General features: G+C 70.9%; 34 protein-coding genes and 1 pseudogene (1 of these 35 cut by a window edge). 14 read left to right on the top strand and 21 right to left on the bottom strand.

The genetic code is table 11. The annotated features are described in order from the left end of the window. Positions 1 to 200 precede the first annotated feature (200 nt). Positions 201 to 614 carry a VOC family protein gene (locus IF78_RS0113095; RefSeq protein ID WP_031480715.1) on the top strand — a complete coding sequence of 138 codons (414 nt, stop codon included), beginning with the start codon at positions 201 to 203 and terminating at the stop codon, positions 612 to 614. Positions 615 to 618: 4 nt separating this feature from the next. Here the strand turns inward: IF78_RS0113095 and IF78_RS0113090 are convergent, their stop codons facing one another. Genes IF78_RS0113090 through IF78_RS0113080 form a run of 3 tightly spaced genes read right to left on the bottom strand, consistent with a single transcriptional unit; the run spans position 619 to position 4,675 of the window. Continuing rightward, positions 619 to 1,788 (bottom strand): glycosyltransferase family protein, encoded by a 1,170-nt coding sequence (locus IF78_RS0113090; RefSeq protein ID WP_051827771.1) that lies wholly within the window; start codon positions 1,786 to 1,788, stop codon positions 619 to 621. A 53-nt stretch (positions 1,789 to 1,841) separates the two neighbouring features. Further along, complete coding sequence (locus tag IF78_RS0113085) at positions 1,842 to 3,209, bottom strand: nucleotide sugar dehydrogenase (RefSeq protein ID WP_078662418.1); 1,368 nt, start codon at positions 3,207 to 3,209, stop codon at positions 1,842 to 1,844. 5 nt (positions 3,210 to 3,214) lie between these two features. Beyond that, on the bottom strand, positions 3,215 to 4,675 hold the full coding sequence (locus IF78_RS0113080; RefSeq protein WP_031498273.1) for a glycosyltransferase family 4 protein: 1,461 nt from the start codon (positions 4,673 to 4,675) through the stop codon (positions 3,215 to 3,217). Positions 4,676 to 4,784: 109 nt separating this feature from the next. Between IF78_RS0113080 and wecB the strand changes: the two genes are divergently transcribed. The 4 genes from wecB to IF78_RS0113060 are packed head-to-tail and all read left to right on the top strand — an operon-like array spanning position 4,785 to position 10,606. Next, on the top strand, positions 4,785 to 5,873 hold the full coding sequence (gene wecB / locus IF78_RS0113075) for a non-hydrolyzing UDP-N-acetylglucosamine 2-epimerase (protein WP_031480723.1): 1,089 nt from the start codon (positions 4,785 to 4,787) through the stop codon (positions 5,871 to 5,873). Next, entirely contained in the window at positions 5,866 to 6,609 is a 744-nt protein-coding gene (locus IF78_RS0113070; protein ID WP_031480725.1) for a class I SAM-dependent methyltransferase, read from the top strand. The genes wecB and IF78_RS0113070 overlap by 8 nt, the downstream gene beginning before the upstream one ends. Next, on the top strand, positions 6,609 to 8,426 hold the full coding sequence (locus IF78_RS44980) for a hypothetical protein (RefSeq protein ID WP_051827769.1): 1,818 nt from the start codon (positions 6,609 to 6,611) through the stop codon (positions 8,424 to 8,426). Before IF78_RS0113070 ends, IF78_RS44980 begins: the two co-directional genes overlap by 1 nt. Next, positions 8,423 to 10,606, top strand: a complete 2,184-nt coding sequence (locus IF78_RS0113060) for a glycosyltransferase (RefSeq protein WP_031480729.1) — start codon at positions 8,423 to 8,425, stop codon at positions 10,604 to 10,606. The genes IF78_RS44980 and IF78_RS0113060 overlap by 4 nt, the downstream gene beginning before the upstream one ends. A 125-nt stretch (positions 10,607 to 10,731) precedes the next feature. Here the strand turns inward: IF78_RS0113060 and IF78_RS0113055 are convergent, their stop codons facing one another. Continuing rightward, on the bottom strand, positions 10,732 to 12,027 hold the full coding sequence (locus tag IF78_RS0113055; protein WP_051827766.1) for an MFS transporter: 1,296 nt from the start codon (positions 12,025 to 12,027) through the stop codon (positions 10,732 to 10,734). 225 nt (positions 12,028 to 12,252) lie between these two features. Continuing rightward, a complete protein-coding gene (locus IF78_RS0113050; RefSeq protein ID WP_031480733.1) occupies positions 12,253 to 12,918 on the bottom strand; it encodes a TetR/AcrR family transcriptional regulator in 666 nt (221 codons plus the stop codon). Positions 12,919 to 13,089: 171 nt separating this feature from the next. Here IF78_RS0113050 and IF78_RS0113045 point away from each other — a divergent pair, with 171 nt between their 5' ends. Beyond that, positions 13,090 to 13,974 (top strand): shikimate dehydrogenase, encoded by an 885-nt coding sequence (locus IF78_RS0113045; RefSeq protein WP_031480735.1) that lies wholly within the window; start codon positions 13,090 to 13,092, stop codon positions 13,972 to 13,974. A gap of 26 nt (positions 13,975 to 14,000) precedes the next feature. Further along, the gene (locus IF78_RS0113040; RefSeq protein ID WP_031480737.1) at positions 14,001 to 15,782 is read left to right on the top strand and encodes a bifunctional sugar phosphate isomerase/epimerase/4-hydroxyphenylpyruvate dioxygenase family protein; all 1,782 of its coding nucleotides are present in this window, start codon (positions 14,001 to 14,003) and stop codon (positions 15,780 to 15,782) included. A 1-nt stretch (position 15,783) separates the two neighbouring features. Here the strand turns inward: IF78_RS0113040 and IF78_RS0113035 are convergent, their stop codons facing one another. The 8 genes and pseudogenes from IF78_RS0113035 to tkt form a co-directional block, all read right to left on the bottom strand. Continuing rightward, entirely contained in the window at positions 15,784 to 17,250 is a 1,467-nt protein-coding gene (locus IF78_RS0113035) for a hypothetical protein (protein WP_031480739.1), read from the bottom strand. A gap of 201 nt (positions 17,251 to 17,451) precedes the next feature. Continuing rightward, positions 17,452 to 17,685 (bottom strand): annotated as a pseudogene (locus IF78_RS46025) (histidine phosphatase family protein); the annotation flags it as partial. Positions 17,686 to 17,691: 6 nt separating this feature from the next. Further along, positions 17,692 to 18,570, bottom strand: a complete 879-nt coding sequence (gene gnd / locus IF78_RS0113030) for a phosphogluconate dehydrogenase (NAD(+)-dependent, decarboxylating) (protein WP_031480741.1) — start codon at positions 18,568 to 18,570, stop codon at positions 17,692 to 17,694. Between the two features lies 1 nt (position 18,571). After that, positions 18,572 to 20,224, bottom strand: a complete 1,653-nt coding sequence (gene pgi, locus IF78_RS0113025; RefSeq protein ID WP_031480743.1) for a glucose-6-phosphate isomerase — start codon at positions 20,222 to 20,224, stop codon at positions 18,572 to 18,574. Then, positions 20,217 to 21,152, bottom strand: coding sequence for a glucose-6-phosphate dehydrogenase assembly protein OpcA (gene opcA / locus IF78_RS0113020; RefSeq protein ID WP_031480745.1), 936 nt, complete (start codon positions 21,150 to 21,152; stop codon positions 20,217 to 20,219). The genes pgi and opcA overlap by 8 nt, the downstream gene beginning before the upstream one ends. Next, positions 21,149 to 22,690, bottom strand: a complete 1,542-nt coding sequence (gene zwf, locus IF78_RS0113015; RefSeq protein WP_031480747.1) for a glucose-6-phosphate dehydrogenase — start codon at positions 22,688 to 22,690, stop codon at positions 21,149 to 21,151. The genes opcA and zwf overlap by 4 nt, the downstream gene beginning before the upstream one ends. Next, complete coding sequence (gene tal / locus IF78_RS0113010) at positions 22,687 to 23,835, bottom strand: transaldolase (RefSeq protein WP_031480749.1); 1,149 nt, start codon at positions 23,833 to 23,835, stop codon at positions 22,687 to 22,689. The genes zwf and tal overlap by 4 nt, the downstream gene beginning before the upstream one ends. Before the next feature lie 19 nt (positions 23,836 to 23,854). Then, positions 23,855 to 25,930: a transketolase gene (gene tkt / locus IF78_RS0113005; protein WP_031480751.1), complete on the bottom strand. Its 2,076-nt coding sequence runs from the start codon at positions 25,928 to 25,930 to the stop codon at positions 23,855 to 23,857. A 195-nt stretch (positions 25,931 to 26,125) separates the two neighbouring features. Here tkt and IF78_RS0113000 point away from each other — a divergent pair, with 195 nt between their 5' ends. Then, complete coding sequence (locus IF78_RS0113000; RefSeq protein ID WP_031480753.1) at positions 26,126 to 27,016, top strand: helix-turn-helix transcriptional regulator; 891 nt, start codon at positions 26,126 to 26,128, stop codon at positions 27,014 to 27,016. 106 nt (positions 27,017 to 27,122) lie between these two features. Here the strand turns inward: IF78_RS0113000 and IF78_RS0112995 are convergent, their stop codons facing one another. Further along, the gene (locus tag IF78_RS0112995) at positions 27,123 to 28,520 is read right to left on the bottom strand and encodes a glycoside hydrolase family 16 protein (protein WP_031480755.1); all 1,398 of its coding nucleotides are present in this window, start codon (positions 28,518 to 28,520) and stop codon (positions 27,123 to 27,125) included. Between the two features lie 218 nt (positions 28,521 to 28,738). Between IF78_RS0112995 and IF78_RS0112990 the strand changes: the two genes are divergently transcribed. Beyond that, the gene (locus IF78_RS0112990) at positions 28,739 to 29,026 is read left to right on the top strand and encodes a DUF1905 domain-containing protein (protein WP_031480757.1); all 288 of its coding nucleotides are present in this window, start codon (positions 28,739 to 28,741) and stop codon (positions 29,024 to 29,026) included. Between the two features lie 59 nt (positions 29,027 to 29,085). Here the strand turns inward: IF78_RS0112990 and IF78_RS0112985 are convergent, their stop codons facing one another. From IF78_RS0112985 to IF78_RS0112970, 3 genes are all read right to left on the bottom strand, one after another. Beyond that, positions 29,086 to 30,423 carry a HEAT repeat domain-containing protein gene (locus IF78_RS0112985; protein ID WP_031480759.1) on the bottom strand — a complete coding sequence of 446 codons (1,338 nt, stop codon included), beginning with the start codon at positions 30,421 to 30,423 and terminating at the stop codon, positions 29,086 to 29,088. A gap of 546 nt (positions 30,424 to 30,969) precedes the next feature. Beyond that, positions 30,970 to 31,764 carry an IclR family transcriptional regulator gene (locus IF78_RS0112975; protein ID WP_031480761.1) on the bottom strand — a complete coding sequence of 265 codons (795 nt, stop codon included), beginning with the start codon at positions 31,762 to 31,764 and terminating at the stop codon, positions 30,970 to 30,972. 10 nt (positions 31,765 to 31,774) lie between these two features. Beyond that, a complete protein-coding gene (locus IF78_RS0112970; RefSeq protein WP_031480763.1) occupies positions 31,775 to 32,200 on the bottom strand; it encodes a MarR family winged helix-turn-helix transcriptional regulator in 426 nt (141 codons plus the stop codon). A 216-nt stretch (positions 32,201 to 32,416) separates the two neighbouring features. Between IF78_RS0112970 and IF78_RS0112965 the strand changes: the two genes are divergently transcribed. The 4 genes from IF78_RS0112965 to IF78_RS0112950 are packed head-to-tail and all read left to right on the top strand — an operon-like array spanning position 32,417 to position 36,198. Next, the gene (locus IF78_RS0112965; RefSeq protein ID WP_031480765.1) at positions 32,417 to 33,334 is read left to right on the top strand and encodes an SDR family NAD(P)-dependent oxidoreductase; all 918 of its coding nucleotides are present in this window, start codon (positions 32,417 to 32,419) and stop codon (positions 33,332 to 33,334) included. An 11-nt stretch (positions 33,335 to 33,345) separates the two neighbouring features. Further along, entirely contained in the window at positions 33,346 to 34,221 is an 876-nt protein-coding gene (locus IF78_RS0112960) for an amidohydrolase family protein (RefSeq protein WP_031480767.1), read from the top strand. A gap of 10 nt (positions 34,222 to 34,231) precedes the next feature. Continuing rightward, positions 34,232 to 35,734 carry an acyl-CoA synthetase gene (locus tag IF78_RS0112955; protein WP_031480769.1) on the top strand — a complete coding sequence of 501 codons (1,503 nt, stop codon included), beginning with the start codon at positions 34,232 to 34,234 and terminating at the stop codon, positions 35,732 to 35,734. An 8-nt stretch (positions 35,735 to 35,742) separates the two neighbouring features. Beyond that, positions 35,743 to 36,198: a MaoC family dehydratase gene (locus tag IF78_RS0112950; RefSeq protein ID WP_031480771.1), complete on the top strand. Its 456-nt coding sequence runs from the start codon at positions 35,743 to 35,745 to the stop codon at positions 36,196 to 36,198. Positions 36,199 to 36,221: 23 nt separating this feature from the next. Here the strand turns inward: IF78_RS0112950 and fxsT (IF78_RS0112945) are convergent, their stop codons facing one another. From fxsT (IF78_RS0112945) to IF78_RS44975, 4 genes are read right to left on the bottom strand one after another with little or no spacing between them, the layout of a single operon-like run. Beyond that, positions 36,222 to 40,070 carry an FxSxx-COOH system tetratricopeptide repeat protein gene (gene fxsT, locus IF78_RS0112945; protein ID WP_031480774.1) on the bottom strand — a complete coding sequence of 1,283 codons (3,849 nt, stop codon included), beginning with the start codon at positions 40,068 to 40,070 and terminating at the stop codon, positions 36,222 to 36,224. Continuing rightward, positions 40,054 to 41,331, bottom strand: coding sequence for a TIR-like protein FxsC (locus IF78_RS0112940; protein ID WP_158751353.1), 1,278 nt, complete (start codon positions 41,329 to 41,331; stop codon positions 40,054 to 40,056). Before IF78_RS0112940 ends, fxsT (IF78_RS0112945) begins: the two co-directional genes overlap by 17 nt. Positions 41,332 to 41,358: 27 nt before the next feature. Next, positions 41,359 to 42,234: a macro domain-containing protein gene (locus IF78_RS0112935; protein ID WP_031480778.1), complete on the bottom strand. Its 876-nt coding sequence runs from the start codon at positions 42,232 to 42,234 to the stop codon at positions 41,359 to 41,361. Then, positions 42,231 to 42,977: a TIR domain-containing protein gene (locus IF78_RS44975; RefSeq protein ID WP_051827764.1), complete on the bottom strand. Its 747-nt coding sequence runs from the start codon at positions 42,975 to 42,977 to the stop codon at positions 42,231 to 42,233. The genes IF78_RS0112935 and IF78_RS44975 overlap by 4 nt, the downstream gene beginning before the upstream one ends. 169 nt (positions 42,978 to 43,146) lie before the next feature. Between IF78_RS44975 and fxsT (IF78_RS0112925) the strand changes: the two genes are divergently transcribed. Beyond that, positions 43,147 to 43,324, top strand: the 5' portion of a protein-coding gene (fxsT, locus tag IF78_RS0112925) for an FxSxx-COOH system tetratricopeptide repeat protein (RefSeq protein ID WP_031480782.1). It continues 3,857 nt past the right edge of the window; only the first 178 of its 4,035 coding nucleotides appear in the window; its start codon is at positions 43,147 to 43,149; the stop codon falls past the right edge of the window.

Raw genomic sequence — 43,324 nt, 5'->3', positions numbered from 1 at the left:
GCGGTCCGGCAAGACCGCCCCTGACATGCCAGCAGCCAACTACACTCCCGACGATGCCTCTGACCAGGCCAGATAGCGAAACGCTGCTGGAGTACTAGGACCCAGGGCGGAGGGCTCATGACCGATGGTCCCGGCGCAGACGGGCTGCCTACGCTGCCGAGTGGATCGACGCAGAACAGGACGCCACCTGGGGGGCCACCATGCCGGTCGACGGCCGCAGCCACATCCGCATCGCCCGCCCGTCCCGGGACCTGGCGGCGGCGGAGCGCTTCTGGGGTGAGGGGCTAGGACTCGGCGTCGTATGGCGGGCGGTGGGCGGCCCCGAAACCGGCGAGCACGACCTGCTGATGCTCGGCTGGCCGGACGCCGACTGGCATCTGGAACTCGTCCACCAGCCCGCCCACCCCGTTGAGCCCCGGCCGACGGAGGAGGACCTCCTCGTCGTCTACGTGGACGGTCCCGTGCCGGACGACCTGGTGGCCAGCCTGGAAGAACACGGGGGCAAGCGGGTGCTGTCACCCAACCCGTACTGGAACGAGTGGGGTGTCACGATCGAGGACCCGGACGGATACCGGCTGGTGCTGTGCAGCAGAGGCTGGTCCAACGACGCCTAGCCGGTCAGGCCGTACGCGCCTTGCCCCCCGCGACCGGGGCAGCGGCATCGGTGTCCGCCGCCGAACCCGACGCCTCCTTCACCCAGGCCTCCAGGCACATCACGAACTCGGTCGCCCGGTCGGCCCAGTTGAGGTCGGCGAGTGCCGCCTCCCAGCCACGTGTGGCCGCGTGCAGGCGGGTCTCCGGGTCGGAGCGCAGGCGCCGTACGGCGTCCGCGGCGGTGGCCGGGTCCTCGTACGGTACGACGAGACCGCAGCCGTAGCGTTCGACCAGGTCGGCCGCGAGCGGGGTGGGCGTGGTGACGAGGGGGACGCCGTGGGCCATGTACTCCACGGCTTTGGTGGGCCGTGAGTGGCGGTAGTTGGGCTGGTCGTGGAGGAGGGAGAGGCCGGCCAGGGCGCCGGAGAGCCGGTCGAGGGCGCGGTCGTTGGGCAAGTACCCGTGCCAGCGCAGTACGCCGTCCCGGTCGGCCTCGGTGAGCGCGCCCCGCACCTCGGGGTCCGCGGCGCCGATCACCTCGACGTGGACGTCGGGCGCCAGCAGCCGTGCCGTCTCGATGAGGTCCAGCGCGCCCCGCGCCCGGGAGAGGTGCCCGAGGTAGACCACCCGATCGTCGCCCGGCGGCTCGGGCGGCTCGGGCGAGACCGCCGTGAGGTTGGCCACCACGGGATGCGGGCGGCGGAAACGCCGCTGGTAGGCGTCCTCGGCGAGCAGCAGCCGCAGTCGCCGCTCCGCCAGCCGTTCCGCCGCCCGTACAGCCAGCCGCAGCGGCGGCCGCAGCGGTCGTGGCAGCCAGCGCTTCATCTCCAGCGCCGCCGCCGTGTCCTCGTGCACGTCCCACACGGTGACGGGAGTGCGTCCCGCGCGCCGCCAGCGGCGCAGCGTGCCCGGCAGTGCGAGCAGCAGCTCCGGGTCGTGCAGCAGGACGACGTCCGCCTGCGGTCCCCGCTCGGCGAGCAGGACGCGGGCCGCGCGCAGTGCCGCCCGGCGGTCCCGGCCGGCGGCCCTCGGCAGGTCCACGCCCTCGACGTACGGCCGTGGGGTCACCTCGCGGGCCGCGAACGGCGCGGCGTACACGACGCGGTGACCGTGCTCCCGCAGGGCGGCGATCTGCCGGTGCAGGATCCGGGCGTCCTCGGGGTGATGGACGACGGTGACGACGAGTATCCGCATCAGAGCACGCACCTTTCGACTGCCCCGAGAACAACCGACCCCGAGGGGGCCGGCTAGAGCACTTCCACATCCGGCCGGAAGATCCGCCCCCGGGTGTCGAACAGCAGCCGGGCCGCGTCACCGAGGGCGGGCAGGTCGTAGGCCGAGTGGTCCTGGAGCAGGATCGTCAGGTCCTGCTCGCGCACCGCCGCCATGACGTCGTCGACCCGCGGCACGCTCGCCCCGTCCACCGACCACAGCCGTACATGCGGGTCGTGGAAGGAGACCTCGGCCTCCCGCTCCCGTAGCAGCCGCGCCACCGGCACCGCGGGCGACTCCCGCTGGTCCGCCACGTCCGGCTTGTAGGTGACTCCTAGCAGCAGCACCCGGGAGCCGCGCAGCGGCCGGCCGGCGGTGTTGAGGAGGTCCTGGGCGCGGCGCACCACGTACTCGGGCATCCGCCGGTTGATCTCCTGGGCGAGCTCGACGAACCGGAACTCGTAGCCGAGCGACGAACGCACCTTGTACGACAGGTAGTTGGGGTCGATGGGGATGCAGTGCCCGCCGACCCCGGGACTGGGCCGGAACGCCTGGAAGCCGAAGGGCTTCGTGCCGGCGCAGCGGATCGCGTCCCACAGGTCGACGTGCAACTCGTGGCTGATCACGGCGAGTTCGTTGACCAGGGCGATGTTCACATGCCGGTAGGTGTTCTCCAGCAGCTTGGCCATCTCGGCCTCGCGGGTGCCCTTCGCCTGGACGACGGTGTCGACGAGCTTGCCGTAGAAGGCGACCGCGCGCGCCGCGCAGGACGGGGTGCAGCCGCCGACCACCTTCGGCGTGGTGCGCAGCCCGTGTGTGGTGTTGCCGGGGTCGATGCGCTCGGGTGAGAAGGCCAGCGCGAAGTCGACGCCGGCGCGCAGCCCCGACTCCTCCAGGAGCGGCCGTACGACCTCCTCGGTGGTTCCCGGATAGGTGGTCGACTCCAGTACGACCAGCTGTCCGGGCCGCAGCCGTCCCGCCACCGTGCGCACCGCGGCCCTGACCGCGCTCAGATCCGGGCCGCCGTCCTCGCTGAGCGGGGTCGGCACACAGATGACCACGGTTTGCGCACGCGCCAGACAGGCGTCGTCCGTGTACGCCGTGAAACCGGCCGCCCGCATCCGGCGGACGTCCTCGTCGGAGACGTCGTCGACGTGCGAGTGCCCGGTGTTGAGCGCCTCCACGACGCGGGGGTCGCGGTCGAGGCCCACGACTCTCAGGCCGATCGACGCCGCCTCACGCGCGAGCGGCAGCCCGACGTATCCGAGCCCGATCACCGCGAGTTCGACGCGATCGGGCGGTTCTGCCTCTCCGAGAGGTTCGCTCTCCTCCCCGAGAGGCTCAGTCTCTTCCCCGAGCGGTCCGGTCTCTTCCCCGAGCTGTCCGGTCTGTTCGGCCTGCATGGGACTCACCCCGCCTCAAGGCATCCAAGGGCGCGGTACGCCTCACGGGTTGTGGCGGCGACCCGCTTCCAGGTGCGGTCACGCGCGACCATCGCGCGGGCGGCTGCTCCCCATTCGGTCCGCCGCTTTTTACTGTAAATGAGCATTTCAAGTTTATCAGCCCAGGAATATGGCGATTTGACAGGAATTAGCCCTCCGCTCACCTCTGGCTCGATCAGCTCTCTCAGTGCGGCGAGATCACTGGCGACCACGGGGACACCGCTCGCCATCGCCTCCACCGGCTTGAGCGGAGTCACCAGCCGGCAGACCCGCTCGTCGGTGCGCGGTACCGCGAACACATCCAACACGGCGTGGAAATCGCGGACTTGGGCGTGCGGCACCCGGCCGGTGAACAGCGCGGTCCCGTCGTCCAGGCCCAGCCGGGCGGCCAGCCGTTCCAGCGCCGGGCGCTCCGGACCGTCGCCGACGATCAGCAACCGCACCGGCAGACCACGCCGCCGCAGCTCTTCACCCGCATGGAGCAATGTGCCGATCCCCTCGTGCGGGGTGAGACTGCCGACCGTGCCGACCACGAACTCGTCCGGCGCGATCCCCAACCGGGCGCGCACGACCGCCCCGTCCGGCAGCGGAGCAAGGAAGGCGTCGTCCACGGCGTTGGGCACGAGGAGAACCCGTTCCTCGGGCACCCCGCGGCCCACGATCTCGGCCCGCATCGCCTCACCGAGCGTCAGCACCAGATCGGCCTCTCGCATGCAGAACGTCTCCAGGGCGCGCCGCGCCCGGTACGTCTCGTCGTCCCGGCCGCGGCCCGGCGCCTGCGTCAGCCAGGTCTCCTCCAAGAAGCCCCGCACCTCGTAGACCACCGGCAGCCCGTAGGTCTCCCGCAGGGCGAGCGCCACACGCCCGTTTCCGTGGTCGGTCGCCGCGTGCAGTACGGCGGGCCGCAGCCGTTCCACCAGTCGGGCGGCCAGTTCGGCGTTGCGTGCCAGCGCGGCCGCCTGCCCGTACGGCAGCCGCGGCGGCAGCAGCCGGTGCTGTGGCACCCCGCCCACGTGCTGCGTCGGGCGGGCGTCCAGTACTCCCGCCGTCACGGGGAAGCCGATCCGTGTCACCACGTGCGGGTCCAGTCCGGCCGCCAGCTGCGCCTCGGCCAGCTTCTGTGTGCGCACGGTGTAGCCGGCGTGCCGGAACGGCAGTCCGTTGGTGACCAGATGGAGCACCCGGCCCGGCACGGGACGAAAGCGCCGGCCGGGCGGTGCGGGCACCCGTACGGCGGACGGGGTCGCAGTCGGTCCGGCGGCGCGGGCGCGCCCGGCGAGCCGCAGTTCGAGCGGCCGCAATCCACGCCGGATGCGCCCCGGCAGCAGGCGCACGGCCAGCAGAACAGCCCGCTGCGGATCCTGGCGCAGTTCGCCAAGAGCGACGGAGGCGGCCAGACTGAGGGCGAGAATGGCATTACGTGACATATCGCAACGGTAGGTTGCAATGCTGGGCAAATGCCCACCAACCCTGACTGTCCCAACGACACCGGCTGAAAGCGCCCGTAGGCGACCGAGCCATCGATAGGGGAGCCCGATGAACGGCTGCGTACTCCATGTGGTCGGCACCCGGCCGAACTTCGTCAAGGCCGCCCCGGTCGTCGCCGCCCTCGGCGCGGCGGGCTGCGACCAGGTGCTGGTGCACACCGGGCAGCACTACGACGAGCGGATGTCGGACATCTTCTTCCGGCAACTCGGCCTGCCCGAACCCGACACCGACCTAGGCGTCGGCTCCGGCAGCCACGCCCGGCAGACCGCGGACCTGCTGGTGGCCCTGGAGGGCGAACTGACCGCCCGCGCACCCGCGCTCGTCACGGTGTACGGCGACGTGAACTCGACGCTGGCCGCGGCGCTGGTCGCCGCCAAACTGGACGTGCCGGTGGCGCACGTCGAAGCCGGGCTGCGCAGTTTCGACATGACGATGCCGGAGGAGGTCAACCGGCGCCTCGTCGACCAGCTGGCGGAGCTGCTGTTCGTCACGAGCCCCGAGGCCGTCGGCCATCTCGCCCGCGAGGGCATCGCCGCCGAGCGGGTGCACCTCGTCGGCAATCCCATGATCGACACCCTGCTCACCCATATGGAGCACTTCGACCCGGTCACCGCCCGTGCGGCACACGCACTGCCCGAACGCTACGGCGTCGTCACCCTGCACCGGCCCGCCAACGTCGACGACCCGGAGGCCGCCGCGGCCGCCGCACGCGTCCTGGCCGAGGCCGCCCGCCATCTAGACCTGGTCGTACCGCTGCATCCGCGCGGCCGGGCCGCGCTGCGGGCGGCGGGCCTCGCGGACGCGCCGGGCATCCACCTGCTCGACCCGCTCGGCTACGTCGAGTTCATGAGCCTCGTCCGCGGAGCCGCCGCCGTGATCACGGACTCGGGCGGCGTCCAGGAGGAGACGACCGTCCTGGGCGTCCCCTGCCTGACCCTGCGCACCACGACCGAACGCCCGGTCACGGTCACCCACGGCACCAACCGGCTGGTCAGCCACGGGGAGTTGGTGCCCGCACTGCGCAAGGTGCTGGACGGCGGGGGAGCCGGCCCGGGGGAGGGACCACCGCTGTGGGACGGCAGGGCGGGCGGCCGGATCGCCCGCGTCATCACCGCGTGGCTGGAGCGCCATGGCTGACGACACGCGGACGTACGACGACGCGGGGACCCACGGCCGCCCACGGACGTACGGCGACACACAGGCCTTCGGTGACAGGCAGACATACGACGACACCCGGACCTACTGGGACACCCGCCACGCAGACCACGACGACCTCGCCTCCGGCGCGCACATCGGGCTCGACCGGCCGGGCAACGAGATCTTCTACGCCCAGCGGCTCGGCACGCTGCTCTCCCTCATCGGTGACCTGTCCAGCACCGCCGCCCCGCTGTTCACGCTCGACGCCGGCTGCGGCAAGGGGTACTTCGCCCGCGCCCTGGCCCGCTGCGGCCATCGGGTCGACGCCTTCGACACCAGTCCGCACGCGATCGACCACGCCCGCGCCGAGGGCGGCGGCCCGCGCTACGCACTCTGCGCGCTCGACGAGTGGCGCAGTCCCTGGCCGTACGACATCGTTGTCTGTGTCGACGTCCTGTTCCATGTGCTCGACGACGAGGAGTGGGCGGCCGGTCTGCGCAACCTGGCCTCCCTGGTCCGTGTCGCCGGCCGGCTGATCGTCACCGACACCGTCACCGAAGCCGTCGGCGGCGAGGACACCGCAGGGCCCGTCACTGACGGCGACTACATCACGTACCGCCCGACCGGCGCCTACCGTGCCGAACTCGAGCCCCTCGGTCTGCGGCACACCCTCTCCAGGCCGTACGGCTTCCGCGAGGACCGGGTCGGCTTCCACGTCTTCACGAGGACCCACTGATGCGTCTGACCGACCTGCTCCATCCGCACCTCGACGGCGTCACGACGGTGGTGGACACGACGCGCGGTGGCCTGCGCCTGGAGCCGTACCTGCATCTGCCGCCGGGCGTCGCCCTTCGCGACGACCGTGACAACGACGAACAGCCCGTCACCGAGGGCGAGTTGGCCCTCCTCTCGTACGGACCCGACGCCGAGCTGCACGGGAGCGAGGATGCCTGCCGCGCCGTGCTGGCCCGGATGCGGCCCGGCGCGCGTGGCCTGATCGTGTTCGGTCACCGCGGCTTTGAACTCCCCTTTCACCGGCTCCTCGACGACCTGGTCGCCCACCGCTGCCAGGTCCTGCGCGCGGCGCCTCTCGACTACGTCCATCTGCACGCCGGCGCGGTCATCGCCCGCACCGACGAACTCCTGCCGCCGCACGACTTCTTCGGCCGTCCCGTCCCGTCCGACGGCTACGTCACCGCGCTGCGGATCGCCGACGAGTACGTCTTCGCCGACCTGGCGTCCCGCTCCCTGCGCGCCCGCGCGCTCGACCTGGAGCGGACGGTCGAGGAGGCGGAGCGCGTCCGCGGTGCCGCCGGGCAGGACGGGGTCGCCGAGCGGCTCGCCACCGCCGTACGGGAGAAGGAGCAGCTGGCCGCAGCGCTGCGGGCCGCCCGGGACCGGGTCGACGTGCTGCAGGCCCGCGTGGCCATGCTGGAGGGCTCGACCTCGCTGCGGGTGGGAAAGGCGCTGGTGACGGCCGCGCGGTCGCCGAAGCGGGGCGCGGCGCGGCTGCCGGGGGAGTTGTACGGACTGTGGCGCGGGCGGCGCCGCTCCACCGGGCGGACGCCCGACAACGCACCGAGGCCGCAGGCCGGGCCGGACGCGCCCGTCGACGACCGGTTCCACCTCGCCCATCGCGCCCTGACCGCGGCTCCCCGCGACCGACTCGTCATGGCCGGCGTGCTCACCGCCGCCACGGCCGAGGACTTCGCGGCGGACGTCGTCGTCAACCGGCTGCTGCCGCACGACGGACGGCTGCTCCTGCGCCGCACCGACCCCGATGTGCTCGTCGTCCAGCTGAGCGCCTGCACGGGCGACGGACCCTGGTGGCAAACCGGCACCGGTATCGCCCCCGACCTGGACCGGACCCTCGCCGAACTGCTCACCGAGGCAAGGGTGCTGGAGCGACGGACAGTGCTGTGGCGGGACGGTCCCGCCTCCACCGCGCCCGGGCTCGCCCGGCTCGCCTGGGACGCCGTCGTCGACGCGGACACCGGCGTTCGGCTCGCCCGGCTCGACCCGGCAGTCGAGGGCCGGGAACGGCTGCGCGAGCTGTTCCGGGAGGACAGCACCCGGGTACGGCTGTCGCGGCTCGCGCGGCTGGCCGGCGCCCCCGATCCGCTGGACGAGCGGCGTGTCGCGGTGCTGGCCGCGCCCCGGGACCGTACCGACGTCGCCCGGCTCGTCGGGCAGGTGCTCGGCCAGCTGCACCGCCCGGTCGAGGTCGTCGTGCCCGATCCGGCGGGGCTCGACGAACTCACCGCCGCCGGCGTGACGGTACGCCGGGGGCAGCCGCTCGCGCCCTGGGTCGCCGACTGGACCGACCTCACCGAGGACCGGCCGGACACCCTCCTCCTCGATCTCATGTGCGCCCAGGAGCACTCCGGCGCCGACGCGGTGGGCCACACGCCGACCGCCGACGACTACGTCTTCGTACCGTCGCTGCGACCGCTGCTGGTACGCCGCTCGCTGTACATGTCCGGTACGGATCCCGGCAGTTGGTCCGGGCAAGGGCACCGTCTGTTCGCCGTGCGCGGGAAGGAGCCGTCATGAGCCGTACGCTGCGGGCGCTCGTCTACGGCGACGTCGACCTCAACCTCATCGACGGCTCCGCCGTGTGGGCCCAGTCGACGGTGCAGGCCCTGTCCCGGGCGGGCTGCGAGGCCCGGCTCGTCCTCAAGTCGCCGGTGCGCACCGGCCGGTTGACCGATCCGCTGGCCGAGCTGCCCGGGGTCACACTGGTGCGCCCGTACGAGGAGCGGCTGCTGCCGGGGCTCGCCGACCGGCCCATGTCACCGGTGCAGGCCTCGGAGGTGCTCGCCCGGCTCGACAACGACGAGCCCTGTGATCTGCTGGTGCTGCGGGGTCGGCGGCTGGTCACCCGGATCGTGGCAGACGGCGTCTTCGACGGGCGGATCTGGGCCTACCTCACCGACATCCCGCAGTCGGCCGCCGAGATGACCGAGGCGGCCCGTGCGGACCTCGTCCGCATCGCGCAGGCCTCGCACCGGCTGCTGTGCCAGACCGAGGAACTGCGCTGCTTCCTGGAGACCTGGGTGCCCGAGGCCTGCGGCAAGTGCGTGCTCAGCCCGCCCGCCGTGCCCGAGCCGGGCTTCCCGGTGCCGGACCGGAACGGCCCGCACGAGCCGCTGCGGCTCGTCTACACCGGCAAGTTCGCACCCCGCTGGAACACGCTGCCCATGACCCGGCTCCCGGAACTGCTCGCCGAACGCGGTGTCCCGGCCGAACTGCACACCGTCGGTGACAAGATCCACGACGATCCCGGCCACCCCGGCTTCCAGGCCGCGATGGCGCGTGCGCTGGCCGCCACGCCCGGCGTCCTCCATCACGGCGGACAGCCGCGCGAGGAGGCCATGCGCATCGCCGCGGACTGCGACGTCGGCCTCGGCTGGCGGGACCCGGTGCTCGACTCCAGCCTCGAACTGTCCACCAAGGTCCTGGAGTTCGGCGCCCTGGGCCTGCCCGTGGTCCTCAACCGCACTCCGGCGCACGAGGCGTTGCTCGGCACCGACTATCCCTTGTTCGTGCCCGGACGCGCCGGACTCGACGACGCCGCCGAAGCCGTCGCACGCTCCGTCCGCGAGCCCGAAGCCCGGCGTCTGGCGGCCGACCGCTGCCGCGCGGCGGCCCGGCAGTACACCCTGGACGGCGCGGCCGCCCGCTGGCGTGCCCACCTCGGCCGGGCCTTCCCCGCCGCACCCACCCAGGTGACGGCACGTCAGCAACCCCTGCGGGTGGGCATCGCCGGGCACGACCTGAAGTTCCTCACCCGGCTGCTCGACCACTTCCGTTCCCTGCCGGGTCTGGACGTACGGGTCGACGCCTGGTCCGCGCTGGCCCGGCACGACCCGGACGCCAGCCGTGAACTCGCCGACTGGGCGGACGTGGTGGTCGTCGAGTGGTGCGGTCCGGCCGCCGTCTGGTACAGCCGCCACAAGCGGCGCGGCAGCCGGCTGATCGTACGCCTGCACCGCTTCGAGCTCGACGCGCCGTGGCCCCGGCAGGTCGACATCGACGCGGTCGACCGGGTGGTGTGCGTCAGCCCGTACTACGCCCGCCGCACCCGCGAGCACACCGGCTGGCCGGCGTCGAAGGTCGTGGTCGTGCCCAACTGGGTGGACACCGACCAGCTCGACCGCCCGAAGGCACCCGGTGCCCACCACCGCCTCGGCATGATCGGCATCGCGCCCAGCCGCAAACGCCTCGACCTCGGCCTCGACGTGCTGGAGGCGCTGCGCGCCCGCGACCGCCGCTGGCATCTGTCGGTCAAGTCGAAGCCGCCGTGGGAGTACTGGTGGATCTGGAACAAGCCCGAGGAGCGCGCGCACTACGACGCGGTGCTGCGCCGGATGCAGACATCGCCGCTGCTCGAAGGGGCCGTCGTCTTCGACAGGTTCGGGCCGGACGTGGCGGGCTGGCTGCGCCGGGTCGGGCACGTCCTGTCCACCAGCGACGACGAGAGCTTCCACCTCGCGCCCGCGGAGGGGATGGCCTCGGGTGCCGTGCCCTCGCTGCTGCCGTGGCCCGGGGCCGACGAGATCTACGACAAGCGGTGGATCCACGACGACCCCGAGGCGATGGTGGACGCGATCGCCGCGCTGGGGGAGGACGGGTGGCGGTCCGCCGCCGAGCTGGCCCGTACGCAGGTGCGGGAGGGCTTCGCCCTGGACCGGGTCGCCGAGACCTGGACGGAGTTGTTGTGTGCGCCGTGATTCACCTGCGGGCCGGTGGGGGCTGATCGCGCAGTTCGCCGCGCACCTCAAGGGGCGCGACACCGCGGCGGGTTGCTCAGTGCTCGGGTCCCCGGAGCCCCACGGCGTCCGGGGACCCGGTGATGTCAGGCCGTGACCTTCGCCGGCTGCGGGGCCTGCCCGGCCACCCGCTCGCCCAGCCGCTCCGTCGGCACCTTCGCCGTCTCGCGGGCCGAGAGGGCGGCCACGACCGGCGGCACGCACAGGGCGGCGGTGAACAGGGCGACCGCGAACCAGTTGTCGCCGTCCGGCCCTGCGATCTGCGCGGCGAAGGTCACCGCGAAACCGGCGACCGCGAAGCCGATCTGGGTGCCGATCGCCATGCCGGACAGCCGGACCCGGGTGGAGAACATCTCGCCGTAGAGGGACGGCCACACGCCGTTCGCGGCGCTGTAGACCACACCGAAGGTGACGATGCCCAGCAGCAGGGTCAGCGGGTAGGAGCCGGTCGAGATCGACCACAGGTACAGGAACATCATCACCGCGCTGCCGGCCGCGCCGATCAGGTACACCGGCCGACGGCCGATACGGTCCGACAGCGTCGCCCACAGCGGGATCGCGCCGAGCGCGACCAGGTTGGCGAGGGCGCCCACCCACAGCATCGAGGACCTGCTCATCCCGACCGCGTCACTCGTGGCGTACGACAGCGCCCACACCGTGAAGATCGTGCTGACCGAGGCGACCAGCGCACCCCCGATCACCCGCAGCACGTCCGCCCAGTGCTCCCGCATCAGCACCACGAGCGGCAGCTTGGCGACGCCCTCGCCGGCCGCCTGCTGCTCGAAGGCCGGCGTCTCGTCCAGCTTGCGGCGGATGACCCAGCCGGCCACCGCGACCGCGACGCTCAGCCAGAACGGAACCCGCCAGCCCCAGGACATCAGCTGCTCCTCCGGCAGCGCGGCGACCGGGATGAAGACCAGGGTGGCCAGCAGTTGCCCGCCCTGGGTGCCGCTCAGCGTGAAGCTGGTGAAGAAGCCGCGCCGATGGGGTGGCGCGTGTTCCAGGGTCATCGAGTTGGCGCTGGCCTGCTCACCCGCCGCCGAGATGCCCTGGAGGACCCGGCACAGGACCAGCAGGACGGGCGCGAGGGTGCCGACCTGGTCACGGGTCGGCAGACAGCCGATGAGGAACGTCGACACGCCCATCAGGATCAGCGTGAAGACCATGATCTTCTTACGGCCCAGCCGGTCGCCGAAGTGTCCGAGGAACAGCGCCCCGACCGGCCGCGCGGCATACGCCACCCCGAACGTGGCCAGCGACAGCAGGGTCGCCGTCGCCGGGTCGGACTCGTCGAAGAAGACCGCCGGGAAGATCAGCGCGGCCGCGCTGCCGTAGATGAAGAAATCGTAGTACTCGAGGGCGCTGCCGATCCAGGCAGCCATGGCCGCCTTCCTCGGCTGGCCGGGCGGGGCTTGCGGGACGGGGACGGACACGGCGTGCTCCTTCGAGGGAACTCCAACTTAAGCGGAGTGAGCGGAAACGAGGGAAACCAGAACTGGGGAGAGGCGCCGGATCCCGGCTAATTAACCCACTGGATAGTTAGTACGCGATGGCTACGGATGTTGCGCCCACGTTTCCCGGGTGTCAAGGGGTGGTGCCGTACGACCTCAGTCCGTCGTGCGTTCCGCGGTCAGGTAGGCGATGACCATGTCGCCGAGCATCGCGCGATAGTGCTCACGCCGGGCCGGATCCACCAGGTCGCGGCCGAACAGGGCGCCGAAGGTGTGCCGGTTGGAGACCCGGAAGAAGCAGTAGGAGCTGATCATCGCGTGCAGGTCGACGGCGTCGACGTCCGCCGTGAACAGCCCGGACTTCTGGCCCGACTCCAGGATCCGGCGGATCACGTCCAGGGCCGGCGAGCCGATCTTGCCGAGCCTCTCGGAGGCGGCGATGTGCTCGGCCCCGTGGATGTTCTCGATGCTGACCAGGCGGATGAAGTCGGGGTGCTGCTCGTGGTGGTCGAAGGTCAGCTCGGCCAGGCGGCGGATGGCCGCGACCGGGTCGAGGTGCTCGACGTCGAGCTGCTGCTCGGCCTTCCGGATCACGCCGTACGCCCGCTCGAGCACGGCCGTGAACAACTGCTCCTTGCCGCCGAAGTAGTAGTAGATCATCCGCTTCGTGGTGCGGGTGCGGGCGGCGATCTCGTCGACGCGGGCGCCGTCGTAGCCGGCGCGGGCGAACTCCTGCGTCGCGACGTCGAGGATCTCGGCCTTGGTGCGGGCGGCGTCACGGATCCGCCCGTTCGTTCGTGCCGGCTCTTCGACGCTGGTCATCGGGGTTCCTTCGGCGAGGGCGAGCGCGCCCCGGTGGCCCACCCGCGTGCCGGTGATTGTAGAAGCCCTCTTGCCTCGTGTGTCGGGTCAGGCCTTCCCAAGCTCCGGGACCGCCTGCTATGACTAACTCACCAGTTCGTACATTAGTGAGCCGCTCAGGAGGTCCCCCCGGTGGCCAAGGACGCCAAGGACTCGTATCTCGTCGGGCTGATCGGTTCCGGCATCGGCCCCTCGCTCAGCCCGGCGCTGCACGAGCGGGAGGCCGACCGGCAAGGCCTGCGCTATCTGTACCGGCTCATCGACATCGACGCCCTCGGCGTCCCGCCCGAGGTGGTGGGCGACCTGGTGCGGGCCGCCCGTGACCTGGGCTTCGACGGGCTCAACATCACCCACCCGTGCAAGCAGCTCGTCATCGAGCACCTGGACGCGCTCACTCCGCAGGCCGAGGCGCTGGGCGCGGTCAACACCGTCGTCTTCGAGGACGGCCGGGCCGTCGGCCACAACACGGACGTCACCGGCTTCGCCGCGTCGTTCGCGCGCGGGCTGCCCGATGCGCCGCTGGAGCGGGTCGTGCAGCTGGGCGCGGGGGGAGCGGGCGCGGCCGTCGCGCACGCCATGCTGACGCTGGGTGCCGAGCGGGTCACCGTCGTGGACGCGCTGACCGACCGGGCCGCGGGCCTCGCCGGGGCGCTGAACCGGCACTTCGGCCCCGGGCGGGCGGTCGGTGCCGCTCTGGAGGCGCTCCCCGCGCTGATGAGTCGGGCCGACGGCCTCGTGCACGCCACCCCCACCGGCATGGCCGCCCACCCCGGCCTGCCCCTCCGGGCCGAGCTGCTGCACCCGGGCCTGTGGATCGCCGAGGTCGTCTACCGGCCCCTGGAGACCGAGCTCCTGCGTACCGCCCGCGAGCTCGGCTGCGCCACTCTCGACGGTGGCGGCATGGCCGTCTTCCAGGCCGTGGACGCGTTCCGCCTGTTCACCGGACGCGAGCCCGACAGCGCGCGCATGCTCGCGGACATCGCCGAGCTGGCAGGCGCTGTGGGAACCCCGAGCTAGGACCGGACAGGAGAAGAGGTACCGGCATGCGTACGTCCATCGCCACCGTCTCCCTCAGTGGATCCCTCACCGAGAAGCTCACGGCCGCCTCCCGGGCCGGCTTCGACGGTGTGGAGATCTTCGAGAACGACCTGCTGGCCAGCCCGCTGACCCCGGAGGAGATCCGTGCGCGCTGCGCGGATCTGGGGTTGAGCATCGACCTGTACCAGCCCATGCGGGACATCGAGGCCGTCCCCGCCGACGAGTTCGCCCGCAATCTGCGCCGCGCCCGGCACAAGTTCGAGCTGATGCGCAGGCTCGGCGCCGACACCGTCCTCGTCTGCTCCTCGGTCCATCCGCTCGCCGTGGACGACGACGCGCTCGCCGCGTACCACCTGCGCCAACTGGCCGACCTGGCCCAGGAGTTCGGCATTCGCGTCGCGTACGAGGCCCTGGCGTGGGGACGGCACGTCAGCACGTACGACCACGCGTGGCGCATCGTCGAGGCCGCCGACCACCCGGCGCTCGGCACCTGCCTGGACAGCTTCCACATCCTCTCCCGTGGCTCCGATCCCAAGGGCATCGAGGACATCCCCGGCGAGAAGATCTTCTTCCTGCAGCTCGCCGACGCCCCGCTGCTCGCGATGGACGTACTGCAGTGGAGCCGCCACTACCGCTGCTTCCCGGGCCAGGGCGGATTCGATGTGGCGGATCTCGTACGCCGCGTGTTGCACACGGGCTACGGCGGCCCGCTCTCCCTCGAAGTCTTCAACGACGTCTTCCGCCAGGCGGAGGCCGGCCCGACGGCCGTGGACGCCCACCGCTCCCTGCTGGTCCTCCAGGAGGCGGTCGGCGTGGCCACACCGCCCGCCCCCGTCGTCCCCACCGGCGTCGCCTTCGCCGAACTGGTCACGCCGGACGCCGAACCGGTCTCGGCGCTGCTGGGCGCCCTGGGCTTCACCCGCACCGCACGGCACCGCGGCAAGCCGGTCGACCTCTGGCAGCAGGGCGAGGCCCGCGTCCTCGTCAACACGGCGGGTGCCGCACGCCGGGACGGCACCTCACTCGCCGCCATCGGCCTGGAGTCCCCGGACCCGGCCGGCGCGGCCCGCCGCGCCGAGGCGCTCCTGGCACCGGTCCTGCCGCGCCGCCGTGCCGCCGAGGACGCACCGCTCGACGCGGTCGCGGCACCCGACGGCACGGAACTGTTCTTCTGCGCCTCGGGCCGGCCCGAACAGCCCGACTGGCGCGCCGACTTCGCGGACGTGGAGCACGCGGAGCCCGGCACCCCGGGCGTGCACCGCATCGATCACCTCGCCCTCGTCCAGCCCTGGCACCACTATGACGAGGCGACCCTCTTCCACCGCAGCGTCCTCGGCCTGCACGCCCAGGAGAGCGTCGACGTCGCCGACCCGTACGGCCTGATGCGCAGCCGTGCCGTCACCAACCCCGACGGCAGTGTCCGCATCGCCCTGAGCGTCGGGGCGGCGCCCACCGACGACACCGTGCACGCCCAGCACATCGCGCTGGCCACGGACGACGTGGTCGCCGCGGCCCGCCGGTTCCGGGAGGCGGGCGGGCGACTGCTGCCGATCCCCGCCAACTACTACGACGACCTGGCGGCCCGGTACGAGTTCGCGGACGGTGAGCTGGAGACGTATCGCGAGCTGGGCATTCTCTACGACCGTGACGCGTACGGCGAGTTCCGGCACTGCTACACCCCGACCGTCGGCCGCGTCTTCTTCGAGCTCGTGCAGCGGGACGGATATCGGGGGTACGGCGCGCAGAACGCGCCCGTGCGGCTCGCGGCGCAGCACCTGACGCGGTGACCTACTGCCGGCTGACGGTCCGGGTCACGCCGGCGATGACCGTCGTGGCCAGGATCCAGCCGGTGAGGATCAGGACATACGCCAGCGCCTGCTGCCCGCCCTCCGGGGCGAACGCCTGTTCCTGGCCGAAGGAGATCACCGGCAGCAGCAGGTCGAGCGTGTAGAACACCGCGTTGAACTGCGGTGCCTCGTCCGCCTTCAGCGCGGGGGGCGCGTCCACCGCGAACGTGACCGAGCCGACGGCGAGCAGGGACAGCAGCCAGCCGAGCGCGCGCATCGGCCGGAAGCCGTAGCCGACGGTGGCGTCCTGGACGTGGCCCCACAGACGGCCGTACCAGGGCAGGGTGGTGCGGTGGTGGCGCTGCTTGGCGAGCTGGACCAGACGGGCGGCGTGGTCGTCGCCGGTACGGCGGTACGACGCGGTCAACTGCTCGTATCCGTGCGGGTCGAAGGTGTCCTCGTCCCGCTCCAGCATGGGCAGCCGTTGCTCCGGCGGCACATGGGGGGTGAGGGACGTGTAGGTGAGGTCAAGGAGGCGGACGTGGTCCGGGAGCATCTCCGGCTCCAGGTTGAGGTGCTCTATCTGCGAGCGGCGCAGGTTGAGCATGCCCTCGATCGGCGGGCCCTTGCGCAGCCACACCTCGCCGATGACACAGCTGCTCGCGCGCATCGCGGTGCCACCGGGGTTGGACAGCCGGCTGTAGAGCAGGTCGAGGCGCCCGGGGATGCGGGCGCCGCGCATGTCGACGCGGCCATGTGCGCTCAGCCGCCTGCCGAGGACGTTCGCGCCCACCTCGAGGGCCTCGGCGTTGAGGACGAAGCCGCCGGGGTGACGGAGCTCGGCCTCCTCCAGCCGGAGCGAGCCACTGATGGTGGCGCCGTTGAGACGGATCTCGCCCTGTGTGCGCAGCCGGGACGCGCACAGGTCCTCCCCGACGGTCACCTGGTGCAGTTGCAGGACCGGACGCTCGGTTCCCTCGGGCGCGGTGACCTCGGCACGCTCCAGATACAGCGCCCCGGCGACCTGCGCCCCGCCGAGCCGCACGTGCCCCGTGAACCGGCATTCCGTCAGCCGCAGTCCGCCGTCGACCCGGACCCGCGCGGACGCCAGACCGGGCAGGCGGGACCCGGTCAGGTTGAGGTACTTCAGCTGGGCGCCGGAGACATCAAGGACCTCGTCGAAGTGGCAGTGACTCAGGCGTACGACGCTCTCCACCGTCGCGTACCGCAGGTCCAGCACGCCGGTGATCCGCGCGCCCGCCACCTTGAGGGCGGCGACCTCCCCGCTCTCCACCGGGCCGTCGAGCAGCAGAGCCCGCAACACCGAGGCGCGGACGGTCCGTTGGTCCCCCCAGTCGGCGCCCGGGACCGCGCTCTCGTCCTCCGCCGTGCGGAAGTCCACTGCCTGGCCCCTGGGAAAAGCCTGCCAAACCCGCAGCTCGGCCGGCGTCAGATCGTTGATCTCCATCAGCCGGGACTCTGACGCCGGCCGCCGAACCTGTCAACTCGCCGCCGACCGGCTCAGGAAGGACACTGGAAGGCGAGGAGATCAGGCGCTGGTGTTCCTCCCCCACTGCCTAAAGGGCGTGGGAGGTGCCCCCACCGCGATCACCGGCCGACCGTGCTCCGTCGACACGCCGTACTCCCTCCCCCAGAGGGGGGACCCTCAGTGCAGGTCGGGGTCCGGTACGGCCCCGGTGACGCCCGCCAGTTCGGCGGTGCGGACGGCGCGGCGCAGCGGGCTGGTGAGCGCCAGGGAGAAGGTCCGGCCGGACAGGAGCGGGGCGAGGGACTTGGCCTGTTCCTCGCCGTCCTGGGTGAGGGGCAGGTCGGTCCAGCTGGTGTGCTGTCCCGACCTGCTTCACTCCGTCTCGCCGTTGCGGACGAGCAGAAGATCCCCCACTGCCGGCTACTTCTTCGACTCGACGGCGTGCCCGCCGAACTGGTTGCGCAGCGCCGCGATCATCTTCATCTGCGGGGAGTCGTCCTGGCGGGACGCGAACCGGGCGAAGAGCGAAGCGGTGATCGCGGGCAGCGGCACCGCGTTGTCGATGGCCGCCTCCACGGTCCACCGGCCCTCGCCGGAGTCCTCCGCATAGCCGCGCAGCTTCTCCAGGTGCTCGTCCTCGTCGAGGGCGTTCACCGCGAGGTCCAGCAGCCAGGAGCGGATCACGGTGCCCTCCTGCCAGGAGCGGAACACCTCACGGACGTTGTCCACCGAGTTGACCTTCTCCAGGAGCTCCCAGCCCTCGGCGTAGGCCTGCATCATGGCGTACTCGATGCCGTTGTGGACCATCTTCGAGAAGTGCCCGGCACCGACCCGGCCGGCGTGGACGTAGCCGTAGGGGCCCTCCGGCTTGAGCGCCTCGAAGATCGGCTGCAGCCGCTCCACGTGCTCCTTGTCGCCGCCGACCATCAGCGCGTAGCCGTTCTGCAGGCCCCACACGCCGCCGGAGACGCCCGCGTCGACGAAGCCGATGCCCTTGATGCCGAGTTCGGCGGCGTGCTTCTCGTCGTCGGTCCAGCGGGAGTTGCCGCCGTCGACGACCGTGTCGCCGGGCGACAGCAGGTCCTTGAGCTCGTCGATGACGGTCTGGGTGGCGGTGCCGGCCGGGACCATCACCCAGACCGTGCGCGGCGCGTCGAGCTGCTGGACCAGCTCTTCGAGGCTCCCGACGTCGGAAACGTCGGGGTTGCGGTCGTAGCCGATGACGGTGTGGCCGGCGCGGCGGATGCGCTCGCGCATGTTGCCGCCCATCTTGCCGAGACCGATGAGACCGAGCTTCATGTCAGTTCACTTCCTTGAGATCACGGTAGGCGGCCACGAGGGCGGCGGTGGAGGCGTCGAGACCGGGGACATCGGCGCCCTCGGTCAGGGCGGGCTCGACCCGCTTGGCGAGGACCTTGCCCAGCTCCACGCCCCACTGGTCGAAGGAGTCGATGTTCCACACGGCGCCCTGGACGAAGACCTTGTGTTCGTAGAGGGCGACCAGCTGGCCGAGGACCGACGGGGTCAGCTCGGGGGCGAGGATCGTGGTGGTCGGGTGGTTGCCCAGGAAGGTGCGGTGCGGCACCTGCTCCTCGGGCACGCCCTCCGCGCGCACCTCGTCCGCCGTCTTGCCGAAGGCGAGCGCCTGGCCCTGCGCGAAGAGGTTCGCCATCAACAGGTCGTGCTGCGCCTTGAGTTCGTCGCTCAGCTCGGCGACCGGCCGGGCGAAGCCGACCAGGTCGGCCGGGATCAGCCGGGTGCCCTGGTGGATCAACTGGTAGTAGGCGTGCTGCCCGTTGGTGCCGGGCGTGCCCCACACCACCGGACCGGTCTCCCAGCCCACGCGCCGGCCCTCGCGGTCCACCGACTTGCCGTTGGACTCCATGTCCAGCTGCTGCAGGTACGCCGTGAACTTCGACAGGTAGTGCGAGTACGGCAGCACCGCATGCGACTCGGCACCGAAGAAATTGCCGTACCAGATGCCCAACAGGCCCAGCGTCAGCGGGGCGTTGGCCTCGGCGGGCGCGCTCTTGAAGTGCTCGTCGACGATGCGGAAGCCGTCGAGCATCTCCCGGAAGCGCTGCGGGCCGATGGCGATCATCAGCGAGAGCCCGATCGCCGAGTCGTACGAGTACCGTCCGCCGACCCAGTCCCAGAACTCGAACATGTTGTCCGGGTCGATGCCGAACTCGGTGACCTTGCCGGCGTTGGTCGACAGGGCGACGAAGTGCTTGGCGACCGCCTTGTCTTCGCCGCCGAGACCGGCCAGCAGCCAGGAACGGGCCGACGTGGCGTTGGTGATCGTCTCGATCGTGGTGAACGTCTTGGACGCGACGATGAACAGCGTCTCCGCCGGATCCAGGTCCCGGACCGCCTCGTGCAGGTCGGCACCGTCCACGTTGGAGACGAACCGGAACGTCAACTCCCGTGCCGTGAACGGGCGCAGAGCCTCGTACGCCATGGCGGGACCGAGGTCGGAGCCGCCGATGCCGATGTTCACGACGTTGCGGATACGGCGGCCCGTGTGGCCGGTCCACTCGCCGGAGCGGACGCGGTCGGCGAACGCGCTCATCTGGTCGAGCACCGCGTGCACCTTGGGCACGACGTTCTCGCCGTCCACCTCGACCACCGCGTCCCTCGGCGCCCGCAGCGCGGTGTGCAGCACCGCCCGGTCCTCGGTGACGTTGATCCTCTCGCCGCGGAACATGGCGTCGCGCAGCCCGAACACATCGGTGGCGGTGGCCAGTTCCCGCAGCAGGGCGAGGGTCTCGTCGTTGATCAGGTGCTTGGAGTAGTCGATGCGCAGATCGCCGACCCGCACGACGTACCGCTCGGCGCGGGAGGGATCGGCGGCGAACAGCTCCCGCAGCCGCGGGCGCTGCAGCACGTCCGCGCGGTGGTCCGCCAGGGCCGCCCATTCGGGGCGCTGGGTGAGCACGGGAGTCTCAGTCATGGGAGGGCGTCTCCTTGGTGCTCTCGCCCCGCAGGGCGACGGCGTACATCTCGTCCGCGTCGAGGCGCCTGAGCTCCTCGGCGATGAGTTCGGAGGTGGTGCGGACCTTCAGCGCGAGGGTGCGCGACGGCTGGCCCGGCAGGTGCAGCGTGGCCAGCGGGCCCTCGGGGCGGTCGATGACGATCTCGCCGTTCTCGGTGCCCAGGCGCACGCCCGTGACGACCGGTCCGGCGGTGACGACGCGCTCGGCGGTGACATGGAGGCGGGCCTCCAGCCAGCGGGCCAGCAGCTCGGCGGCCGGGTTGTCGGCCTCGGCCTCCACGGCCGCCGAGACGATCGGCACCCGGGCCTGGTCCAGGGCCGCCGCGAGCATGGAACGCCAGGGGGTGAGCCGGGTCCAGGCGAGGTCGGTGTCGCCGGGCGCGTAGGAGCGGGCGCGCATCTCCAGGTCCGACAGCGGCGTCTCGGTGGTGTACAGGTCGGTGATCCGGCGCTGGGCGAGCGCGCCCAGCGGGTCCTTCGAGGGGTTCTCGGGCGCGTCCACCGGCCACCACACCACGACCGGGGCGTCCGGCAGCAGCAGCGGCAGCACCACCGAGTCGGCGTGCTCGGACACCTCGCCGTACATGCGCAGCACGACCGTCTCGCCGGTGCCGGCGTCGGCGCCCACCCGGACCTCGGCGTCGAGATGGGAGCGGGTGCGGTCGCGCGGGGTGCGGGCGTGCCGCTTGATGACGACCAGGGTGCGCGCGGGGTGCTCGTGCGAGGCCTCCTCCGCCGCCTTGATCGAGTCGTACGCGTTCTCCTCGTCCGTGACGATGACCATCGTCAGGACCATGCCCACGGCCGGTGTGCCGATCGCGCGGCGGCCCTGCACCAGCGCCTTGTTGATCTTGCTTGCCGTGGTGTCGGTCAGGTCGATCTTCATGGCCTGCGCCAGCTCCGTCCGTCTCGTGCGAGCATCTCGTCGGCTTCCTCGGGTCCCCAGCTCCCGGACGCGTACCGCGCCGGCTTGCCGTGCCTGTCCCAGTACTCCTCGATCGGGTCGAGGATCCTCCAGGACTCTTCCACTTCCTGGTGACGGGGGAACAAATTGGCGTCCCCGAGGAGGACATCCAGGATGAGCCGCTCGTACGCCTCGGGCGAGGACTCCGTGAAGGACTCGCCGTACGCGAAGTCCATCGTCACGTCCCGGATCTCCATCGAGGTGCCCGGCACCTTGGAGCCGAACCGCACCGTCACACCCTCGTCCGGCTGGACCCGGATGACGATGGCGTTCTGGCCGAGCTCCTCGGTGGCGGTGGAGTCGAACGGGGAGTGCGGCGCCCGCTGGAAGACGACGGCGATCTCCGTGACCCGCCGCCCGAGCCGCTTGCCGGTGCGCAGGTAGAACGGCACGCCCGCCCAGCGCCGGTTGTCGATGTTCAGCTTGATGGCGGCGTACGTGTCGGTCTTCGACTTCGGGTCGATGCCGTCTTCCTGCAGATACCCCAGTACCTGCTCACCGCCCTGCCAGCCGCCCGCGTACTGCCCGCGCACGGTGTGCTCGCCCAGGTTCTCCGGCAGCTTCACCGCCTTGAGCACCTTCAGCTTCTCGGTGAGCAGCGACGCCGCGTCGAAGGCGGCCGGCTCCTCCATCGCGGTGAGCGCCATCAGCTGGAGCAGGTGGTTCTGGATGACGTCACGGGCCGAGCCGATGCCGTCGTAGTAGCCCGCCCGGCCGCCGATGCCGATGTCCTCGGCCATCGTGATCTGGATGTGGTCGACGTACGACCGGTTCCAGATCGGCTCGAACATCTGGTTCGCGAAGCGCAGCGCCAGGATGTTCTGGACGGTCTCCTTGCCCAGGTAGTGGTCGATGCGGAAGACCTGCTCCGGGTCGAACACGTCGTGCACGATCGCGTTCAGCTCACGGGCGCTCGCGAGGTCGCTGCCGAAGGGCTTTTCGATGACCGCGCGCCGCCACGACCCCTCGGGGGCGTCCGCCAGGCCGTGCTTCTTCAGCTGCTGGACGACCTTCGGGAAGAACTTCGGCGGTACGGAGAGATAGAAGGCGTAGTTTCCGCTCGTGCCGCGCGCCGCGTCCAGCTCGTCGACCGTCCGGCGCAGCTTGTCGAACGCCGTGTCGTCGTCGAAGTCGCCCGGGATGAACCGCATGCCGTCGGAGAGCTGCTGCCAGACCTCCTCGCGGAACTCGGTGCGGGCGTGCTCGCGCACCGAGTCGTGCACGATCTGCGCGAAGTCCTCGTCCTCCCAGTCCCGGCGGGCGAACCCGACGAGCGAGAAGCCCGGCGGCAGCATCCCGCGGTTGGCGAGGTCGTACACGGCCGGCATCAGCTTCTTCCGGGACAGGTCGCCGGTGACACCGAAGATGACGAGCCCGGACGGGCCCGCGATACGGGGGAGGCGGCGGTCGCGGGGGTCGCGCAGGGGGTTGTCCCAGTCGTGGTCCCAGTCGGAGGTCATGCTGCGTCAGCTCCCTTGCTGCTGAGCGACTTCTTCACGGCGTTCAACAGGTCCTGCCACGCCACCTCGAACTTGGCGACGCCCTCGTCCTCCAACCGGGTGACGACCTCGTCGTACGAGATACCCAGCGACTCCACGGCGGCCAGGTCGGCGCGGGCCTGCGCGTAGCCGCCGGTGACCGTGTCGCCGGTGATCTCGCCGTGGTCGGCGGTGGCGTTCAAGGTGGCCTCGGGCATCGTGTTGACGGTGCCGGGGGCGACCAGTTCGTCGACGTACAGGGTGTCCTTGTACGCCGGGTCCTTCACCCCCGTCGAGGCCCACAGCGGGCGCTGCTTGTTGGCCCTGGCGCCGGCGAGAGCGGTCCAGCGGTCACCGCCGAAGACCTCCTCGTACGCCTCGTAGGCGAGGCGCGCGTTGGCGAGGGCCGCCTTCCCCTTGAGCGCGAGGGCCTCGTCCGTGCCGATCGCCGTCAGCCGCTTGTCGATCTCGGTGTCGACGCGGGAGACGAAGAAGGAGGCCACGGAGTGGATGCCGGACAGGTCCACGCCGTTCGCGGCCGCCTTCTCCAGGCCGGCCAGGTAGGCGTCCATGACCGCGAGGTAGCGCTCCAGGGAGAAGATCAGCGTGACGTTGACGCTGATGCCGAGGCCGATGACCTCGGTGATCGCCGGGAGGCCCGCCCTGGTCGCCGGGATCTTGATCATCACGTTGGGCCGGTCGACCAGCCAGGCGAGCTGCTTGGCCTCGGCGATCGTGGCCGCCGTGTGGTGCGCCAGACGCGGGTCGACTTCGATGGAGACCCGGCCGTCCCGGCCGCCGGTGGCCTCGTACACGGGCCGCAGGAGGTCGGCGGCGGCGCGGACGTCGGCGGTGGTCATCATGCGCACGGCCTCGTCCACCGTGACGCCCCGCGCCGCGAGGTCGGCGAGCTGCTCCTCGTAGCCCTCGCCGGAGCCGATGGCGGCCTGGAAGATGGACGGGTTGGTGGTGACGCCGACGACGTTCCTGTGCGCGATCAGCTCGGCGAGGTTGCCGGACGCGATCCGCTTGCGCGAGAGGTCGTCCAGCCAGATCGAGACGCCTTCGTCGGAGAGGCGCTTGAGGGTGCCCGCGGTCGCGGTTGCTTCGGTGGTCACTGTGCTCATCTTCCTTCTGGCGATCGGATCAACCGCGGGCGGCGGTGAGGGATTCCCGCGCGGCGGCCACGACGTTCTCGGGGGTGAAGCCGTACTCGGCGAACAGGGTCTTGGCGTCGGCGGAGGCGCCGAAGTGCTCCAGCGAGACGATGCGCCCGGCGTCGCCCACGAACCGGTACCAGGTGAGCCCGATCCCGGCCTCGACGGCGACCCGCGCCTTCACGGCGGGCGGCAGGACGCTCTCCCGGTACTCGCGCGGCTGCTCCTCGAACCACTCCACGGACGGCATCGAGACGACACGGGTACCGATCCCCTCGGCCTCCAACACCTCCCGCGCGGCGACGGCGAGCTGGACCTCGGACCCGGTGGCGACGATGACGACCTCGGGAGTCTCGGTCGAGGACTCCCGCAGGACGTAACCCCCCTTGGCCGCATCGGAGTTGGGCGCGTACGTCGGGACGCCCTGACGGGTGAGCGCCAGGCCGTGCGGGGCCGGGCCGGTGGCGTGCCGGCGGAGGATCTCGGCCCAGGCGATGGCGGTCTCGTTGGCGTCGGCGGGGCGGACGATGTTCAGGCCCGGGATGGCGCGCAGCGAGGCCAGGTGCTCGACCGGCTGGTGGGTCGGGCCGTCCTCGCCGAGGCCGATGGAGTCGTGCGTCCAGACGTACGTCACCGGCAGCTGCATCAGGGCGGACATGCGTACGGCGTTGCGCATGTAGTCGGAGAACACCAGGAACGTTCCGCCGTAGATGCGGGTGTTGCCATGCAGGGCGATGCCGTTCATCTCCGCGGCCATCGAGAACTCACGGATGCCGAAGTGGACGGTACGGCCGTACGGGTCGGCCTCCGGCAGCGGGTTGCCCTCGGGAAGGAACGAACTCGTCTTGTCGATGGTGGTGTTGTTCGACCCGGCGAGGTCGGCGGAACCGCCCCACAGCTCGGGGATGGCGGCGCCCAGTGCCTGGAGCACCTTGCCGGAGGCGGCGCGGGTGGCGACCGACTTGCCCTCCTCGAAGACCGGGAGCGCGTCCTGCCAGCCCTCGGGCAGCTGGCCGGCGACGATCCGGTCGAACAACGCGGCGCGTTCGGCGTTGGCGGCCCGCCACGTGCCGAGCTGCTTGTCCCAGGCGGCGTGCGCCTCGGCGCCCCGGTCGAGGGCCCGGCGGGTGTGGGCGAGGACCTCGTCGGCGACCTCGAAGGACTGCTCGGGGTCGAAGCCGAGGATGCGCTTGGTGGCGGCGATCTCCTCCGCGCCGAGTGCGGAGCCGTGCGAGGCCTCGGTGTTCTGCGCGTTCGGGGCGGGCCAGGCGATGATCGTGCGCATCGCGATGATCGAGGGACGCTCGGTCTCGGCCTGCGCCGCCCTGAGCGCCCCGTACAGCGCGGCGACGTCGATGTCGCCGCCCAGCGCGGGCTCGATCCGCTGCACGTGCCAGCCGTACGCCTCGTACCGCTTCAGCACGTCCTCGGAGAACGCCGTCGCCGTGTCGCCCTCGATCGAGATGTGGTTGTCGTCGTACAGGAAGACCAGGTTGCCGAGCTTCTGGTGGCCGGCGAGCGAGGAGGCCTCGGCGGAGACGCCCTCCTGAAGGTCGCCGTCGGAGACGATCGCCCAGATGGTGTGGTCGAACGGGGACTCGCCCTGCGGGGCGTCCGGGTCGAACAGGCCGCGCTCGTAGCGGGCGGCCATCGCCATGCCGACCGCGTTGGCGACCCCCTGGCCCAGCGGGCCGGTGGTGGTCTCGACGCCGGCGGTGTGGCCGTACTCGGGGTGGCCCGGCGTCTTCGAGCCGTGGTTCCGGAACGCCTTCAGGTCGCCGAGCTCCAGCTCGTACCCGGCGAGGAAGAGCTGGGTGTAGAGGGTCAGCGAGGTGTGGCCGGGGGAGAGGACGAAACGATCCCGACCGGTCCACTCAGGGTCGGCGGGATCGTGGCGCATCACCTTCTGAAAGATCGTGTACGCGGCCGGGGCGAGGCTCATCGCGGTGCCCGGGTGGCCGTTGCCGACTCGCTGTACGGCATCCGCGGCCAAGAGGCGCGCGGTGTCGACGGCACGCCGGTCGAGTTCGGTCCATTCGAAGCTGTCCGGTGTCTGCGTGCTCATCTTCAAAAAGTCCTCGATCGGAGCGAAGTGGCTGGTCCAACGCGTTCAAAAGTAAAAGTCTGACTTTTACGAGGGAAGGTCGGCGTGTGCCAGGCTGTGGTGAAAGTGGGACACCGCGAGGAGTGCCGCGCACGGCTGAGCGAGGGGCGCGCACGACTGAGACGGCACGAGACGGACATGGCGGGTATGGCGGATATGGCGGACGCAAGGGTTCAAGGTGGCGACGCCATACGGACGTTTCCCTTCCCGGCCGATCTGAGCGTCCTCGGCGTCGGCATACAGGTCGGCCGGATGGGCACGGGCCGCACCTGGCACGCCGCCGACGCACCGCTGGAGCGGGTGCACCGCATCGACTTCCATGTCGTGATGCTCTTCAGCGAGGGCCCCGTCCACCACATGATCGACTTCGCCGAGTACGAGGCGAACGCCGGTGACCTGCTGTGGATCCGCCCCGGCCAGGTCCACCGCTTCTCCGGTACCGCCGACTACCGGGGCACCGTCCTGACCATGCAGCCCGGCTTCCTGCCGCGTGCCACGGTGGAGGCGACCGGGCTCTACCGCTACGACCTGCCGCCCCTGCTGCGCCCTGACGACGCTCAGCTCACCGCCCTCCGGTCCGCGCTGGAACAGCTCCAACGCGAGTACGAGGACACGACGACGTTGCCGCTGAGCCTGCACACGGCTGTGCTGCGGCACTCGCTGACGGCGTTCCTGCTGCGCCTGGCCCATCTCGCCGCGAGCTCCGCGGAGGCCGCGCGCGGGCAGGGGGATACGACGTTCACGCTGTTCCGGGATGCGGTGGAGCGGGGGTTTGCCACCAATCACAGTGTGAGTGCGTATGCCGATCAGCTGGGCTACTCCCGGAGAACCCTGGTTCGTGCGGTGCGCGCCGCCACCGGTGAGACACCCAAGGGGTTCATCGACAAGCGCGTGGTGCTGGAGGCGAAGCGGCTGCTTGCCCACACGGACATGCCCATCGGGCGAGTTGGAGCGGCGGTGGGGTTTCCGGACGCCGCGAACTTCTCCAAGTTCTTCCAGCAACACACCGAGATGACACCGGCGGTGTTCCGGGCGGAACTGCGGTGAGCACTCCGCAGGACGAGGAAGCCGAAGTGGTGGCGTACCGCCGGAACGACTGACCGATGCCCCGCGAGGAAGGGAGAGACCTCGCGGGGCATCGCCAACCCGCCGCTCAGCGGCCGAAGTTGAACCAGTTCACGTTCACGAAGTCCGACGCCTGCCCGCTGGTGAAGGTGAGATGGACGTCGTGCGTGCCGGTCACCCCGGTGATGTTCGCGGGTATCGTCCGCCACGACTGCCAGCCGCCCGTGTTGCCCACCGCGAAACTGCCGACGGGCGCGCTGCTACGGCTGTCCAGGCGCACCTCCACCAAGCCGCTGACGCCGCCCGCGGCACCGCTCGCCACCCGGCCGACGAACTGGGTGGCCGCGGTGGAACCGAAGTTGACGCCCCGGTACAGCGCCCAGTCGCCGTTGGCGAGCGAGCCGATGTTCTGCCCGCCGCCCGAGTCGGAGGTGGACTCGGTGCTCGTGCCGCTCGAGCTGTCGAACGACTCGGCCTGGATGGCGCTGTAGGCGTCACGGTTGCCCGTCGGCGGCGGTGTGGTACCGCTCCCACCGGCCGACAGCACCTGGACGTAGTCGACGACCATGGAGTGGCCCGGCTGCGTTCCACTGTCCGGGCCGCCGCCGAAGGCGTCCGGGAAGCCGCCGCCCATGGCCACGTTGAGGATGATGAAGAAGCCGTGGTTCGTCGCGTTCGCCCACGTCGTCGCGTCGACCTGGTTGGCGCGCACGGTGTGGAAGTTGGTGCCGTCGAGATAGAAGCGGATCTCCTCGGGGCTCGTCGAGCGGTCCCACTCCGTCCGGTAGGTGTGGAAGCCGGCCTGGCAGGTCGTGCCGGAGCACGTGGTGTTGCCGCTGATGCCGCTGGTCTCGTTGCAGGGGCCGCCCGGTGAGGTCCCGCAGTGCATCGTGGCGTACACGGTGTTCTGGCCCTGCGTGTTCTCCATGATGTCCAGCTCGCCGACGCTGGGCCAGTTCCAGTAGTTGCCGCGATAGGGCGCGCCCAGCATCCAGAACGCCGGCCAGTAGCCCTTGGCGGCGGCCCCGGTCACGTTCGGCACCTGGATGCGGGCCTCCACACGCAGCTTGCCGCCCGCGGGGGGCTCGAAGTCGGTGCGGTTGGTCTCGATGCGGCCAGAGGTCCAGTTGCCGGACGCGTCCCGGCGCGGCGTGATGAGGAGATTGCCGTTGCCGTCGAGTGAGACGTTGTTCGTGCTGTTCGTCATCGTCTCGACCTCGCCGGTGCCCCAGTTGGCGGGCCCGCCGGGATAGCCGGTGCCGGTCGCGTACTGCCAGTTGGAGGTGTTCACGCCGGTGCCGGCGGCGCCGTTGAAGTCGTCCAGGAAGACCTGCGTCCAGCCCGCGGGGGGTGTGGGCGCGGAGGCGTTCGCCGACGGGACGGCCGCGGTGGCGACGGCCGCCACCAGGCCGAGCGTGCCGAGCACGGCGAGGAGCGCGCGCCGAGGGGAACGGCGTCTGCCGTGTATGCCGGAGGGGTCAGTCATGGGGGTGCTGCCTCTCGGTGTACGGGATGGGGAGTGGGGTGCGGGTGCCTTTGAGAGCGCTCTCAAAGTGTCGCCAATGTGCTCCCCGTCCCTCCGGTCGTCAAGAGGTGAAGCAGATAAATCCCGTCAGTCGCAGGGGAGTTCACCCTATGAAGGCCGGGATGTGCTGCACCGTCGATGGGGGAATGCACTGGGAGATCACAGGAGAGACTGACCCCATGGAACTCGCCTTCACCGGCCAGGTGATCGAATGGCGCGGGCCCGCGCCGTACTATTTCGTCCGCGTGCCGGACGAGGAGTCCGCCGACATCCAGCAGGTCGCCTCCATGGCCACCTACGGCTGGGGTGTGATCCCGGTCGAGGCCAGGGTCGGCGAGGTCGCCTTCGAGACGTCGCTCTTCCCCAAGGACGGCGGCTATCTGCTGCCGCTCAAGAACGCGGTACGCAAGCCGCAGGGGCTCGGCACAGGTGACGAGGTGGCGGTGGAGATGACCGTCCGCCTCTGAGGGCTGTCACTTGGGCTCTGTGAGGACGGTGCTCGACTCGTCGGCTTCTGTCGTCGGCTTCACTCGTCGGCCGAGTTCTCCTGGCGCCATTTCCACCGCCACAGCTCGTCGGCCCGATGGTCGTGCTCGAAGCCGTCACCGAGTGGACCCACCCGCTCGAAGGCCTCGGCGGTGCGCGGGTCGTCGCGCAGGGCGAGACCGTAGGCGGCCACCAGACGGACGAGTTGGCTGTCGTCGCCGAGCAGCGCCGCCAAGGCGTCGGCGACGACGGGCGTACGGTCCCGGGAGTCGGCGAGCGCCTCCGCGGCCGGACCTCGCAGGCCGGCGTCCGGTGCCTCGGCCAGCGACAGCAGCGCCGGGGTGATCTCCGGGAGGAGGTCGTCGTCCCGCAGGCCCGCCTGGCACGCCCTGAGCCGCACCTCGGCCGCCGGGTCGTGCACGAGGGCGAGCAGGGCGGACCTGGCCGCGGGCGAGCGGGCAACGTCGTCGACGCAGAGGGCGTAGGGCACCTCGCGGCGGACACGCGCATCGGGATGGCCGGCGTGGCGAAGGCCGATGGCCTCCTGGTCCGGATGGCCGTACTCGGTGAAGGTGTCGAGCACCTCGCCGTCCGTTTCCTCGGTCGCCCAGACGGCCAGGAGTTCGCTCGCCTGCTTCTCGTAGTAGCGGCTGGTGTCGAGAAACCCCCGCGTCCGCAGGTAGTCCAGCACGAACAGGCGATGCGCCCGGTCCGCGTCGTGACGATGGGCCACCACGGCGGACCAGGTCTCGAAGCTGCGGCGCTGGGTGAGGATCCAGCAGACCGTGGACCAGACCACATGTTCCTCGTCCGGCTGCTCGAGAGCGCGGGCGATCAGTTCGTCGACCGGGGTCAGCACGCGGAAGGTCCACTCCAGCGAGGTCAGGATGGCGCCGTGCCCAGCGCGCACGACGAGGCCGCCGAGCGAGATCTGAGTGACCCAGTCGTATTCGTCGTCCTCGACCCGGACCGACGTGGCCGGGCCAGGCGCGCCCGTCCTGCGCCGGAGCTCCTCGGCCACACCCGTCTCGTACCAGCTCCGGGCCAGCGCGAGCAGCCGGTCACGGGCGGCCTCCGGAAGCCGCAGCCGGGGCTCCTTGCCCAGCACCGCGGAGAACGTCGCCGGGGAGCCGCCGTCGACGGCACGCCAGAGCGGCGTGGTCCCGTCGGGCAACACCCTGTCGGGGTCCGCGCCGCCCTCCACCAACGCCTCGGCGACCGGCGCGTCGTACGCCGCCACCGCCACGCACAGCACCGGCAGCCCGCTCGTGTCCACCGCGTCCGGATCCGCGCCCCGGTTCAGCAGCTCCCGCACGGCCTCGGCGTCCCCCGCCCGAACGGCCGACCTGAGCCGACCGTCGAGTCCGCCCTCGCCCATGTTCCGTCCCCCGTCTGCTGGTTGAGGGAGTGTACGGCCCGGCCGGAGACGGGCCGGAACGCGGCCCGTGCGGCATCGGCACACGCGGGACGCGTGTCGGTGCCGCGAACGGTGTCAGGCCTTCGTCGCGACAGAGGGGGCGGGTGCCGACGCGGGTGCCTCCTCGTGCAGCCCGAACCGGTCGTGCAGCCGGCGCAGCGGCCCCGGGGCCCACCAGGCCGGCCGGAGCGGCGCAGACTGGTGACCACGGCCTCCTGTCCAGTTCGGCGGTGTAGGCCCGCCGCACCCGGCCGAGCACGCCGAAGCCGTATGCGCAGACCACGCTGAGCAGATGGAAGGCGTACTCGAACGGCTGCGGGTCCTCCTTGTGCATCATCGTGACCGAGACCTCGATCAGCCAGCCCACCAGCATGAAACGCCGGTGCCAGGGCCTGCCCAGGGCAGCCGTCGTGCAGAGGCGACCATGCCGCCGTACATCACGTCCGGCGGTGGCGCGTCACACCAGCGGCAGCGCGGTGGCGGCGCCGATCAGCCAGCCCTGCCAGGTCAGCCGGTCGTCACCGTCGTCGGCTGCCACCCCAGCCCCCGCGAGATCCCGCGCGCCGCGAGCCGTACCGCCGGCACGAGCACCGGAACCTGGGCGTCGGCCTGCGGCACGACCACCGATACGGCGGCGACGACCGACCCGCCCGGTCCGCGTACCGGGGCGGCGACGGACAGCGCGTCGTCGGTGACCTGGCGGCTGCTCACCGCCACACCCGTGCGGCGCACGTCGGCCAGCATGCGGCGCAGCCGGGCCGGTTCGGTGACGGTGTACGGCGTGAAGGAGGCGAGCGGACCCGTGCAGTACTCCTCCTGGAACTCCGGGGCGCTGTGCGCGAGCAGCGCGAGCCCCACCCCGGTGGCGTGCAGCGGCCAGCGTGCCCCGACCCGGATGTGGACGCCGACCGCCGACCGTCCCGACAGCCACTCGATGTAGACGACCTCGGGCCCGTCCTGGACCGCCAATTGCACGTTCTCGTGCGTCGCCTCGTACAGGTCCTCCAGGTACGGCAGCGCGACCTGGCGCAGCGCCAGCCCGCGTGGGGCGAGGGCCGCGACCTCCCACAGCCGCAGCCCGACGTGGTAGAGCCCGGAGTCGTCCCGCTCCAGGGCGCCCCACTCGGTGAGGGCGGCCACGAGCCGGTGCGCGGTGGTCAGGGTCAGCCCGGCCCGCCGGCTGATGTCCGTCAGGCTGAGCGCCGGATGCTCGAGGTCGAAGGCCGCGAGCACCGCCAGCAGCCGGTCGGGCGCGGAACGCCTTCCCTTGGCGGGCAGGGACGGCAGGGCGTCGGCGGTCATCGGCGCGGCGTCACCCCAGCCCGGACTCGGTGACCCTGCGCAGCAACGCGTGCAGCTGCTCGCGCTCTGTGGCGTCGAGGGGCTCGAGCAGCTCGTTGGTGACCCGCTGCCCGGCCTCGTCGGTGTCCCGCAGGAAGGCCCGGCCGCCCTCGGTCAGGACGATGATCCGGCTGCGGCGGTCGTCGGGGGAGGGGCGCCGCTCGGCGAAGCCCAGCTTCTCCAGGTCGTCGACCAGGCCGACGATCGCGCTCGGGTCGTAGCCGAGCGACGCGCTCAGCTCGCGCTGGAGTGCGCCCGGGGAGGTGGCGAGGAACCGCAGCAGCGCGTAGTGGCGCAGGCGCAGGCCCGACTCCTGGAGGAAGGAGTTGAACAGCTGACCGGAGCGCAGGCCCAGGCGGTACAGCAGATAGCCCGTGTCCGCGTGCAGTCCGCGCATCCACGGCTCGTTCGAGTCGATCGGCGCGGGGTTCGTGGTCTGCCGGCTGGTGATGGCGGGCTCCCTGGTCGAGGCCCCGGGTGGGGCGGTGCGTACGTACTGCACCCAGCATGACGCAAGGACGAGTCGACAACAACTATTGACGTCGACAACTATTGTTCTTACCTTCGATCTCGCAGCCGCAATTGTTCGCACCCCACTTGAAGGGACCCGCCCGTGCCCAGCATCGATCTCACCGGCAAGGTCGCCGTCGTCACCGGCAGCGGCCGGGGCCTCGGCCTCGCCTATGCGCAGGCCCTGGCCGCCCACGGCGCCTCCGTGGTCGTCAACGACGTCGACGAGGCCGTGGCCGCGGCGGCCGTGAAGGCCATCACCGAGGAGGGCGGCACGGCCGTCGCCGAGGTCGTCCCGGTCGGCACCACCGAGGCCGCGGACCGGCTGGTGAACCGCGCGGTCGAGGAGTTCGGGCGGCTCGACATCCTGGTGACCAACGCGGGCATCCTGCGCGACAAGGTCCTGTGGAAGATGACCGACGACGACTTCGACGCGGTGCTCACCACCCACCTCAAGGGCACCTTCACCTGCGCCCGCGCCGCCGCCGTCCGCATGCGCGAGCAGGGCGAGGGCGGCACCCTGATCCTGGTCGGCTCCCCGGCCGGGCAGCGCGGCAACTTCGGGCAGACGAACTACGCCGCCGCCAAGGCCGGCATCGCCGCCTTCGCCCGTACCTGGTCGATGGAGCTGGGCCGCGCGAACATCACCGTCAACGCGATCGTGCCGGTCGCCGCCACCGCGATGACCGAGACCATCCCCGCCTTCGCCCCGTACATCGAGGCCATGAAGAACGGCGAGCCGCTGCCCGACTTCCTGCGCAAGGGCGAGGGCTTCGGCACCCCCGAGGACTGCGCGGCCCTCGTCCCCTTCCTCGCCTCCGAGGCGGCCCGGAGCGTGACCGGTCAGTGCATCGGCATCGGCGGGGACAAGGTGGCACTCTGGTCGCATCCGCAGGAGATCTCGGCGGCGTTCGCGGACGGCGGCTGGACCCCCGACGCCCTGGCCGACGTGTGGCCCACCTCGGTCGGCGCCGAGCTCCAGTCGGTCGGCATTCCGGCGCCCAAGTTCCCGGAGGCGTGATGGCCCCCTCCATGAATCCCGACGAACTCGTCGCGATCGACGTCCACACGCACGCGGAGGTCTCCTCCAAGGGCCACTCCTCGCTGGACGACGACCTGCACGACGCGTCCTCCGCCTACTTCAAGGTCGAGGGCAAGCGGAAGCCGACCCTCGAGGAGACCGCCGCGTACTACCGCGAGCGGAAGATGGCCGCCGTGATCTTCACGGTCGACGCCGAGTCCGCGACCGGCACCCCACCGGTCCCGAACGAGGAGGTCGCCGAGGCGGCCGCCGCCAACGCCGACGTGCTGATCCCCTTCGCCTCCATCGACCCCTTCCGGGGCAGGGCGGGCGTGAAGCAGGCCCGTCGGCTGGTCGAGGAGTACGGGGTGAAGGGCTTCAAGTTCCACCCCAGCATCCAGGGCTTCTTCCCCAACGACCGCTCCGTGGCGTACGACCTCTACGAGGTCATCGAGGAGACGGGCACCATCGCCCTGTTCCACACGGGCCAGACGGGCATCGGCGCCGGAGTCCCGGGTGGCGGCGGCATCCGCCTGAAGTACTCGAACCCGCTCCACGTCGACGACGTCGCGGCCGACTTCCCGCACCTGAAGATCATCCTTGCGCACCCGTCCTTCCCCTGGCAGGACGAGGCCCTCGCCGTCGCCACCCACAAGCCCGGCGTGCACATCGACCTGTCCGGGTGGTCGCCGAAGTACTTTCCGCCGCAGCTCGTGCAGTACGCCAACACCCTGCTCAAGGACAAGGTCCTCTTCGGCTCCGACTTCCCCGTCCTCACCCCCGACCGCTGGCTCGCCGACTTCGAGAAGCTGTCGATCAAGGACGAGGTGAGGCCGAGGATCCTCAAGGAGAACGCCGCCCGTCTGCTCGGGCTGACGAAACCGTAAGGGGCGTGACATGCGCAACGAGGGACTGGGGTCGTGGCCCGCACGCCGGGCCCGCAAGACCCCGCACCGCACCGCCCTGATCCACGGCGAACAGTCGACGGACTACCGCACCTTGCACACACGCACCACCCGCCTCGCCCACGCCCTGCGCGACCGTGGGGTGCGCCGCGGCGACCGCATCGCCTACCTGGGTCCGAACCATCCCTCCTACCTGGAGACCCTGTTCGCGGCCGGCACGCTCGGCGCGGTCTTCGTGCCGCTCAACATCCGCCTGGCGGGGCCCGAGATCGCCTACCAGCTCTCGGATTCGGGAGCCAAGGCGCTTGTATACGGTCCTTCGTACGCAGGACTCGTCGCCGGACTGCCGGGCAGCACCGACGTCCGTGCCTACCTCGAAGTGGGCGCCGAATACGAGGATGCGCTGGCGTCGGCCTCCGAGGAGCCCATCGACGCCCCGGTCACCCCGGACGACACCTGCATCATCATGTACACCTCGGGCACCACCGGCCGCCCCAAGGGTGCGATGCTCACCCACGGCAACATCACCTGGAACGCGCTCAACGTCCTCGTCGACACCGACCTGATCGCCGACGAACGCGCCCTGGTCTCGGCCCCGTTGTTCCACACGGCGGGCCTGAACATGCTGACGCTCCCGGTCCTGCTCAAGGGCGGCACCTGCGTCCTGGTCGAGGCCTTCGACCCGGACGCCACCTTCGACCTGATCGAACGGCACCGGATCACCTTCATGTTCGGCGTGCCGACGATGTTCGACCAGGTGGCCCGGCACCCCCGCTGGCCCGACGCCGACCTGTCCTCCCTGCGCATCCTCACCTGCGGCGGCTCCCCGGTGCCGACGCCGCTCATCGCCGCCTACCAGGAACGCGGTCTGACGTTCCTTCAGGGCTACGGCATGACGGAGGCGGCCCCGGGGACGCTGTTCCTGGACGCCGAGCACGCGGTGAGCAAGGCGGGCTCGGCCGGCGTACCGCACTTCTTCAGCGACGTACGCGTCGTACGGCCGGACATGGCGCCGGTCGACGTCGGTGAGACCGGCGAGGTCGTGGTGCGCGGCCCGCATGTCATGCCCGGCTACTGGGGGCTGCCCGAGGAGACGGCCGCCTCCTTCGTGGACGGCTGGTTCCGCAGCGGGGACGCCGCCCGGGTCGACGAGGACGGCTACGTCTTCATCGTCGACCGCATCAAGGACATGATCATCTCCGGCGGCGAGAACATCTACCCCGCCGAGATCGAGGACCTGCTCCTCTCCAACCCGGACATCGTCGAGTGCGCGGTGATCGGGGTGCCGGACGACAAGTGGGGCGAGGTGCCGCGCGTGGTCGTCGTACCGCGTGAGGGAGCCTCGCCGGACCCGCAGGAGATCCTCGCGTCCCTCGCCGGCCGCCTCGCCAAGTACAAGATCCCGAAATCGGTGGTGCTCGCGGACGAACTGCCGCGCACCGCCTCCGGAAAACTCCTCAAGTCCCGTGTCCGCAACCGGTACGGCAACCAGTAAGGAAGAGCATGAGCATCACCGTGAACGGCCTCGACGAACTGAAGAAGCTCGCCGGCAGCGACCTCGGCACCAGCGAATGGATAGAGATCACCCAGGAGCGCATCAACACGTTCGCCGACGCCACGGGCGACCACCAGTGGATTCACGTCGACCCCGAGAAGGCCGCCGAGGGCCCCTTCGGCGCTCCCATCGCCCACGGCTACCTCACCCTCTCCCTCTTCATCCCCCTGTTCACCGAGTTGCTCGACGTCCAGGGCGTCACGACGAAGGTCAACTACGGCCTGAACAAGGTACGTTTCCCGTCACCGGTCAAGGTCGGCTCGCGCATACGGCTGGTCGGGAAGCTCGCCGAGGTCGAGGAGGTGCCGGGCGGCGTGCAGATCACGGTCGACGGGACGATCGAGATCGAGGGCGGGGCCAAGCCGGCGGCGGTGCTGCAGAGTCTGTCGCGGTTCTACGCCTGAGGCGGATACCCCCTTCGAGACGGCTACGCGGGCAACAGCGGTTCGAGGTCACGGTCGATCCGTTGCCAGTTCCGTGCCGCCTTCGTCCAGGGATGGCCGGCCCCGAGCCGGCGGGCGAACAGGGACACCGCCCCGTCCCGCAGCCGCGTGGCCTCCGGGATCCGGCCCAGTGAGCGCAGCGTGACCGCCAGGGCGAGGTCGGCGATCAGGCTGTCGGGATGGCTGGACCCCAGGCAGTCGTGCAGAGTCGCCGCACAGGAGCGTGACACCTCCTCGGCCCTGTCGAACTGCTCCAGGTCACCGAGCACGTTGGCGAGTGTGAGCCTGGCGCAGAGGGTGTAGGGGTGGGTGTCGCCGAGGCATGCGCCGAGGGACCGCACCGTCCGGGTGGCTGTCGCCAGCGCTTCGTTGGCCTCCCCGGCCGAGCGGAGGCAGACCGCGAGATTGTGGTCGCAGACCGCGAGGTCGGGGTGCTCGGGGCCGCGGAGCCGGAGGAACCGGTGCTGGAGGAGGCTGATGGCGGTGCGTGCGGCGGCCAGATCACCGACGTCGGCTGCCAGGACCGCCAGATTGAGCCCACAGGCCAGCCGATCGCCGTCGTCCCTGTCCCACCCGGAGTCGTATTCCCGGTCGGCCGCGGAGGCGAGCGCCTCGGCCTCCTTCAGCTCGCCCATGCGGCGCAGCGAAACCGAGAGACTGACGGTCGCACGCAGCGCACCGCGTGTGCTGTGCCCCCGCAACTCATTGAGAGCCGGCCGCAGTACAGTCACGGAACCGGCGTAGTCGCCCACTTCACGCAAGTCCCGGCCGAGCCCGAGCGTGGACACCAGGGCCGACGGATGACCGTTGCCCAGCACCTCGCGCCGGCGCTGCAGGGCGGCCAGACTCTTCTCCCGGGCGGCCGAGTACTCGCCCGTCAGGGACAGCGACCTGGCGAACGCCTCGGACGCGGACAGCGCCTGCGGGTGCTCCTCACCGAAGGAATCCCGGAAACCGGCCGACACCTCACGGGCCAGTCGCAGGGCCTCACCGACACGGCCCAGCGCCCGCAGGTCCTCGGCCAGACCTGCGGCGGTCATCAGTGTGTGCGCGTGGCCCGGCGGCAGCAGCTCGCGCTGACGGCTCAGCGTGTCGGCGTCCAGACCGGATGCCTCCCCATAGGCGCCCAGGCTCCGCAGCGCGGCCGCCTGATGGGTACGCAGTCGCAGCACCTGGTGCTCACCGTCCACGCCGCCCCGGCTCCAGCCCTGGTCGAGCCGACGCCCCAGTTCCAGCGCGCGCTCCGGCATGCCGAGCCGTACGGTGCGGCCCAGCCGCTCGATGAGCATCTCCCGGATGTCGTCGTCCCCGCACTCATCGGCCCGCGTCTGATCGAGGTGCGGCCACAGCTCCTCGGACGTCTCGTCGTCGGTGTCGCCGCCGGACCTGTCGCGGCGCGGTCCGGCGGCGCCGAGCAACCGGTGTGCCTCATGGCGGATCTTCTCGTCCTCGGACTCGGGAACCGCAGCGAGTACCAGAGCCTGCACGATGCGGTGCACTCTCAGCGTGTGACCGGCCTGGTCGACCTCGGTCAGGCCGAGCCGGCTGAGTTCCTGCACCGCCTTGCCCAGCAGCAACCGCTCGTGCACGCCGGGGTCGTGGGGGCGCAGAAGACGCAGCGCGGTGTCGGTGTACAACGGCGCCAACGGCACCGGCAGCGGAGCGAGATGAGAGCACAGCATGAGCAGCCGCAGCGCCGCAGGAGCACGCTCGCGCAAGGTGGCCAGGGCCAGCAGGGTAGTGGCCGCGACCGGACCGCCGGGCTGGGTCGACGGTAACGCGTGCCGCTGCTCGGCGAGTTGCCGGAGGTAGTCCTCCACCTGTGGGGTCTGCGCCAGCCACGACGCCGCCTGCGTCACCGCGAGCGGCATGTCCTCCACGGCCGTGGCGATCCGGTCGGCGTCGTTGGGGGCCAGCACCGGCACGCGCCGGCGCAGCAGCTCGATGCTCTGTTCCCGGGTGAAGGCGTCGACCTCCACGGTGTCCGTCGTCCCGGTCCAGCGGCGGTCGCGGGAGGTGACCAGCACATGCCCGTGCGCACCGGAGGGCAGCAGCCCGTCGAGGCTCTGCGGGCCGCCGGCGTTGTCGTAGACCAGCAGCCATCGGTCGTACGGTGCGCCCGAGCCCAACTCGTCGAGGGTCCGACGAGCGGCCTCGGGAACGCTGTCGCCGTGACGCAGCCCGAGACGGCCGGCCAGCCGTGCCAGTGACAGCAACGTCGACTCCCGGCTCTGCGCACGCACCCACCACACCAGGTCGTAGGCCGCCTGAAAACGATGGGCGTACTCCACGGCGAGCTGGGTGCGCCCGCAGGCACCGAGGCCCTGGCGGGGAAGTACCGCGGCCTGACGACGGCTGACGTCGAGGATGGCGTGCAGCTGGTCCAGATGCCTGTCGCGGCCCACGAAGAACGGATTGCGTGGCGGGGCCTGCCATACGGTGGGCGTGCGGCCGGGAAACCGGGGCCGGGCGGACTCCAGCGGTCGCAGGGTCGCCTCGCCGGAGAGCCCGACGCTGCGCAGGACGGTCTGGGCGGTGTGCGACTCGTCGAGGGAGGTCAGGTCTACCGGGCCGTGGTCGCTGAACGGTGGCGCGAGCGTGATGGGCTCGATACGGAACGGGACCAGCTGCCCGGGCGAGCCGGGTCGGGGCGGGGCGACGCGCTCCCACAGCGTGCGTGACCGCGTCGAGCGCAGAAAGGACGAGGACAGCAGCGCCACAGTGCGCGGTGTCGTGCCCGAAGGCGTCGGACCGGCACCGGCGTCGGGGGCGAGCACTTCGAAGCCCGAGCGGGTGAGTACCCAGCGGACCCAGTCGGCCCACATCCTGTCCTCCGGCGCGTGCCACAGCCTCAGCGGCGTGGCGACGGGTGACAGCGGCCGTACGTACGAGGTGAGATGACGTCTGCGCAGGTCGTCGTCGAGGGCCGGGAAGCTGGTCACGGCGCCGGCGGTGATCTGGCCCGTCAGCCGTTCGAGGGCCGCCAGCAGGCTGTCGGGGCTGCCGGGCGGGTCGCCGAACACGGTGAGTATCTCCTCGTAGGCGTAGTCCTGCCGATGCGGGATCTCCAAGCAGGCCCGGCTGCCGTCCGGTTGGCCGGGGATGGAGACACGGACCAGTTCCCGCGCGGCGGTCAGCCGGTCGGCTCGCCCCTCCGCGACCCGCATGGCGACCGGCAACACCTGGACGTCACGCGGTCTCGCGTTGTGCCGGATGGTCCGGGCCATGGCCGCCCCGCCCGCGATGCTCTGCGAACTCAGCGTGAAGCAGTTCACCACCACGTCCGGCAGGTCCATGGTGCACAGGGCGACCAGGTCGCTCACCCCGCAACGGCTGTCGATCAGGGTGTAGTCATAGCGGCTCCTCATGTCATGGCGCAACGCCTCCAGGAACCGGACGCCGCCGAGGAACTCGGTGAAGTCTCCCCAGTTGAAGCCCATGAGATGCGTCAAGTACTCCGCGTCCCGCCGCCCCGCGGGCATGTAGTCGAGGGTTCCGTCGTCGGGGAAGGGCCAGTCGACCGAAACGGAGTGCGGCAGCACGCTGGCATGACGGCGTATCACGTCCGCCTCCGGTTCGGCGCCGGTGCGCCGGTCCGCCACGTAGTCCGTGAAGAGATTGAGCACGCCCGTCGTCGCGCCGGAGGCCGCGGCGTCGAGGAACGGGTGGAAATAGCGGTGCAGGCCCGGCGCCTCGATGTCCCAGTCCGATGCCAGGACGCGGTAGCCGTTGGAAGCAAGGATCCATGCCACATTGGCCAGTGCCATGGTCCGTCCGGTACCGCCCTTCTGGGAATAGAAGGTGATGATCTGTCCGTCAGGGGCGGCGGTCATCGGATGCCTCCTCGACGGGTCCTCCCAGCCGGAACCGGGGGGGCGCGGAACCCGGGGGCGGATGGCTCGGGGTGAACCGGAGGAACTGCGCGGCCGCCCACTGGATCACGTGGGGCAGGAGGGCGACGAAGTCGGCCAGGGTGGGAACCCCGGCCATCGCCGCCCGCGGGACGCTCCGGACGCGCCTGACGGTCCGGGGGAGTCGCCGCTCCAGGGCCGTCTGCAACTCGAGTCCGGTTTCGTCGTCCGGGTCGGACGGATTGGACGGCACGACCACCCCGAGCCACGGCAGCTCAGCTTCATCCACCTTGGTCAGCAGCGCCTGCCGTTTCGGGTCGGAAAGGACCAATTTGTCCAGCAGCATCAGTGTCGGACCGTCCGGTCGCCGCCCGGCGAGCAGACCGCCGGCCACTTCGTCGAGTGATTCGACCGTGGCCCGGTAGTCGAGCCGCTCCGCGATGGTCGCGGCGATCTCAGCGAGTGGCCGGGTGGTGTCCGTGTCGCTCTCGCGGTAGGGATTCCAGTCGAGGGCGGAGGGGCCGTAGCACCGTTCGGGGCGCCCCGGCGGCAGCTCCTCACGGCTGGGCGCGGCCACCACGATGCGAATCCGGCGCAGGCCGGTGCGTTGCTCGAAGGCGCTGGGCAGCTGGGTGAAGTCCAGGGGGTGTCCGGCGGGGAGCGGGTTCTGCGCCGCTGTGGCGACGATCGTCTGAGCCAGCCGGTAGGTGGTCTCCTCGTACTGCCGGCGGTACGACCGCAGCTTGATCAGCCCGTACAGGCCGAACGTGGCGTACTCCCGGCCGAACCGCTCGTGGTCGTACTGCAGGCTCCGCGCGGCGGGGGGAAGATTGTGGGACGGTACGGGGGTCCAAAGCGCCGGCACGATGGCCGGGAGACCCGGTGGCGACGACCTGCTGTGCTGTGCCTGACGCTGGGAGAAGGCCGACCACTCTCGGCCGCAGGTGTCGCTGATGAAGTAGCGGGGGGAGTACATGGGGACGAACACCCGGCAGGTGGCGAGCGCCTCGGACGTCTGGTTGCTCCAGATCTCCCCAGCCCTCGTCTCACGATCCATGAATCCGATGGGTGCGCCGGCGGGGGTGACCGTCATATACATGACGTGCTCGCACAGGTCTCGGAACAGCCGGTGCACCCACATGTCCGGATCAGGGGCGTCGTAGGGATCGAGGCGCGGCGTGTGCGCGTAACTCAGAAAGAAGTAGGGCCTTTTCGAATGTGCCTCGCTCCGTTCCTGCGCCACGCGAAGCCCTCCCCACGGGTCCGATGGTCAGAGCGTCCGCAGGAACGCGGCCAGCTCCAGCATGTCGACGCGCTCATACTCCTCCGGGCGGACGACGATCGTCAGCTCTTTGCAGATGACCGACTGCCGTGACCTGGTGACGAACGACAGCAGGATCAGCTTGATCAGGCCGGCGTGGTCCATGCTGTCGATGCGGGCCAGGTCCGAGCCGATGACCGGCATGGCCACCGCCTCGCGCCGGGCGTGCACATGCACCGCCCGCCACAGCTCGCCGAGACTGAGCCAGATGTCGTCGGGCTTCGAGCTGATCGTCAGGTCGTTGCCCATGGTGCCGTAGGCGCTGAGGAAGTAGCGCTGGGCGGGCAGGCCGAGGACGGCGACCGTGCCGACCGGATAGCGGCACAACTTGCCGGCCCGCTTCGTTGCTCGTTCCTCCACCCTGACCGGCTGCTTCCCGGTCAGCGCGACTTCGAGTTCACCGTCCAGCCGGTCGACCTCCCCGGCATAGACCCGATGCAGCAACTGGCCCTGCACACTGCGGCGCGCGATCACCAGATCGTCGGTGGTGTCGGTGTCGAACACGTCGTTGCATCCGATCACCAGGTGACACGGCTGGTCGAACAGGTCACCGACAGCCACGGTAACGCCGAACTCCGGATGGCTGAACTCGTGGTCGGCACGGTCGCGTGGCCAGGACTGCACGATGCCTCCGGCCAGCGCAACGCCCGCCAGGACAAGGAACGTCGCACCGCGTGGTAAACGGCTGTCCGGCCAGAACGTCAGATACAGCTGGGCGGCACCCGACAGCACGCCGAACTGCACGGCACAGGCCCGTCCGGCCGTCGACAGCCCGAGACGCGTGCCGAACAGGATCCGCAGCCGGTGCCTGAGGCCTGGGCTCATCCCGCCTCGTCCTCGCCGGGGGGCTGTGCCGTGACGGCGACCGGGACGACGGGCTCGTCGTAGACACCCACGAATCTGGTCAGCTTCCTGGGGGGCGTGCCATGGCCGTTGCGGAGGGCGTCCACGGCCCGTTCCAAGTCGGTGATACGGCTGATCTGTTCCTTCAGCAGGGAGGCCAGATCCTCCAGGATCTCCGTCTGCGACCGGCGGGGTGGTCCGTGCCCGTCGCCGTCCGCCGCCAGGTCGATCTCTGCCAGGGCGTCGCTCAGATCGGGCCACGCTTTGGCGAACCGCTTCGTGAGTCGAGTGTCGTCGGGATGGCGGCCGGCGGATTTGCAGAGGACCTCATTGATCGTCCGCACCATCTTCAGTACATCTTCCTTGTCGTGCGCCCGGGTCGACTGGAACTGGCGGAGCGGACTGCTCGCGATCTCCAGATCGGCGTGACTGCCTTCGAGGAGGAACGGCACGACGCGCCCCGCGTGCTCATTGACCTCCTTCGACAGAGCTCCCGATTCGAAAGTGATCCACGGGGCGTCAAGGTTGGAATGGGTGATGCAGGCGATCCCGAAGGAACTCTTGTCGAGCTGTTCCTTCAGTTCGTCCAGGCCGCGGGCTCCCTTCCTGATGCTGTCCGAGGAGACGAAGGGCTCGATCTCGTCGCTGAAGAAAGGCAGCCATTCGGCGAGTATTTCGGCGCACTGCTGGGAGGCGCGTCCGGACCAGCTCAGAAAGATCTTCATTCCCCGTCCCCCCTGGGTCTGCAGCCCGCTGCGAGGATAAGCCCCGCCGGGGCCAACTGCGCCTGGACGGAAGCACACAGACGCCCCGACGGCTAATCTGGAGAAGTCGGCACGCGACAACCCGAAGCGGCCACGGCACGGGTCCGACACGGCATGGCGGGGAGCGGCGATGACCGATGACCGTGACGGACGCATTGTCACGTTCTACTCGTACAAGGGCGGTACAGGCCGCACGATGGCGTTGGCCAACGTCGCCTGGATCCTCGCCGCCAATGGCAAACGGGTACTGGCCGTGGACTGGGACCTGGAGGCGCCGGGCCTGCACAGGTTCTTCCATCCGTTTCTCG

The organism is Streptomyces bicolor, from assembly GCF_000719285.1.
In the GTDB taxonomy this organism is placed as follows: domain Bacteria; phylum Actinomycetota; class Actinomycetes; order Streptomycetales; family Streptomycetaceae; genus Streptomyces; species Streptomyces bicolor.
This window is presented reverse-complemented; position numbering and strand designations above follow the sequence as displayed.

Excerpts from the sequence above, each read along its gene's own strand:
- IF78_RS0113095 (WP_031480715.1), top strand. The coding sequence starts at position 201 with ATGCCGGTCGACGGCCGCAGCCACATCCGCATCGCCCGCCCGTCCCGG.
- IF78_RS0113090 (WP_051827771.1), bottom strand. The coding sequence starts at position 1,788 with ATGCGGATACTCGTCGTCACCGTCGTCCATCACCCCGAGGACGCCCGG.
- IF78_RS0113085 (WP_078662418.1), bottom strand. The coding sequence starts at position 3,209 with ATGCAGGCCGAACAGACCGGACAGCTCGGGGAAGAGACCGGACCGCTC.
- IF78_RS0113080 (WP_031498273.1), bottom strand. The coding sequence starts at position 4,675 with ATGTCACGTAATGCCATTCTCGCCCTCAGTCTGGCCGCCTCCGTCGCT.
- wecB (WP_031480723.1), top strand. The coding sequence starts at position 4,785 with ATGAACGGCTGCGTACTCCATGTGGTCGGCACCCGGCCGAACTTCGTC.
- IF78_RS0113070 (WP_031480725.1), top strand. The coding sequence starts at position 5,866 with ATGGCTGACGACACGCGGACGTACGACGACGCGGGGACCCACGGCCGC.
- IF78_RS44980 (WP_051827769.1), top strand. The coding sequence starts at position 6,609 with ATGCGTCTGACCGACCTGCTCCATCCGCACCTCGACGGCGTCACGACG.
- IF78_RS0113060 (WP_031480729.1), top strand. The coding sequence starts at position 8,423 with ATGAGCCGTACGCTGCGGGCGCTCGTCTACGGCGACGTCGACCTCAAC.
- IF78_RS0113055 (WP_051827766.1), bottom strand. The coding sequence starts at position 12,027 with ATGGCTGCCTGGATCGGCAGCGCCCTCGAGTACTACGATTTCTTCATC.
- IF78_RS0113050 (WP_031480733.1), bottom strand. The coding sequence starts at position 12,918 with ATGACCAGCGTCGAAGAGCCGGCACGAACGAACGGGCGGATCCGTGAC.
- IF78_RS0113040 (WP_031480737.1), top strand. The coding sequence starts at position 14,001 with ATGCGTACGTCCATCGCCACCGTCTCCCTCAGTGGATCCCTCACCGAG.
- IF78_RS0113035 (WP_031480739.1), bottom strand. The coding sequence starts at position 17,250 with ATGGAGATCAACGATCTGACGCCGGCCGAGCTGCGGGTTTGGCAGGCT.
- gnd (WP_031480741.1), bottom strand. The coding sequence starts at position 18,570 with ATGAAGCTCGGTCTCATCGGTCTCGGCAAGATGGGCGGCAACATGCGC.
- pgi (WP_031480743.1), bottom strand. The coding sequence starts at position 20,224 with ATGACTGAGACTCCCGTGCTCACCCAGCGCCCCGAATGGGCGGCCCTG.
- opcA (WP_031480745.1), bottom strand. The coding sequence starts at position 21,152 with ATGAAGATCGACCTGACCGACACCACGGCAAGCAAGATCAACAAGGCG.
- zwf (WP_031480747.1), bottom strand. The coding sequence starts at position 22,690 with ATGACCTCCGACTGGGACCACGACTGGGACAACCCCCTGCGCGACCCC.
- tal (WP_031480749.1), bottom strand. The coding sequence starts at position 23,835 with ATGAGCACAGTGACCACCGAAGCAACCGCGACCGCGGGCACCCTCAAG.
- tkt (WP_031480751.1), bottom strand. The coding sequence starts at position 25,930 with ATGAGCACGCAGACACCGGACAGCTTCGAATGGACCGAACTCGACCGG.
- IF78_RS0113000 (WP_031480753.1), top strand. The coding sequence starts at position 26,126 with ATGGCGGACGCAAGGGTTCAAGGTGGCGACGCCATACGGACGTTTCCC.
- IF78_RS0112995 (WP_031480755.1), bottom strand. The coding sequence starts at position 28,520 with ATGACTGACCCCTCCGGCATACACGGCAGACGCCGTTCCCCTCGGCGC.
- IF78_RS0112990 (WP_031480757.1), top strand. The coding sequence starts at position 28,739 with ATGGAACTCGCCTTCACCGGCCAGGTGATCGAATGGCGCGGGCCCGCG.
- IF78_RS0112985 (WP_031480759.1), bottom strand. The coding sequence starts at position 30,423 with ATGGGCGAGGGCGGACTCGACGGTCGGCTCAGGTCGGCCGTTCGGGCG.
- IF78_RS0112975 (WP_031480761.1), bottom strand. The coding sequence starts at position 31,764 with ATGACCGCCGACGCCCTGCCGTCCCTGCCCGCCAAGGGAAGGCGTTCC.
- IF78_RS0112970 (WP_031480763.1), bottom strand. The coding sequence starts at position 32,200 with ATGCGCGGACTGCACGCGGACACGGGCTATCTGCTGTACCGCCTGGGC.
- IF78_RS0112960 (WP_031480767.1), top strand. The coding sequence starts at position 33,346 with ATGAATCCCGACGAACTCGTCGCGATCGACGTCCACACGCACGCGGAG.
- IF78_RS0112955 (WP_031480769.1), top strand. The coding sequence starts at position 34,232 with ATGCGCAACGAGGGACTGGGGTCGTGGCCCGCACGCCGGGCCCGCAAG.
- IF78_RS0112950 (WP_031480771.1), top strand. The coding sequence starts at position 35,743 with ATGAGCATCACCGTGAACGGCCTCGACGAACTGAAGAAGCTCGCCGGC.
- fxsT (WP_031480774.1), bottom strand. The coding sequence starts at position 40,070 with ATGACCGCCGCCCCTGACGGACAGATCATCACCTTCTATTCCCAGAAG.
- IF78_RS0112935 (WP_031480778.1), bottom strand. The coding sequence starts at position 42,234 with ATGAGCCCAGGCCTCAGGCACCGGCTGCGGATCCTGTTCGGCACGCGT.
- IF78_RS44975 (WP_051827764.1), bottom strand. The coding sequence starts at position 42,977 with ATGAAGATCTTTCTGAGCTGGTCCGGACGCGCCTCCCAGCAGTGCGCC.